Source organism: Anoxybacillus ayderensis (assembly GCF_013761015.1).
In the GTDB taxonomy this organism is placed as follows: Bacteria; Bacillota; Bacilli; order Bacillales; family Anoxybacillaceae; genus Anoxybacillus; species Anoxybacillus ayderensis.
The window spans coordinates 1-46,814 of sequence record NZ_JACDUV010000012.1 but is presented as its reverse complement, the minus strand read 5'-3'; the positions used below and the strand labels follow the sequence as shown (position 1 = coordinate 46,814).

At 40.8% G+C, this 46,814-nt stretch carries 40 protein-coding genes, 12 tRNA genes, 4 pseudogenes and 1 riboswitch; of the genes and pseudogenes, 9 read left to right on the top strand and 47 right to left on the bottom strand.

Annotated features, from left to right (window positions below):
- Nucleotides 1–97: 97 nt before the first annotated feature.
- From HNR63_RS13465 to HNR63_RS13405, 13 genes are all read right to left on the bottom strand, one after another.
- Nucleotides 98–168: transfer RNA gene (locus HNR63_RS13465), tRNA-Gly, on the bottom strand.
- A 174-nt stretch (nucleotides 169–342) separates the two neighbouring features.
- Nucleotides 343–419: transfer RNA gene (locus HNR63_RS13460), tRNA-Pro, on the bottom strand.
- Between the two features lie 18 nt (nucleotides 420–437).
- Nucleotides 438–514: transfer RNA gene (locus HNR63_RS13455), tRNA-Arg, on the bottom strand.
- A 59-nt stretch (nucleotides 515–573) separates the two neighbouring features.
- A tRNA-Leu gene (locus HNR63_RS13450) sits at nucleotides 574–656 on the bottom strand.
- 23 nt (nucleotides 657–679) lie between these two features.
- Nucleotides 680–763, bottom strand: a tRNA-Leu gene (locus tag HNR63_RS13445).
- A gap of 5 nt (nucleotides 764–768) precedes the next feature.
- Nucleotides 769–844, bottom strand: a tRNA-Lys gene (locus HNR63_RS13440).
- A gap of 10 nt (nucleotides 845–854) precedes the next feature.
- Nucleotides 855–929 (bottom strand) — tRNA-Gln (locus tag HNR63_RS13435).
- Between the two features lie 49 nt (nucleotides 930–978).
- Nucleotides 979–1,054: transfer RNA gene (locus HNR63_RS13430), tRNA-Asp, on the bottom strand.
- A gap of 8 nt (nucleotides 1,055–1,062) precedes the next feature.
- Nucleotides 1,063–1,135: transfer RNA gene (locus HNR63_RS13425), tRNA-Val, on the bottom strand.
- 39 nt (nucleotides 1,136–1,174) lie between these two features.
- Nucleotides 1,175–1,246: transfer RNA gene (locus HNR63_RS13420), tRNA-Glu, on the bottom strand.
- 16 nt (nucleotides 1,247–1,262) lie between these two features.
- Nucleotides 1,263–1,355: transfer RNA gene (locus HNR63_RS13415), tRNA-Ser, on the bottom strand.
- A gap of 2 nt (nucleotides 1,356–1,357) precedes the next feature.
- A tRNA-Asn gene (locus tag HNR63_RS13410) sits at nucleotides 1,358–1,432 on the bottom strand.
- A 281-nt stretch (nucleotides 1,433–1,713) separates the two neighbouring features.
- Nucleotides 1,714–2,169: a SprT family protein gene (locus HNR63_RS13405; protein ID WP_021095825.1), complete on the bottom strand. Its 456-nt coding sequence runs from the start codon at nucleotides 2,167–2,169 to the stop codon at nucleotides 1,714–1,716.
- Nucleotides 2,170–2,242: 73 nt separating this feature from the next.
- On the opposite strand from HNR63_RS13405, the gene cmpA reads away from it, so the two are divergent.
- Nucleotides 2,243–2,356, top strand: a complete 114-nt coding sequence (gene cmpA / locus HNR63_RS13400; RefSeq protein ID WP_085789152.1) for a cortex morphogenetic protein CmpA — start codon at nucleotides 2,243–2,245, stop codon at nucleotides 2,354–2,356.
- Here cmpA and HNR63_RS13395 read toward each other — a convergent pair.
- The 9 genes from HNR63_RS13395 to HNR63_RS13355 all read right to left on the bottom strand — a co-directional run bounded on the left by HNR63_RS13395 (nucleotide 2,351) and on the right by HNR63_RS13355 (nucleotide 12,119).
- The gene (locus tag HNR63_RS13395) at nucleotides 2,351–4,516 is read right to left on the bottom strand and encodes a Tex family protein (RefSeq protein ID WP_246316810.1); all 2,166 of its coding nucleotides are present in this window, start codon (nucleotides 4,514–4,516) and stop codon (nucleotides 2,351–2,353) included. The two genes, cmpA and HNR63_RS13395, sit on opposite strands and share 6 nt — an antisense overlap.
- A 56-nt stretch (nucleotides 4,517–4,572) precedes the next feature.
- A complete protein-coding gene (ndoA, locus tag HNR63_RS13390; RefSeq protein ID WP_003253417.1) occupies nucleotides 4,573–4,923 on the bottom strand; it encodes a type II toxin-antitoxin system endoribonuclease NdoA in 351 nt (116 codons plus the stop codon).
- A gap of 4 nt (nucleotides 4,924–4,927) precedes the next feature.
- Entirely contained in the window at nucleotides 4,928–5,209 is a 282-nt protein-coding gene (locus tag HNR63_RS13385) for a CopG family ribbon-helix-helix protein (protein ID WP_003398486.1), read from the bottom strand.
- A gap of 151 nt (nucleotides 5,210–5,360) precedes the next feature.
- A complete protein-coding gene (gene alr, locus HNR63_RS13380) occupies nucleotides 5,361–6,518 on the bottom strand; it encodes an alanine racemase (protein WP_181521040.1) in 1,158 nt (385 codons plus the stop codon).
- Nucleotides 6,519–6,612: 94 nt separating this feature from the next.
- Nucleotides 6,613–7,632, bottom strand: coding sequence for a LolA family protein (locus HNR63_RS13375; RefSeq protein ID WP_181521039.1), 1,020 nt, complete (start codon nucleotides 7,630–7,632; stop codon nucleotides 6,613–6,615).
- Between the two features lie 74 nt (nucleotides 7,633–7,706).
- On the bottom strand, nucleotides 7,707–8,069 hold the full coding sequence (acpS, locus tag HNR63_RS13370; RefSeq protein WP_181521037.1) for a holo-ACP synthase: 363 nt from the start codon (nucleotides 8,067–8,069) through the stop codon (nucleotides 7,707–7,709).
- 47 nt (nucleotides 8,070–8,116) lie between these two features.
- Nucleotides 8,117–9,523 carry a degradosome RNA helicase CshA gene (cshA, locus tag HNR63_RS13365; protein ID WP_246316814.1) on the bottom strand — a complete coding sequence of 469 codons (1,407 nt, stop codon included), beginning with the start codon at nucleotides 9,521–9,523 and terminating at the stop codon, nucleotides 8,117–8,119.
- A gap of 145 nt (nucleotides 9,524–9,668) precedes the next feature.
- A complete protein-coding gene (locus tag HNR63_RS13360; protein WP_181521034.1) occupies nucleotides 9,669–11,045 on the bottom strand; it encodes a UDP-N-acetylmuramoyl-tripeptide--D-alanyl-D-alanine ligase in 1,377 nt (458 codons plus the stop codon).
- A gap of 9 nt (nucleotides 11,046–11,054) precedes the next feature.
- Complete coding sequence (locus HNR63_RS13355) at nucleotides 11,055–12,119, bottom strand: D-alanine--D-alanine ligase (protein ID WP_181521032.1); 1,065 nt, start codon at nucleotides 12,117–12,119, stop codon at nucleotides 11,055–11,057.
- Nucleotides 12,120–12,270: 151 nt separating this feature from the next.
- Here HNR63_RS13355 and HNR63_RS13350 point away from each other — a divergent pair.
- From HNR63_RS13350 to HNR63_RS13340, 3 genes and pseudogenes are all read left to right on the top strand, one after another.
- A pseudogene (locus HNR63_RS13350) lies at nucleotides 12,271–13,346 on the top strand (GerAB/ArcD/ProY family transporter).
- Nucleotides 13,343–14,806, top strand: coding sequence for a spore germination protein (locus HNR63_RS13345; protein ID WP_181521030.1), 1,464 nt, complete (start codon nucleotides 13,343–13,345; stop codon nucleotides 14,804–14,806). The pseudogene HNR63_RS13350 and the gene HNR63_RS13345 overlap by 4 nt, the downstream one beginning before the upstream one ends.
- The gene (locus HNR63_RS13340) at nucleotides 14,803–15,933 is read left to right on the top strand and encodes a Ger(x)C family spore germination protein (RefSeq protein ID WP_181521028.1); all 1,131 of its coding nucleotides are present in this window, start codon (nucleotides 14,803–14,805) and stop codon (nucleotides 15,931–15,933) included. The genes HNR63_RS13345 and HNR63_RS13340 overlap by 4 nt, the downstream gene beginning before the upstream one ends.
- Before the next feature lie 16 nt (nucleotides 15,934–15,949).
- On the opposite strand, the gene HNR63_RS13335 is transcribed toward HNR63_RS13340, so the two are convergent.
- The 10 genes from HNR63_RS13335 to HNR63_RS13290 form a co-directional block, all read right to left on the bottom strand.
- Nucleotides 15,950–17,062 carry an MGDG synthase family glycosyltransferase gene (locus HNR63_RS13335; RefSeq protein ID WP_181521026.1) on the bottom strand — a complete coding sequence of 371 codons (1,113 nt, stop codon included), beginning with the start codon at nucleotides 17,060–17,062 and terminating at the stop codon, nucleotides 15,950–15,952.
- A 14-nt stretch (nucleotides 17,063–17,076) separates the two neighbouring features.
- Nucleotides 17,077–17,658 carry a DedA family protein gene (locus HNR63_RS13330; RefSeq protein ID WP_021095837.1) on the bottom strand — a complete coding sequence of 194 codons (582 nt, stop codon included), beginning with the start codon at nucleotides 17,656–17,658 and terminating at the stop codon, nucleotides 17,077–17,079.
- A 14-nt stretch (nucleotides 17,659–17,672) separates the two neighbouring features.
- Nucleotides 17,673–18,341 carry a polysaccharide deacetylase family protein gene (locus HNR63_RS13325; RefSeq protein WP_181521024.1) on the bottom strand — a complete coding sequence of 223 codons (669 nt, stop codon included), beginning with the start codon at nucleotides 18,339–18,341 and terminating at the stop codon, nucleotides 17,673–17,675.
- 192 nt (nucleotides 18,342–18,533) lie between these two features.
- A complete protein-coding gene (locus tag HNR63_RS13320; protein WP_181521022.1) occupies nucleotides 18,534–20,081 on the bottom strand; it encodes an acyl-CoA carboxylase subunit beta in 1,548 nt (515 codons plus the stop codon).
- A 5-nt stretch (nucleotides 20,082–20,086) separates the two neighbouring features.
- On the bottom strand, nucleotides 20,087–20,869 hold the full coding sequence (locus HNR63_RS13315) for an enoyl-CoA hydratase (protein WP_181521047.1): 783 nt from the start codon (nucleotides 20,867–20,869) through the stop codon (nucleotides 20,087–20,089).
- A complete protein-coding gene (locus tag HNR63_RS13310; RefSeq protein WP_181521020.1) occupies nucleotides 20,869–21,759 on the bottom strand; it encodes a hydroxymethylglutaryl-CoA lyase in 891 nt (296 codons plus the stop codon). The genes HNR63_RS13315 and HNR63_RS13310 overlap by 1 nt, the downstream gene beginning before the upstream one ends.
- A 10-nt stretch (nucleotides 21,760–21,769) precedes the next feature.
- Nucleotides 21,770–21,982 carry an acetyl-CoA carboxylase biotin carboxyl carrier protein subunit gene (locus HNR63_RS13305; protein ID WP_021095842.1) on the bottom strand — a complete coding sequence of 71 codons (213 nt, stop codon included), beginning with the start codon at nucleotides 21,980–21,982 and terminating at the stop codon, nucleotides 21,770–21,772.
- Nucleotides 21,975–23,336: an acetyl-CoA carboxylase biotin carboxylase subunit gene (gene accC, locus HNR63_RS13300; RefSeq protein WP_181521018.1), complete on the bottom strand. Its 1,362-nt coding sequence runs from the start codon at nucleotides 23,334–23,336 to the stop codon at nucleotides 21,975–21,977. The genes HNR63_RS13305 and accC overlap by 8 nt, the downstream gene beginning before the upstream one ends.
- Nucleotides 23,337–23,479: 143 nt before the next feature.
- Nucleotides 23,480–24,622, bottom strand: coding sequence for an acyl-CoA dehydrogenase (locus HNR63_RS13295; RefSeq protein ID WP_181521016.1), 1,143 nt, complete (start codon nucleotides 24,620–24,622; stop codon nucleotides 23,480–23,482).
- A 98-nt stretch (nucleotides 24,623–24,720) separates the two neighbouring features.
- The gene (locus HNR63_RS13290) at nucleotides 24,721–25,356 is read right to left on the bottom strand and encodes a TetR/AcrR family transcriptional regulator (RefSeq protein ID WP_019416563.1); all 636 of its coding nucleotides are present in this window, start codon (nucleotides 25,354–25,356) and stop codon (nucleotides 24,721–24,723) included.
- Nucleotides 25,357–25,678: 322 nt separating this feature from the next.
- On the opposite strand from HNR63_RS13290, the gene HNR63_RS13285 reads away from it, so the two are divergent.
- Nucleotides 25,679–26,194 (top strand): DUF8052 family protein, encoded by a 516-nt coding sequence (locus HNR63_RS13285; RefSeq protein WP_181521014.1) that lies wholly within the window; start codon nucleotides 25,679–25,681, stop codon nucleotides 26,192–26,194.
- Nucleotides 26,191–27,810, top strand: coding sequence for a carbon starvation CstA family protein (locus tag HNR63_RS13280; protein ID WP_181521012.1), 1,620 nt, complete (start codon nucleotides 26,191–26,193; stop codon nucleotides 27,808–27,810). The genes HNR63_RS13285 and HNR63_RS13280 overlap by 4 nt, the downstream gene beginning before the upstream one ends.
- 20 nt (nucleotides 27,811–27,830) lie before the next feature.
- Here the strand turns inward: HNR63_RS13280 and HNR63_RS13275 are convergent, their stop codons facing one another.
- From HNR63_RS13275 to HNR63_RS13230, 10 genes are all read right to left on the bottom strand, one after another.
- Complete coding sequence (locus HNR63_RS13275) at nucleotides 27,831–28,535, bottom strand: PdaC/SigV domain-containing protein (protein WP_181521011.1); 705 nt, start codon at nucleotides 28,533–28,535, stop codon at nucleotides 27,831–27,833.
- 70 nt (nucleotides 28,536–28,605) lie between these two features.
- On the bottom strand, nucleotides 28,606–29,649 hold the full coding sequence (locus tag HNR63_RS13270) for an NAD(P)/FAD-dependent oxidoreductase (RefSeq protein ID WP_181521009.1): 1,044 nt from the start codon (nucleotides 29,647–29,649) through the stop codon (nucleotides 28,606–28,608).
- 93 nt (nucleotides 29,650–29,742) lie between these two features.
- Nucleotides 29,743–30,528, bottom strand: coding sequence for a MerR family transcriptional regulator (locus HNR63_RS13265; RefSeq protein WP_181521007.1), 786 nt, complete (start codon nucleotides 30,526–30,528; stop codon nucleotides 29,743–29,745).
- A 71-nt stretch (nucleotides 30,529–30,599) separates the two neighbouring features.
- Nucleotides 30,600–31,079 (bottom strand): PIN domain-containing protein, encoded by a 480-nt coding sequence (locus HNR63_RS13260; protein WP_181521005.1) that lies wholly within the window; start codon nucleotides 31,077–31,079, stop codon nucleotides 30,600–30,602.
- Entirely contained in the window at nucleotides 31,064–31,345 is a 282-nt protein-coding gene (locus HNR63_RS13255; protein WP_246316807.1) for a hypothetical protein, read from the bottom strand. The genes HNR63_RS13260 and HNR63_RS13255 overlap by 16 nt, the downstream gene beginning before the upstream one ends.
- A gap of 65 nt (nucleotides 31,346–31,410) precedes the next feature.
- Nucleotides 31,411–32,037: a response regulator gene (locus HNR63_RS13250; protein ID WP_181521003.1), complete on the bottom strand. Its 627-nt coding sequence runs from the start codon at nucleotides 32,035–32,037 to the stop codon at nucleotides 31,411–31,413.
- A gap of 13 nt (nucleotides 32,038–32,050) precedes the next feature.
- Nucleotides 32,051–33,058 (bottom strand): sensor histidine kinase, encoded by a 1,008-nt coding sequence (locus HNR63_RS13245; RefSeq protein WP_181521001.1) that lies wholly within the window; start codon nucleotides 33,056–33,058, stop codon nucleotides 32,051–32,053.
- Nucleotides 33,055–33,780, bottom strand: a complete 726-nt coding sequence (gene liaF / locus HNR63_RS13240; protein WP_343047779.1) for a cell wall-active antibiotics response protein LiaF — start codon at nucleotides 33,778–33,780, stop codon at nucleotides 33,055–33,057. Before liaF ends, HNR63_RS13245 begins: the two co-directional genes overlap by 4 nt.
- 73 nt (nucleotides 33,781–33,853) lie before the next feature.
- Nucleotides 33,854–34,474 (bottom strand): PspA/IM30 family protein, encoded by a 621-nt coding sequence (locus HNR63_RS13235; protein WP_181520997.1) that lies wholly within the window; start codon nucleotides 34,472–34,474, stop codon nucleotides 33,854–33,856.
- A 14-nt stretch (nucleotides 34,475–34,488) separates the two neighbouring features.
- Nucleotides 34,489–34,839 carry a lmo0954 family membrane protein gene (locus tag HNR63_RS13230; protein ID WP_181520995.1) on the bottom strand — a complete coding sequence of 117 codons (351 nt, stop codon included), beginning with the start codon at nucleotides 34,837–34,839 and terminating at the stop codon, nucleotides 34,489–34,491.
- A 170-nt stretch (nucleotides 34,840–35,009) separates the two neighbouring features.
- On the opposite strand from HNR63_RS13230, the pseudogene HNR63_RS13225 reads away from it, so the two are divergent.
- A pseudogene (locus HNR63_RS13225) lies at nucleotides 35,010–35,951 on the top strand (RpnC/YadD family protein).
- Nucleotides 35,952–36,224: 273 nt separating this feature from the next.
- Here the strand turns inward: HNR63_RS13225 and HNR63_RS13220 are convergent.
- On the bottom strand, nucleotides 36,225–37,226 hold the full coding sequence (locus tag HNR63_RS13220; protein WP_181520993.1) for an MFS transporter: 1,002 nt from the start codon (nucleotides 37,224–37,226) through the stop codon (nucleotides 36,225–36,227).
- A 323-nt stretch (nucleotides 37,227–37,549) separates the two neighbouring features.
- Nucleotides 37,550–40,609 (bottom strand): amino acid adenylation domain-containing protein, encoded by a 3,060-nt coding sequence (locus tag HNR63_RS13215; RefSeq protein WP_181520991.1) that lies wholly within the window; start codon nucleotides 40,607–40,609, stop codon nucleotides 37,550–37,552.
- Nucleotides 40,610–41,142: 533 nt separating this feature from the next.
- A riboswitch (cobalamin riboswitch) is annotated at nucleotides 41,143–41,332 on the top strand.
- A 141-nt stretch (nucleotides 41,333–41,473) separates the two neighbouring features.
- Here HNR63_RS13215 and metE point away from each other — a divergent pair.
- Both metE and HNR63_RS13205 read left to right on the top strand, forming a co-directional pair.
- Nucleotides 41,474–43,750 carry a 5-methyltetrahydropteroyltriglutamate--homocysteine S-methyltransferase gene (metE, locus tag HNR63_RS13210; RefSeq protein ID WP_181520989.1) on the top strand — a complete coding sequence of 759 codons (2,277 nt, stop codon included), beginning with the start codon at nucleotides 41,474–41,476 and terminating at the stop codon, nucleotides 43,748–43,750.
- Entirely contained in the window at nucleotides 43,741–44,181 is a 441-nt protein-coding gene (locus HNR63_RS13205) for an acyl-CoA thioesterase (protein ID WP_035046489.1), read from the top strand. The genes metE and HNR63_RS13205 overlap by 10 nt, the downstream gene beginning before the upstream one ends.
- A gap of 141 nt (nucleotides 44,182–44,322) precedes the next feature.
- Here the strand turns inward: HNR63_RS13205 and HNR63_RS13955 are convergent.
- The 3 genes and pseudogenes from HNR63_RS13955 to HNR63_RS13195 all read right to left on the bottom strand — a co-directional run.
- Nucleotides 44,323–44,574: pseudogene (locus tag HNR63_RS13955) on the bottom strand (MFS transporter); the annotation flags it as partial.
- A 51-nt stretch (nucleotides 44,575–44,625) separates the two neighbouring features.
- Nucleotides 44,626–45,766, bottom strand: a pseudogene (locus HNR63_RS13200) (transposase).
- 122 nt (nucleotides 45,767–45,888) lie between these two features.
- Nucleotides 45,889–46,533 carry a hypothetical protein gene (locus tag HNR63_RS13195; protein ID WP_181520987.1) on the bottom strand — a complete coding sequence of 215 codons (645 nt, stop codon included), beginning with the start codon at nucleotides 46,531–46,533 and terminating at the stop codon, nucleotides 45,889–45,891.
- Nucleotides 46,534–46,814: the final 281 nt, after the last annotated feature.

Below are 46,814 nucleotides of genomic sequence, written 5' to 3'. Positions count from 1 at the left end.
CCAGCGTTCGTCCTGAGCCAGGATCAAACTCTCCATAGAAAAGTTATCCTTAGCTTTTGTACGCTTTTCGCTTCGTTCAGTTTTCAAGGAACATCAAAGCGGGTGATGGGAATCGAACCCACGACATCAGCTTGGAAGGCTGAGGTTTTACCACTAAACTACACCCGCGCGTTGTTAATTAATTTTCATCAACATTACATATCACGACCACCCATGCCTCTTCCTCTACTCGCAAACTCGAAGATGATTGATGCGTCGAGGCAACTCGCAGCTTACTCAGCGAAGTGTCGCTCGTGGCTGAGGTTTTACCACTAAACTACACCCGCATATTCGCTAGTGAGATGGTCGGGAAGACAGGATTCGAACCTGCGACCCCATGGTCCCAAACCATGTGCTCTACCAAGCTGAGCTACTTCCCGTCCTCATTGATATAAACATGGCGCGCCCGAGAGGATTCGAACCCCTAACCTTCTGATCCGTAGTCAGATGCTCTATCCAATTGAGCTACGGGCGCATTTTTAACGACCTTTTCAATATATCATATTTCATCAATCAAAGTCAAGTTTTTTTAGATGCGGCCGAGAGGACTTGAACCTCCACGGGGTTGCCCCCACTAGGCCCTCAACCTAGCGCGTCTGCCATTCCGCCACGACCGCATATTGTTAAAAAACCGACCGACTGGTGCGGGTGGAGGGACTTGAACCCCCACGCCAAAGGCGCCAGATCCTAAGTCTGGTGCGTCTGCCAATTCCGCCACACCCGCATACATGGTGAGCCATGGAGGACTCGAACCTCCGACCCTCTGATTAAAAGTCAGATGCTCTACCTACTGAGCTAATGGCTCGTTACATCAATGGCTGGGCTAGCTGGATTCGAACCAGCGCATCACGGAGTCAAAGTCCGTTGCCTTACCGCTTGGCTATAGCCCAACAAACAATCGAACATGTATGTTAAAACACTCTAAAAAACTTTTTTAAATGGCGGTCCCGACGGGGATCGAACCCGCGATCTCCTGCGTGACAGGCAGGCATGTTAACCACTACACCACGGGACCAAAAAGAGTGGAGGATGACGGGATCGAACCGCCGACCCCTTGCTTGTAAGGCAAGTGCTCTCCCAGCTGAGCTAATCCTCCGAAATAAAATGGAGTGAACAAAATGAGCACTCCAAAGGATGACCCGTACGGGATTCGAACCCGTGTTACCGCCGTGAAAGGGCGGTGTCTTAACCACTTGACCAACGGGCCATGTTCATTGTCTTCCTGGCGGAGAAGGCGGGATTTGAACCCGCGCGCCGTAAAAGAACGACCTAACGGTTTAGCAAACCGTCCCCTTCAGCCACTTGGGTACTTCTCCAATGGCTCCGCAGGTAGGATTCGAACCTACGACCGCTCGGTTAACAGCCGAGTGCTCTACCACTGAGCTACTGCGGAATAATAATAAAGTGATTCATACTACCTAACCAATATTATAGTTTAACTTTACTGCTTCTTCCTCTACTAGCATACTTAATGATGATGGATGCGTCGAGGCAACTCGCAGCCTAACCAAAGAAGCATTGCCCGTCACTGAGCTACTGCGGAACAATCTAATCATTAGGACTGCTTATATTATATTTATTCTTTTTATGTCTGTCAACCGTCTTTTTTTTCACTTGTTTTTTCTCATCGAATGACGACGGCTTTTATAATTTAGCACATGAAGATTTGGCTTGTCAACACTCTCTTTTTATTTTTTTTAATTTTCCTCGACAGCGTCCACATACATATCGATTCGTATCCATCGCTTTTTTTCGCACATATATATAATGACATGATGTGCATTCATAATAATATTTCTTTCCCGTCTTTGCTAATACAACAGGTTTGCAAAAGCGGGGGGCTTGTACTTTTTGTAACAATTCTCGAAAATCACGATCGCGATGGCGATAACCTTTTCCTTCTAGGTGTAAATGATAGTGGCATAATTCGTGCTTAATTACTTGAATGAGCTCTTCTTCCCCATGTTGTTCGTAATATTTTCGATTCAGTTCAATGTTATGCGTAGAAAGTAAATATCTCCCACCTGTCGTCTTTAACCGGTCGTTAAATATCGCTCGATGCCGAAACGGCTTATGAAATATATGTAACGATATGCGCTCAACAAGCTCCTGCAACTCGCGCTCATCCATTTTAATTCCGTCCTTTCACCATTGGGCTCTTTTACTCATAACATAATAAAAAAACAATTTGAAGGTGATCATCATGCCGATGTGGCTAAGAAACCAAATGCGCCGTGCATATTATGAAAAAAATCGCGCTCAAATTAAACTTCTCAATCAATGTTGGTTTTTTTACCGGAAAACACACTGCTCATGACAGTGTGTTTTCCGATGTTGGTGGAATCATCGTTAAAGCGATGCGCTCTTTTTGTAAATCGACCGAATCAACCCATACTTTCACAATATCACCTACTGACACAACATCAAGTGGATGTTTCACATATCGATTGCTCAGTTTCGAAATATGAACAAGTCCATCTTGCTTTACACCAATATCTACGAATACGCCGAAATCAACAACGTTTCGTACCGTTCCCTCTAATTCCATACCTTTTTTCAAGTCCTCCATCTTCAACACATGTTGCTTTAAAATAGGCTTTGGCAAATCATCGCGCGGATCGCGCTCTGGACGCTTAAGCGCATCGATAATATCTTGAAGCGTCAATACCCCTATGTTCAGTTCTTGTGCTGTTTCTTCTATATTTATTCCTTCAAGTGCAACTCGCAATTGCTCACTTCCGATCGCTTCTGTCGAAAAACCGAGGCGCCGTAACAATTGATACACTTCTTCATAACGTTCTGGGTGGATTGGTGTGCGGTCTAACGGCTCATCTCCATCTATGATGCGCAAAAAACCAATGCATTGTTCGTACGTTTTCGCTCCAAGGCGTGGAATATGTTTTAATTGCTCACGATTTGTAAATTTCCCGTGTTCTTCACGATATTTTACAATATTTTCGGCTACTGTCTTCGTTAAACCAGATACATATTGCAACAACGTTGGAGAAGCTGTATTAACGTTTACACCGACTTGGTTGACAACCGTTTCTACGACAAACTGCAACGATTGCTCAAGCTTTTTTTGCGACACGTCATGCTGATATTGTCCAACCCCTACAGACTTCGGATCAATTTTTACTAATTCAGCAAGCGGGTCTTGAACACGTCGAGCAATCGATACAGCGCTTCGCTCCTCAACTTGTAGATGTGGAAACTCTTTCCGCGCTAAATCTGACGCAGAATATACACTTGCCCCTGCTTCATTGACAATTAAATAAAACACGTTTCCTTCCCACTCAGAAATTGTATCGGCTACAAACTGCTCTGTCTCTCGCGATGCCGTTCCGTTGCCAACGGCAATTAACTCCACTTGATACGTATGAAGTAATTGCTTTAATTTTTCTTTCGCTTTCTCCACCTCATTTTTCGGTGGATGCGGATAAATGACATCAATATGAAGTACTTTTCCGGTTTCATCGACAACAGCTAACTTACATCCTGTACGATATGCTGGGTCGATCCCTAAAACGACCTTCCCTTTTAACGGTGGTTGTAACAGCAAGTTGCGTAAGTTTTCAGCGAAAATGTGGATCGCTCGTTCTTCCGCATGTCCTGTCAACTCATTTCGTACTTCTCGCTCAATAGACGGGGCGATTAAACGTTTATATGCATCTTCAATCGCCTCAGCAACAATGTCGGCCGCCGATGAGCGCTCATTTCGTATAACTTGTTTACGAATGTATGTAATAATTCGTTCAGCATCTACATCAATTGCAATGCGTAAAACTTCTTCTTTTTCGCCGCGGTTCATCGCTAAAACACGGTGGGCGGGCGCTTTAGCGATCGGTTCACGATGATCGTAATACATTTCAAATACACGCTTTTCGTCTTTTTCTACTTCTTTTCCAACAGAAACGATCATTCCTGTTTGCCACGTTTGCTGACGAATCCATTGACGAAGCGTTGCGTCATCGGACACTTTTTCAGCAATAATATCTTTGGCACCTTGGATCACTTCTTCGATCGTATGTACTTCTTTTTGCTCATCAATAAACAATTGTGCTCGTTCTGTAATCGACTCATTCGGAAACGTTAATAACCATTCTGCAAAAGGTTCCAGCCCTTTTTCTTTTGCAATTGTCGCTTTTGTTCGTCGCTTTTGTTTATATGGACGATATAAGTCTTCTACTTCTTGCAGTTTCGTTGCTTTTGTAATCGCTTCTTTCAGTTCGTCCGTTAATTTTCCTTGCTCATCGATTAAGCGAATCACTTCTTCTTTTCGTTTCGTTAAGTTTTGTAAATAATTCCATTCATCTAAAATGGTACGAATTTGCACTTCATCAAGCGCACCAGTCATTTCTTTTCGGTAACGAGCAATAAACGGAATCGTATTTCCTTCCTCATAAAGCTGAATAACATGTTGGACGTGTACAAATGGAATATGTAATTTCACAGCCAACTGCTTTAGTAGTTCCAAACAAAATTCCTCCTCTAAACAAAAATAGCTACACAATGTAGCTATTTTTCGACATATTAAAAATCAATAAGACCAAGACTAATTTGCAACGCTTCATCTACTTTATCCATCATCTCGTCATCTAGATGGGTAATCTTATCTGTCAGACGCTGTTTATCGATCGTCCGAATTTGTTCAAGCAAAATGACAGAGTCCCGTTCAAATCCGTAGCGCTTTGCGTCGATTTCAACATGTGTGGGCAACTTCGCTTTTTGAATTTGCGCAGTAATGGCAGCAACAATGACGGTTGGACTGAAACGGTTCCCAATGTCATTTTGAATAACAAGCACAGGGCGCACGCCCCCTTGCTCAGATCCAACTACTGGAGAAAGATCGGCAAAATACACGTCACCACGTTTGACAATCAAAAGATTACCCCCCGCTAACTAAGCGTTCAACGGTGTGGTCAGCTTCATATTCCGCAAGAAAAGCCTCCGATGCAAGCGACAAATTAATTTTCGCCATCTCCATATACCCACGTCTCATCGCTTCTCGAATTTGACGTTTTTTCCGTTCGCGGATGTACATTTTCATCGCTTGATAAATGAGCTCATTTCGGCTGCCGTTTTCTTGCTTCACAATTCCATCTAATTCGCTCACTAACGCCTGCGGTAACCGAATAACAATTTCTGTTGTTGCGCTGGATTCAGACACAAACACACACCTCCAACTAAACTACACCACATAGTTGCTCCCAATTTACATCATACCATTTCATCATCGCGATGCAAAGTCATTTCCAGCATCATTTGTCCAAATTTTGTAGAAATTTTTCGAAAACAATCGTTCTCATTCCACCCATCTACTATAATACCGCATTTCTCACTTCAATTATACTCTTATTTTTTAAAAAAATACGGGGAACACGATAACTAATTGTACAAGGGATTTCATAATTAATTGTGTTCAAATGGGCCGCAACATCATCAACGGAAATGCGCTCACCTTGCTGTTCACCGATGAGCGTCACTTTTGTACCAATGGGAAGTTCATACGGCAAACGAACCATCATTTGATCCATACAAACACGTCCAACAATTGGGACACGCTTCCCATCAACAAGAACAGAAAAATGTTGCATACGACGTAACCAACCGTCTGCGTAACCGATTGGAACAGTACCAATCCACTCATCTGCTTTTGCCTCATATGTCGCTCCGTAACTTATTTTTTCTCCCGCTTTCACCTTTTTCACATGCGTTAAACGACTATGGAGCGAGAACGCTTCTTTTAACGGATAAGGCAACAATGGTTTCATTTCTTGCGACGGTGCCAACCCATACATCGAGATGCCTAAGCGTACCGCATTAAATACTCGATCAGGATAACGCAGTCCCGCAGCGCTATTGGCGCAATGAATGAGCGGAGGTTTCACAGGAAACCACTCTAGCATGTGCATAAATGTATCGTATTGAAACGAAAAATAATCAACATTTTGTTCATCGGCTGTTGCAAAGTGCGTATATACTCCTTCAATGACAAACGAGTCTTTTTGTTCAACTACGTTTACAATTTGTTGCACTTCTTCTTTCGTTTTAGCTCCTAACCGCCCCATCCCTGTATCCAATTTGATATGAACGTTCAACGGTTGCTCATACGGTCCATACATGAATGCTTGCTTAAACCACTCGGCTCGAAAAACAGTTAATGCAATGTTTTGACTGGCAGCTAACGGTGCATATTGAGGGTTTGTCGCTCCAAGTACAAGAATCGGGACGTCTGAAGAAATTCCTTTTTTTCTCAGTGCTAGCGCCTCATCTAAAAAAGCGACTGCTAATCTCGTTGCCCCTGCTTCCAGCGCAGTTTTCGCTACTTGGATATCCCCATGCCCGTAAGCGTTTGCCTTTACCACAGCAATCACATCGACATGTGGACCGACATGCTGTTTCATCGATTGCACATTATAAAAAATCGCATCTAAATCAATTTCTGCCCATGTATCGCGATAAAATGCTTGATCCATCCTTTCAAACCCCTTCAAAAATGTGTTCACGTTTGATTATTTCTTTTCCCCTTGCGTCATGTCAACAAAAAAATAAAGACCCGCCACGCGAGTCTTACTTCATCATCTTTCCTTGTACGGAACGAGCAATCGCAACCATTTCATCTCTCGTTAAGTCTTGGGAAGCGAGAATAAAATCAACTCCTTTATACGTCCACGTCAACGTTCCGTTTGTCATTGCTCCAATCGCAAATCCTAAATCAATTGGCTCGCCTTTAACGGTTGTCGATACGTTCGCTGTTGGTACAGCATGCGCTTTTTCTTGCACAAGCGTAAACGACTTTTCTCCGGCAAATGTCATGACGATTCGCTTGCCGTTCGCTGTTGTAAATTCTTTTTCCTCAACAAGCTTCACCCCATCGAGCTCATACGTCGGATACATGACGGGCACCGCTTGTTGATTCGCTTCTGTCGTCGCTTCTTGCTCATTTTCTAACTTCGCTCTCGTCATGTTTTTACTGACATCAAAAGCATTATCATCAAATGCGGCGTTCCATTCTACTTTTGAAAACTCAACAGTCAACATCGGTTGCGAGTCGATATCCATCACTGTCACTTTGACTGGCGTTAAATCTTTTTTGTTTAATGTAATCTCTTGTTTTGGCAACATTTTTTTGTTTTCGTAATTTGTCTTCGTTTGGAACACGTAATGGTTTTTTGTCGCTTTAAAATCTGCTTTCGAATCAGCTAAAATGTCTTTTACGAGCGATTCATACAAGTATACTTGACTTGTGTTTTGCGGCCAGTCGCTTTGAAAGCGAAAACTTTTATTTAACGCAGGCGTTAATACAAATACTCCTTCATCGTTACGCAAAATCATTTGATGTTGGTCACGCTGGGCATTTTTTAAGTTCACTCGGTAGTAATTTGGCGACTTGTGCCAAATTTCAATTTCATACACTTGTGGCTCTGTTCCTGTTTGAAGCGTCATTTTTGCTTCTGCTTTGTACCCAGACATCGTTTGCACTTTTTCATCGAGCGCTTTTAATACATCTTGTTGCGACTTTTCTCCGCAAGCAGCCAAACTGCCTACAATGAAAAGAAGCAGGCACCAAAAAAGCAATGTTCGTCTCATTTTTTCAACCCCTTTACCTCATTTGGACTTCCTTCATAAGCCATCATATGAGGTCAAGCGGGAGAATATGCAGACTAGCTTGACAAGCGTTCAATGATTACTTGAGCAACAGCATAATGTTCGCTATGTGAAATGGAGACGTGCACACGTTCATTCAATGTCGGGGAAACGATATATGGTTTACCGTTTTCATCATTTTGAATTTCAATATCGTGAAATGAAACATGTGTGCCAATCCCTGTCCCCACCGCTTTCGCATACGCTTCTTTTACCGCAAAGCGCCCAGCCATAAACTCAACTTTTCGTTTTGGCGATAATTGTTGAAAACGAATGCGCTCATTATGTGTTAAAATGCGGTCAATAAATTTCGGTTGTTGTTCGATCAACTGAGCAATACGACTTAATTCCACAATGTCAATCCCAATACCAACAATCATCCATATCCCTCCAATAAAGAAAAAGAAGCTATCTATGAAGACAGCTCCTATCGTTTCGCACGCGTTTTTGCTCCACGGCCACGCGTTTCATTGCGGCGTTGACGCGTCTGCACTTGTCGCTTTTTCTCTTTTTTCATCACCGGTGGCTCTTCTGTCAACTGCACTGGCGTCATATCAGGCTCTTTCGTTAACATTTTAATACATGCGGCAACAAGTGAAACGGAGTCGTGCTCTTCTAACAATTCTTCTGCTGCACGTTTGTAAAATGATAAGTTGTTATGCTCAATTGTCGTAAGCAGTTTTTCGATCGCTGCTCGTTGTTGACCTTCAAGCGCCTCATCTAACGTTGGCGGTTTCATGCGCTCCATTTTCCGCTTCGTCGTCTTCTCGATATGATGTAACTGTCCGATTTCACGAGGTGTAACAAACGTAATCGCCATTCCCATTTTACCTGCACGTCCTGTTCGACCGATTCGGTGAACATAGCTTTCTGGGTCTTGTGGAATATCGAAATTATATACATGCGTCACACCAGAAATATCTAAACCGCGTGCAGCGACATCCGTTGCAACTAAAATATCAATCGAACCTTCTTTAAACTTGCGCAGCACGGATAAACGCTTCGCCTGGCTTAAATCACCGTGAATCCCTTCAGCCGTATAGCCGCGCAAATTGAGCGCTTCTGCTAGCTCATCAACACGGCGCTTCGTTCTCCCGAAAACGATCGCTAACTCAGGCGATTGAATATCTAATAAACGCGTTAACGTGTCAAACTTTTTCTTTTCTTGAATTTCAATATAATATTGTTCAATGTTTGGAACGGTCATCTCTTTTGCTTTGACACGAACGAGCTCCGGATTGACCATAAAACGTTCGGCGATGCGGCGGATCGGCTCTGGCATCGTCGCTGAAAAAAGAAGCGTCTGACGCTCTGTCGGCACGTGGCTTAAAATCGCCTCAATGTCTTCAACAAACCCCATGTTCAACATTTCATCCGCTTCGTCTAACACAACCGTATGCACGTTTTGTAAACGGAGCGTACGACGCTGAATATGATCAAGAATGCGCCCTGGTGTACCGACAATAATGTGCGGGTGTTTTTTTAACGCCCGAATTTGTCGCTCAATGTCTTGCCCACCGTAAATCGGCAGAACACGCACACGCTTTGTTGAACCAATTTTATATAGCTCTTCGGACACTTGAATGGCTAATTCTCTCGTCGGTGCAACAACGATCGCTTGCACGGCATCATTGTGCATATCAATTTTCTCAACAAGCGGAATGCCGAATGCTGCCGTTTTTCCTGTTCCTGTTTGCGCTTGGCCAATGACGTCACGATTTTGTAGACTAAGCGGAATCGTAGCCGCCTGAATCGGTGTTGCCTCTTCAAATCCCATTTTACTAACTGCTTTCATTACTTCTGGACTCAATCCAAATTCTTTAAATGTAACCAATGTTTTCATACTCCTTCTTCAAATAACTTACGAAAAAAGGCATTCCCGTATAGACGGAAGTGCCTTGTTGAAATTCATTCCGTAAATAGCTCTTGTTCATCATACCATTTTATGCATATGTTTTCAACAAATTGAACGTTTCTTTTTACTCATTTAACAAAGAAATGATTTCCTCTAACTTCATGCCGCGAGATGCTTTTAATAAAATAACATCGCCTGCTCCCATCATCGCTTGTACATCTGCGGCTAATTTCGCCTTATCTGTATACGAGCGAACATGTCCTTCGCTAAACCGTTTGCTTGCCCGCTCAGCGATCACTTTCGCACGCTCTCCGTACGTTAATACGTAATCTATTTTTTGTGGGTCGATCATTTCGCCAATTTGTTCGTGAAAAGCGATTTCTTGCTCACCTAATTCAAGCATATCGCCGACAATCGCTATTTTTTTACGATATCCTGTCAATTGTCCGAGCAACTGAAGGGCAGCTCGCATCGACGTCGGGCTCGCGTTATATGCATCGTTAATGATCGTCACTCCGTCATGACGTTTGATAACTTCTGTGCGCATTTTTGTAACAGATAAACGCGAAAATCCTTTTTTCATATCGGACACATCAATAGAAGCGAAACGAGCGACTGCCATGGCCGCAAGGGCGTTCATCACATGGTGACGGCCAAGGAGCGGCATATGAAACGTTTCATTTGGCCAACAATTTACCTCAAACACCGTTCCATCCGCTTGAACATGAATATCAAGCGGATAATAATCGTTTGTCGTCCCCATCCCAAACGTTTGAACATGCGAAAGATTAGCGTTTTCCACACGCGTTTGCAACAACGGTTCATCCCCGTGATAAATAAACAGTCCGTCACGCTTTAGGCCTTTTACGATTTCAAACTTCGCTGTTGCAATTCCTTCACGCGAACCGAGCTCTTGTAAATGTGATTCACCAATATTTGTAATGATCGCAACATCTGGTTCAGCAAGGGTAGAAAGCAGTTCAATTTCTCCAAAGCCGCTCATGCCCATTTCAACGACTGCATATTCTGTTTCTTCTTTGAGGCGGAGAAGCGTTAGCGGCACACCGATATGATTATTTAAATTCCCTTCTGTTTTTTGCACACGATATACTGTCCCAAGCAATGAGGCAATCATATCTTTTGTCGTCGTCTTTCCATTGCTCCCTGTCACCCCGATGACGCGCGCACGAAGTTGTTTTCGATACGCATGGGCTAGCTGTTGCAATGCAACGAGCGAATCATCAACAAAAATGAGCGGCACATCTTTCGGTGCATTTGGCTCATGTTTGCTCCATAATGCAGCTGTTGCCCCTTTTTCAAACGCCTGCATGACGAATTGATGGCCGTTAAATGTCGCTCCTTTTAGCGGAACGTATAAATTTCCTTGCTCAATTGTGCGCGTATCTGTCGACACACCGTGAATGACAACGGCAGAAAAACGCTCATCAATCGTACTGCCTGGAATCATTGTTTGAATGTCAGCTAATGAACGTGTAATCATATTATCACCTTAAAACACATACGTAATGTTTTGCTTTTCTTCATATCGCTTAATCGCTAGTTGAATGAGACGTTCAATTAACTCCTCATACGATACGCCCGTATGTTTCCATAAAAGCGGGAACATGCTGAATGGCGTAAAGCCCGGCATCGTATTGACTTCGTTAATATACGCCTCCCCATCTGCCGTCAAGAAAAAGTCGGCGCGGACTAATCCAGCTAAATCGAGCACTTTAAAAGCGGTAAGTGCCATTTGTTTTATCGTTTCGTATTCTTTGTCTGTAATGTTTGCTGGGATGACTAATTCTGTATTTCCATCGACATATTTTGCTTCGTAATCGTAAAATTCTTTTTTCGGCACAATTTCCCCAACAACAGAGCAAATTGGCTCATCGTTTCCGATCACCCCAATTTCTACTTCACGGCCAACAATCGCTTCTTCGACGATGACTTTTCGATCGTAACGAAACGCCTCTTGGAATGCCACTTGTAGCTGCTCACGGTTTTTACATTTACTTATTCCTACGCTCGAACCAGCATTGGCTGGTTTGACAAAACACGGATAGCCAAGCTCACGTTCTACTGTTTCATATACGGTCTCTTTATATTTTTCCCATTCTTTTTTCAAGAAAAAGACGTAACGCGCCTGTTTTAATCCCGCTTGCGCGAACAGTTGCTTCATAACAACTTTATCCATACCGACAGCTGATGCTAGCACACCGTTCCCAACATACGGTACGTTTAATAATTCTAACATTCCTTGCACCGTTCCATCTTCTCCGTTCGGCCCGTGTAAAAGAGGAAAAATGACATCAATGCGCTCCTCATTTTTTTTCGAACGATTCGCAATAGACGCAAGTGCTGGCAAACCTTGCTGAAACGCAAGCTGCTTCACATCTTGCACTTCCCCTTCAATCGCTTCCCCACGCAACCATTCTCCATCGGTTGTAATATAAATGGGTACGACACGAAACTTTTCTTTATTTATCGCATTGATAACCGAACGCGCCGTTTGCAATGATACTTTATGTTCAGGCGATTTGCCGCCATATAATACACCTAACGTCATTTTCATGTTCGTTCCTCCTCGACTGTACATTCACTTCATTTATTGTAGCACAACTACTTTTTTATTTATATGGTGAAACGAGCCTAGATGGTGACAATGCATATCATTTCCCTGTTTGGAAACGATAAAAATACAACAAGGGAAAAGGTGTGTGTTTATGAATACGATACAAATGTTATTCGTTTTAATGTTATCGATCGGTCTTATGAATCATGTCATCATCATTCCTGTTTTACTTGAAATTGCTGGACGAGATGCGTGGATCTCGACCATTATCGGGCTTATATTGCTTGTCATGTTTCTTCCTCTCATTTATTTCCCTATGAAACAATCACAACAAACGCACATCTTTCAATGGCTAAAAGAAAATATCGGTGCTCCAATAGCCTATTTTATCGCTTCTGTCACATGTTTATATTTACTCATCATTAGCATTGTGGCATTAAAAGATACGACAACGTTTACAACGACATCATATTTAACGGGGACACCGAACTGGGCGATAGTTGTTACACTTTGTATCATCTGCTTTTATAATGCTTCCATCGGCTTGCCATCGATCGCTAAAACGTCAGGTATTATTTTACCTTTCGTCGTATTGTTCGGCATATTTGTCGCTTTAGCGACGATCCCACATAAAAATTATGAGCTGTTAAAGCCGATGCTCGAAAATGGTTGGATGCCCGTTTGGAAGGGAGTGATGTACGTCGCTACCGGATATGGTGAAATCGTTCTTTTACTATTTATGCAGCAACAAATGAAAACGAACATTTCTTTTATGAAGCTCGTTTTATTCGGGCTTGTCGCTGCCAGTTTATCGATCGGCCCAACAATTGGAGCCATTACAGAGTTTGGACCAGCAGAAGCTAGTCATTTACGCTACCCTGCCTTTGAGCAATGGCGAATGGTGAACTTAGGGACGTATTTAGAGCATTTTGATTTTTTATCGGTGTATCAATGGATAGCAGGGGCGTTTATTCGCATTTCGCTTGCGACAGCGCTCATTCCAGAGCTATTTGACATAACAAATAAAGCATCGCGGCGATGGATTTTAATATTTGTATACGTCGTCATTTTCTTCGCGGCGATGACACCGATGAGTGATTATACGTTTTTTCATATGTTAAAAAATGGATACTGCCGATTTCATTTTTCTTCATTTGTTTTCTTTCAACGTCATTGTTTGTCCTCGCGTTAGCGATACGTATAAAAGAAAGGAGAGCGTCCGCATGACTGCTGAAATCATTGTCGATGAGCGAACGTTAAAAGAACATTTTGCACAATGTAAAGATGTTGTCATTATGCCAGCAACCATTTATTCAGAAGAACGAAAGCCACTCTCGCTTATTTTCATTTATTGTGAAGAATTGTGTGACACCATGTTGCTAAAGCAATTTATTTTCCCGACAATTACACGCATGGGACAACGGTATCCGCTATATTCAGTGACGGACATTGAGAAATATAAACAAATGCCGCTTCATTTAGTCGGAAAATCGGTCTCTGCCCAACAACTTGATTTTATCGTTTTTAATGGGGACTTAGTCATTTACTTTGTGGAAGCGGAAGCGATGTATTCCATTTCGCTGGCGAATCCACCGAACCGCAGTCCAGAAGAACCGAACACCGAAGTATCCATTCGCGGACCGAAAGATGGCTTTATTGAAGAAGTGGCAAAAAACGTCGCGCTCATACGAAAACGGTTGAAAACGAGCAGCTTGCACGTTGAACAAGTATTAATCGGCAAACGAAGCCGAACGAAAGTTGATATTTTATATATTAAAGACATTATTAATCAAGAAACGGTTGTTGAATTAAAGCGTCGCTTAAGCACAATTAACATTGACGCCTTAACAGGAACAAACCAATTAGAAGAATTGTTAAGCGAAAAATATTTTTCTTTATTTCCCGTTTTCGCTTACTCTGGACGCCCGGATTTTGTCGTTAACGCACTATTGAGCGGACGATTCGCTGTCTTTGTTGATGGCTCACCAACTGCCTTAATTGGGCCGGCAAATTTAACTTTTCTATTAAATACATCTGAAGACAATAGCACATCGTTTGTGTTCGTGACATTTCAACGCCTTATTCGACTCATTGGGGTTAGCGTCGCTGTGTTTCTACCGGGTCTTTGGGTAGCCATTGTAACATACCATCAAGATCAACTACCGTTTACGTTATTAGCTACGATCGTTCTCGCTAGGCAAGGGGTTCCGCTCCCTGCTCCTTTAGAAGCGTTTATTATGATCAGTCTATTTGAAATTTTTAAAGAAGCAGGCATGCGGCTTCCGATTGCGATTGGACAAACGTTATCGGTCGTCGGTGGTCTTATTATCGGTCAGGCCGCCATTAACGCTGGACTGGCAGCGCCCGGAACACTTGTTGTCATGGCCACATCTGTTATCGCAACATTTACACTTGTGAATCAATCGCTTGCTGGGACGGTGTCCATTTTACGTTTTATCGTCCTTGCCGCTTCTTCTATGCTCGGTCTTTTCGGTTTTATTGCATCGATGTTTTTTCTTTTAGTTTATACAGCTAATTTAACGTCGTTCGGTGTCCCTTATTTAGCTCCTCTTTCCCCAGTAACAGGAGATATATGGAAAGTAGTTATTACAAGTGGATGGAAGAAGTTTAAAATGCGCCCGAAAATGTTAAAAACGAATGATAATACACCGGGTGACGAATCATGACTCGCGCGCTTATTTGTTGTTTTTTTTGTTTCCTTTTAACCGGCTGCTGGGGGATGAAAGAAATTGATCATCTTGCTTATATTCATGCGATCGGCGTGGACTACGAAGACGGACAAGTGATCGCCTACGCCCAACTTATTAGTTTTACAGGGCTTGCGAAAGTCGAAGCGGGCGGCGGAAGACAAAAATCAACCGTTACGATTGGAAAAGCAAAGGGGGAAACGTTTAACGTTGCGACAGATCGTCTATATTATGCGATTCAACAACGTGTATCATGGGGACATGTGAAAGGAATCGTTTTTACAGAACGGGCGCTCAAAAAAGGGCTTGTGCGCGATGTCATTGATGTACTTGATCGTTACAACGAAATTCGTCATACGATCTGGGCATTTACAACTAAGGAATCGATTGAACATATTTTTGAAACAACACCATTTCTAGATTATTCACCATATTTTTCTTTGCTCGCTAATCCGACAGACATTTACGAACAAAGTTCTTTTATTCAACCGAAACGCTTGAACGAATTGATTGCCGCTTCCAACGAAAAAGCGGTTGTTTTTCCGCTTCCTTCCCTTGCAATTGAAAAGAAAAATTGGAAAGAAAATAAAAAGGCAAAACCGATGTTAAAAATGGATGGCGTCTGTTTCTTGCATCGTTACAATAAACAAGCATGTATCCCACGCCATAAACTTGACGGGTTGCGCTGGGTAACAAAAGGCACAGGACGAACGCCCATTTATATTCAACCAAACGGCAACATGATTGGTACGCTCGTCGTGCGCGCACCGAAAGCAAGCATATCATACAAAATAAAAGACGGTCACCCTGTATTTACCGTTGATATACAAGCAACGGGGAGCATCATTGAACTTCGTGAACAAATGTCTGAGAAACAAATGATTGAGTACGCAACAAAAACAGTCGAGAAAGAAATAAAAAGCTTATTCCAACTCGGCGTAAAAGAAGGTGTCGATACACTTCAATTATCAAACGCATTGTACCGTCAAAACGTCAATGACTGGCGCAAATATACGACAAACGGATTCGTTTCGCTCACAAATGATACACTAGAAAAAATCAATGTCAAATTAAGCATTGACACATACGGAAAATCAAAAAAATAAAAGCGATGAGCAAATTTCATCGCTTTTTCATTGCATATATATTCGCTTCAATCCATTCAGCGAGCGCTTCTTGCGCTGTTTTTTCACGTCCGAACCAATAGCTCTCGATCCGCTCTTCTAATTCATTCATTTCCTCATCATTCGTTAATACGCGCATCAATTGTTGGTCGTAAGGCTCATTGTCCCGAAGAAGATAAATAAGTCCTTTTTTTCTTAAATAATGCAAATTTATTTGTTCTTGTCCTGGCAAATACGAAAGTGTAAAAGCAGGCAGTTTTTTTGCGAGCACTTCACTCATCGTGACACCACCCGGCTTTGTCACAACCGCATCCACTTCATCGTACAATTCGTTCATTTTTGCTCGATCCGAGATATATCGGAACGGACGGATACGCGGGTCGTTCCAACTTTTTAATTCTTCATATAAATTTTCATTTTTACCGCATAAAACAGAATATGTCAGCTGTGAATGGTTAGCGTTTTTTAAAAATTGTTTCATCTTCCCTAGTCCTTGATTGCCGCCAGCCACTAAAATATGTTTATTCATCCGTCGCTTTATTTTTTGCGCAGGTACGATATGTTCATGAATCGGAATGCCTGTCACAATGACGCGATGACGCTCGATACGAAACCTCGTACATAGCGACCGTTTCGCCTCCTCATGCGGAACAAAGTGGTAATCAATCGCTGTTTTTCCCCAAATGCCATTTAAAAAAAAGTCTGTATATACGTTTATAACAGGCGCTGTTACAGCGCCTTTTTGTTTCAATCGCTGCAACACGTGCGAAGGAAACGAATGCGTACATATGACGAGATCTGGTTTTTTCTCTTGAAGAAGACGTTTCATCTTCTTTTCAAAATAAAGCAACCACGGTTCCATCGCTGGTTGTTCAAATTTTTTCATCCATCGTTGGTACATCCATTCATATGAGTGCGGTGATAGCGAAATCCAGCGAAGATAAAAGTCCGCTACTCGCCTTTCCATTTGTTCGTTACAATAACTTAAGAAATCAAGTTTTTCGCAAGAAACGTTAGGAAACCGATGTTGCAATGAATATATGAGCGCATCGGCCACTTGATGATGGCCAGATGACATTTGAAACAAAGGTAGTACGAGAATGTTCATCATTATGCGAACTCCCTTTAATTTGTTTTTCTTCTTTTCACATATAGCCCAATGAAAAATAAACTAAAAAATACAATCGTTATCCACGGTAATAAGTAAAGAGGAATATGTATACGCTCCCCAAGAAACTTCCCGACAAATATAAATAAACTAATCCAAAACGCAGATCCAATAAACGACAAAAAAAGAAACGGGAGAAATGGAACGCGAACAACCCCAGCCATGTATGGAGATAACTGACGAACACCTGGAATAAAATAACCAAATGTAATAATCCAAGGAGCTCGTTTTCGAAAGTGACGATAAACATACCGATAACGCCGACGATGAAAACCAATATAATGCCCATATTTAAATAACAGCGCTGAACCAAACGTATAGCCAGCCATATAGGCAACAACCATCCCAACTGTCGCCCCGGAAATCGCGAAAAATAAGCTTTTAAATAAATGCAATTGATCGTGTGAAATAAATATGCCCACGAAAAACAGAAGTGACTCTTCGGGTGCGGGAATACCGACAATACCGAAAAATAACGAGAGAAATAATACAATATAACCGTGGGATTGAATATACATTAAAATGTTGTTCGCTTCCATTTCCTCATTCCCCTTTATTGCTCGTTCACTTTTACCCATTGAACAGAACAATGTTGCAATAATTGTTCTAATGCTCGTAACATGTTCGCTGGCGCATGTTCGTCAGCCCCAATGGTCGAACCGCTATCATGCAATACGATGATTGACCCATCTGTTATACTGCTCATTAACCGCTCATAAAGGCGATCCACACCTAATGAAGTTCTCCAATCACCAAGAATATATGTCCACATGACGATTTTATACTTTTTTTGCATCAACACCGTCCATATGTTTAAATGTCCCCATGGCGGACGATAGTATACCGGACGAACGCCTGTCATGTGCTCAATGGCACGTGCTGATCGTTCAAGCTCCCATTCCGTAACAAGCGGCGGAAGAAACCAGTTGCTCGTATGGTAATAATGGTGCAAACCGATCGTATGCCCTTCCTCATGCATTCTTTTAATAAGATGTGGGTATTTTTTCGCCTTCCAGCCGACAACGAAAAACGTTGCTTTTACATTGTATTTTTTTAATAAATCAAGCAACTGGGGCGTGTAAAGCGGATCTGGACCATCATCAAACGTTAATGCTACGCCTTTTTTCACTCTCTTTTGTACACGAAATGAGGAAATACGGACAATCCACGTTGGGAATATGCTATAAATGAAAAATAGTGCGATAAGCCATATGTAAATCAAACGTCAAATCCCCTTTCTCGATTATACAAAAAGATACAGGAAGTATGGAACAAAGAGCGTTTTTTAAAAAAACAAATTCATCTTTCTTTTCATCGACAACATGTGCAAATTGTTGTCGATTTCCGGGGAAATTTCCCGAAAAAAAGGCGATGTTACAACACATCGCCTCCATTGTACCATATGTCTTGACAACTACACAGGGTAAACCCCATGTTTTCGTTCAGAAAATACCACATATTTCGACATATATGCATCTAATCGCCGAATGAGTTCAGAACGTAACTCATTTGGCGCAATAATGCCATCGACAACCATTTCGGAAGCAAGTCGGTAAATATCGATGTCTTTCCGATATTCTTCACGTTTTTGCTCAATAAAAGCGGCTCGCTCTTCTTCTGGCAGTTCAGCAATTTTATTCGCATATACCGCGTTTACCGCTGCTTCTGGTCCCATGACAGCAATTTGTGCATGCGGGAAAGCTAAGCAGCAATCCGGTTCAAAAGCTGGTCCTGCCATAGCGTATAATCCTGCTCCGTATGCTTTTCGTACAATGATTGAAATTTTCGGCACAGTTGCTTCTGACATCGCTGAAATCATTTTTGCACCATGACGAATGATCCCTGCTCGTTCCACTTTCGTTCCGATCATAAAGCCAGGGATGTCTGCTAAAAAGATGAGCGGAATATGGAATGCATCGCACAGTGTAATAAATTTCGCGGCTTTATCGGCTGAGTCGTGGAACAACACGCCGCCCTTCATGCGCGGTTGATTAGCGATAATCCCAACCGGTTGGCCGTTAATGCGTGCAAGACCTGTAATGAGTTCAGGTGCAAACAGCTTTTTGATTTCGCAAAACGATCCTTCATCGATCACACGGTCGATTAAATCGTACATATTGAACGGGGCATTTTGATTTTTCGGAATGAGTTCTTCAATCGTTTTGTCAAATGCCTTTGGCTCTCTCGGTTCCGCCATCGGCGGTTTTTCACTAAAATTAGCTGGAAAGTACGACAAATATTTACGCGCAAAGGCGATCGCTTCTTCTTCCGTTTTTACGAGCACATCACCGCAACCCGAAACAGAACAATGCATGCGAGCGCCACCCATCTCCTCAAGTGTCACTTTTTCACCGATAACCATTTCCGCCATGCGCGGTGAACCGAGATACATCGAAGCGTTTCCTTCGACCATAATAACGATATCACAAAACGCAGGGATGTACGCCCCACCTGCAGCTGACGGTCCGAACAATAAGCAAATTTGTGGCACTTTTCCAGACAATTTGACTTGATTGTAAAAAATACGTCCGGCTCCCCGTCGTCCTGGGAACATTTCAATTTGATCCGTGATGCGTGCACCGGCGGAATCAACTAAATATAAAATCGGGCATCGTAGTTTGTCAGCCGTTTCTTGAATGCGAATAATTTTTTCTACTGTTCTTGCCCCCCACGAACCTGCCTTGACGGTCGAATCATTTGCCATAACGCATACCGTTTGTCCGTTAATTTTCCCGACTCCTGTCACGACACCATCTGCCGGCAGTCCGTCCGCTAAACAGTTGGCGAAAAATGCATCTTCAAATTGTAGCCCTTCATCAAATAACAGTTTCAAGCGATCACGCACAAACAATTTCCCTTGCTCAGCGTTTTTTTCGTGATATTTGCGCGCGCCCCCTTGTTCAATTTGTTTTCGTTTTTGTTGTAGCTGTTCAACAAGCGATAATTGTTCGTTTGAAATCATGTCCTTTACTCCCCTTTGTACACCGGTTTTCGTTTTTCTTTGAATGCTCGTAATCCTTCTAATCGGTCGTTTGTATGAATCGTTCGCTCATACGCCATTTGTTCAATGACAAGCCCTGTATGCATATCGACTTGCACCCCATGGTTTATTGCTGCTTTCGCTTGAGCAACGGCAATCGGGGCGTTATTCGAGATCGCTGTCGCGATCGTAAACGCCTCATCTAACAATTGTTCAGCAGAAACGACGCGCTCGACTAAACCAATCCGCTCTGCTTCTTGCGCTGAAACGCGCCTTGCTGTACAAATCATCTCTTTTGCGCGCCCGATCCCAATAAGCCGTGGAAGGCGTTGCGTCCCTCCTGCACCAGGAATGATGCCAAGCGCTGTCTCTGTCAGTCCCATCGTGGCATGCTCAGCAGCGATGCGAATGTCACATGCAAGCGCCAATTCAAGTCCACCGCCAAAAGCTCCACCGTTCAGTGCACAAATAACAGGTTGAGGCAACTGTTCAAACCCATTGATCGTTTCTCGAATGAGCGCAACCGTTTGACGCACTTGTGTTTCATTCATTTTTGCCCGCTCTTTTAAATCTGCCCCTGCACAAAATGTTTTTTGCCCCGCACCTGTGACAATGACTGCCCGCACGTTTCGATTTAACTTCAATTCCGCTTGAATACGCTGCAGTTCGTTTAACATTTTTAATGAAAGAGCGTTCGCTGCATCCGGTCGATTTAACGTGACAACTGCCACCCCTGCATCAATTGTGGAATAAAGAACAGCTTCCATCATCATCTATTCCCCCTTACAACGTTTAGGTGATGACTCATAAGCGGACGGCCAATTTTCTCTTCTATCCATCGTGCTGCTTCTGTTAAAGGTTCCAACTGGACACCGCATTCGATCCCCATTTGTGTAAGCATATATACTAAATCGTCTGTCGCTAAATTCCCAGATGCCCCTGGAGCATACGGACAACCGCCTAACCCACCGAGCGAACTATCAAAAATGGTTATGCCCATTTGCAGCGATGCAAACACGTTTGCAAGCGCCATACCGCGCGTATTATGGAAATGAAGTGCGATCTTCTCAGCTGAAAACCGCTTTAATAGATGTTCCAACGTTCGTTGTACTTGGACGGGATTCGCGACACCGATCGTATCACCGAGCGACAGTTCATCAATCCCAAGCTCAAACAATCGTTCAGAAACAGAGATGACGCGTTCAATGCTGACTTTTCCTTCGTACGGACAGCCGAACACAGTTGATACGTAACCGCGAACCGTTTTGTTTTCTCGCTTCGCTTCGTCAATCACTTCTTTTAACACCGGGTACGTTTCTTCGATTGACTTATTAATATTTTTTCGATTATGCGTTTCGCTTGCCGACATAAATACAGCGACTTCATCCATATTCGCTGCTAGCGCACCTTCTAATCCTTTTTTGTTTGGCACAAGCGCAGCATATGTCACTCCTTCTACTCGCTCAATGCGAGAAGCAACTTCATACGCATCGGCAAGCTGCGGAATCCATTTCGGATGGACAAACGACGTCACTTCAATATATGTCAATCCCGTTTGCGAAAGCTGATTAATCCATGCAATTTTATCCTCCGTTTGAATAAATGTCGGCTCATTTTGTAACCCGTCACGCGGTCCGACTTCTTTTACTGTTACGCGCATACATGCCCCCCTATTCGATTTCGATTAATACGTCCCCTTCGTTTACGAAATCTCCCTCTTGTACACGAATCGCTTTGACTACCCCACTTACTTGTGAAGAGACTGGTATTTCCATTTTCATCGATTCCAAAATGACAACATCTTGTCCTTCTTCAACGACATCACCTACTTGCACAACAATTTTCCATACGTTCCCTGCCATCAACGCCACAACTTCATGCATGTGTTTTCCCTCCTTTTTTGTTCATATACGTATTCACAAAGTTTGTTGTCGTATGCCCTTGTTGAAATGCTTCATGTGTTAATACAGCCATCAACATCGGTATATTCGTTTTAATTCCTTCGATTTTATACTCACGTAATGCTTCAATCATATTTGCGATAGCTGTTTGTCGATCGCTTCCTTTGACAATACATTTGGCAATCATCGGATCGTAAAAAGGGGTAACGACAGAACCGCTTTGTACCGCAATTTCATGGCGTACATGTTCCCCGCTCGGCAGTTGTAAAGATGTAATCGTTCCAGGAGAAGGGAAAAATGTGTTTGGGTCTTCGGCGTAAATACGCACTTCAATCGCATGCCCTTCCCGTTTTACTTCAGCTTGTGAAAAAGAAAGTTTTTCTCCCGCTGCAATGCGTAGTTGTTGTTCGACAATGTCAATGCCCGTAATTTCTTCTGTGACGGGATGTTCTACTTGCAGACGTGTATTCATTTCAAGAAAATAAAAGTTTTTTTGTTCATCCACGAGAAATTCAATCGTCCCTGCGTTCGTATATCCAATATGTTTTGCTGCTTGCACAGCCACCTCTCCCATTTTTTTGCGCGTTTCTTCGTCTAAAAATGGCGATGGCGCTTCTTCGACAACTTTTTGATGTCGACGTTGAATGGAGCACTCTCTTTCCCATAAATACACGCAGTTTCCGTGTTGATCGGCTAACAGTTGAATTTCAATATGGCGCGGATTATCAATATATTTTTCGACATACATCGCCCCATCTCCAAAAAAGGAAGCGGCACGATTTTTGTTTCCTTCAAATGCTTTGCGTAGCTGCTCTTCGTCATAAACAAGTTGCATGCCAATCCCTCCGCCGCCTGCTGATGCTTTCAACATGACCGGATAGCCGATGTTGTTTGCTACATGTGCTGCTTCATCGACATCAGCGAGCGGAAAGGAGATGCCGGGCACAATCGGCACCCCTGCTTCCGCCATCGTTTGTCTTGCTTCAATTTTACTCCCCATTTTCGCGATGACATCCGGTTTTGGGCCGATAAAGACGATCCCTTCCTCTTCGCATCGACGAGCGAATGTTGCATTTTCTGAAAGCAAACCGTAACCAGGGTGAATAGCTTCCGCTTTCGTTTCTTTTGCAATCGAAATGATTTTTTCGATATTTAAGTAGCTCTCATTCACGCGTGCTTTTCCAACCACATGCGTCTCGTCCGCTTGTTTTACATGAAGCGAGTCGGCATCCGCTTCCGAATAGATGGCGACCGTTTGAATGCCAAGCTTTTGGCACGTGCGAATGATGCGTAAAGCAATTTCCCCCCGATTAGCAATAAGTACTTTTGAGAACATGAGACTCCCCCTCAATATTTCATTTTCGAATGGATTATTCATTGCTGTGAATGGTGCAAATATGAAGTGGTCGTATTTGTTAGAAATGTTGCATAGAGGTTACTTATTCGTAGCTTCGTATTGTGCGAGGAATGTAAGTTCATCTAGCATCCTAGTTGACGAGCAATGACTAGCCGCTGAATTTCTGATGTTCCTTCGCCAATTTCCATCAGTTTGATGTCGCGAAGATGACGTTCAACGCCGTATTCTTTCATATATCCGTATCCACCGTGAATTTGAATCGCTTGATTACAAATGTGAAATCCTGTTTCGGAAGCAAATAATTTTGCATACGCTGCTTCTTTTGTAAACGGCTTGCCTTGATCTTTTAACCACGCCGCCTTGTACACCATATTGCGCGCAAGTTCCAATTGCATGGCCATGTCAGCAAGTTTAAACTGGATGGCTTGAAATTTCGCGATCGGTTGCCCGAACTGTTTTCGCTCCTTTGCATACTGAAGCGCTTTCTCGAATGCGGCTTGCGCGATGCCGACAGCTAACGCCGCAATGGAAATGCGTCCTCCATCTAGCGTATATAAAAACTGCTTAAATCCTTTTTTCGGATCGCCTAATATATTTTCTTTTGGCACACGTACATCTTGCAAAACAAGTTCACACGTATTGGATGCACGAACGCCCATCTTGTCATAATGACAATTAATCGAAAACCCTGGCGTATCCGTCGGAACGATGAGCGCAGAAATGATATTTTTTCCTCGTTCATCCTTTCCTGTGATAGCGGTTACAATCACTTGGCGGGCATAACCTGCATTTGTAATCCAACATTTTTCTCCGTTAATGACGTACTCATCGCCATCTAGAATCGCACGCGTTTGCGTTCCGCCCGCATCAGACCCTGCGTTTGGTTCCGTCAATCCGAACGAGCCGAAAGCCTCACCTTTTGCCATCGGTACAAGCCACTCTTTCTTTTGCTCTTCTGTTCCGAAATAGTAAATTGGACTAGCACCGAGCGATACAGCTGCCGCATAACTTAACCCTGTTCCGCCACACGCTCGACCAATTTCTTCAACTGCAATCGCATACGAAATCGTGTCTCCACCAGAACCGCCATATTGTTCAGGGAACGGAATGCCAAACAGTCCAAGCTCGCCCATTTTTTTGAACGTCTCAATTGGAAAAATGGCTTCCTCATCCCATTTCGACGCGTATGGAGCAATTTCCTTTTCCGCAAAATCGCGAACCATCTCTTTAATCATTTGTTGTTCTTTCGTTAATTCAAAATGCATCGCTTTTCTCCTCCTCTATAAAAATGAAAATATATGAAACCAACAAGCCTGTTTTGATAGCAAACCGACTAGTTGGTCTGTACGCTATGCAACATTCGTCATTCATCGCCCACATGCGACAAAAGAAATGACGAAATATCTTCATCTCGCTTCGCCTCTTCTGTCAAAAGCGAATGTAAAATTAAATCGTTAAAGGCTGTGGCGATTTGCTCAATCGACATCGGTCCATCAGGCTTATACCATTTATACATCCAGTTGACCATGCCGATAATCGACAATCCCGCAATTTCAACAGGTACTTCTGCACGAAATTGTTTTGCTTCAATACCTTCACGAAGCACTTGAAAAATAATTTGCTTATACTGCTCACGTTTTGCGTTAATTTTTTCAGCATATTCCGGCTTTAAATATGCTGCCTCTTGATTGAACACTGTAATGTGCGGTTTATATATATGAAAAACTCTGACAAACGACTGGATGATTGCACATAGCCGTTTAGTCGGTGTCTTATATTTTACATATGCTTCTTGCGCTTTATTTAGCACATACGTAATAAACACATCATGAATATGGTAAAGCAATTCATCTTTCGACTTAAAATTATGATAAAATCCCCCTTTTGACGCTCCACATTCAGCAACAATTCGATCAACCGTTACTCCATGATATCCATACTTTTCGAACAACGTGAGCGCCGTTTCAATAATGCGGTCTTTTAATTGCTTTTCAACCATGCGTACAAACTCCTTTTTGTTGTATTTTAACACAATTTTCAGAAAAGTTAAATGATTTTCTCGTTCTAGCAAGTAGTATTTTATTAAGAAAAAAGGTTCATCACCGAAAGATGTACTTGCTTTTTAAATTTAAATCTGATAGCAATCTAGTAAAAAGAGTGGTGTGGTAAAAAAAGTAAAATTAATTTTTTCATTTTTATTATCATAATCACCCTTTTTTATCAAGTACAACTTGTGGTGAAGAGCGAGAAAAAAGAAACTATTGAAATGTTTTACATTTTTAAATATAATAATATTCAGAAAATTTTAAAAGGTGGCTGTGATGAATATAAACAAATATATCCATAACCTAGCAACAATTCTTACACCTTATTTCAACGTTTATCGGGATGAAAAGCTCGGCACATTGTCTTTACCTTTTTATGCTCATTATCACCGACGTGATGAGAAATATTTTATGACAAAAAAGTCTAAAATTTGGGCTGTTGAAAATGAGCAATTTATTTTTGTGTGGCAAAAAGAAAATATCGTGACAAAAGAAGACATCACACAATTCTCTCAAGCATTTATCAATCATGTGCCGAACTACATATCCAACCATCAAGATCATATGTCTACCATTTTCATCGGGGCAATTGTCGCACCAAATGCATGTGATGAAGCGATAAAGGAGGTGAAACGATTTCGCAAGCTACAATTTATTCGTTTCGGATTACACGGTTGGCTCGAGTGTTATATTGCGATCATCGCTTTAGACTCAAAACAATTATTTACTCATCGAAAAGCTCGGTCGTTTACACATGTTTTCGAAAAACCATTTGAGGAGGATGTACGTTGAACTTATTAACGTTGTTGCTTGTTTGCGGAGTCATTTTAGTTATTGCCTATTTTACATATGGACGCTTTCTCGAAAGACAATTGAAAGTCGATAGCAACCGTAAAACACCAGCGTATGAAATGTATGATGGTATAGATTATGTGCCAGCAAAAAAACCTGTTTTACTTGGACACCATTTCGCTACAATCGCTGGAGGTGGACCAATTGTAGGTCCCATCACTGCTGCTGTGTTCGGTTGGTTTCCTGCCGTTTTATGGATTATGATCGGAGGCATTTTTATTGGCGGTGTTCATGATTATACATCATTGCAAGCTTCGATTCGCCATAAAGCACAATCGATCGGGACGATTATTAAACAATATATGGGAAGTCGCGGACAAGTATTATTTTTAACTTTCTCTATCGCGACACTTATGCTCGTTGTTGGTGTATTTATTATTTTAGTTGCAAATACGTTTGTCGCTGTTCCACAAGCGGCTACAGCGTCTGTTTTATTCCTCGGCATTGCGATTATTTTTGGCTTTTTTGTTAATCAAATGCGAATGAACTTATTTGTAGCCAGCGTGCTAGGGGTTATCGCTATGCTCTTATCTGTATGGGTTGGCATTCAATATCCACTTTCGTTAAGCGCAACAACATGGTCTCTTATTTTACTAGGTTACGCATACGCTGCATCGGTATTACCTGTCTGGATTTTGTTACAACCACGCGATTATTTAAACTCATTTCTTTTATACGGCATGATTGCTGGGGCTGCTGTCGGCATGATTATCGCTGCGCCGACTATTCAGTTTCCAGCGTTTACAGGTTTTTATCACGAAAAACTCGGATTTTTGTTTCCAATTTTGTTCATTACAATCGCTTGCGGTGCTATTTCAGGCTTCCATTCGCTCGTATCATCTGGAACGACCGCAAAACAGCTTGATAATGAGAAAAACGGGAAATTTATCGCCTATGGTGGTATGTTGTTAGAAAGCTTTTTGGCAATCATTTCGGTTGGAACGGTCGCTTATTTAACACAAGCTGACTTTGCGACTCGTATGAGTGAACTTGGTGGACCAATTGGTACATTTTCTGCTGGTGTTGGTTATTTTATGTCCCATGTCGGCATCCCAGAAGCAACAGCAGTTACATTTACCGCACTTACAGCATCCGCTTTCTTATTAACAACATTAGATTCAGCAACACGGTTAATGCGCTACGCCATTCAAGAACTTGGTGAAGAGCGAACAAACGCATTTAAAAATAATCATGTCGCAACAACAGTTGGTCTTATCGGTGCTGGAGCGCTTGCATTATCAGGAACATGGCAGTCCGTCTGGCCGCTTTTCGGGGCAGCGAATCAAATGCTCGGGGCGCTTGCTTTGCTAGCTGTTTCCGCATGGCTCATGAAAATTGGCGCCAAATCGTTTTATGTTGTCATCCCAATGGTGTTTATGCTCGCTGTCACGGTTGCTGCTCTTTGTGTGTTAATGTATCAAAACGTATTAACACAAAATTGGCTATTAGCTGGCTCTGCTTTCATTCTTTTCGTTTTATGCATTTTCTTAGCCATTGAAGGATGGGGAGCGATGACGAAAACAACGAAAAAAGAAGTCGTTTCTTACCACCAATAAATGAAATGAAGCTAGCGCTTTTATTGCGCTAGCTTCGTTTTCATATATGGTCGCAAAGTTGAAAATGGAATAAGAAATTCGCGAATGCCTGCGGCGTATGGGGCTATTTCATAAAGTCCATAATAAACGACAATACCATCTTTCGTCATATAATAAGGTTGATCATTCGGCATCTGTTGCACAACAGCGATGGCGTTGTCAAAATACAAATCGTTTTCTTTTTTTATTTGAGCAATCACTTCGTCTATAATCACTTGTTTGTATCTCGTTCCTTTTTTAAATAAGTCGCTTAGTTGCAACGATTTCCCTGTATGGAAATCGAAATTGTTTGGCACTTTCACTGTCATTCCGTGCGCCCCACCTGTATAGCCATATAACGTAACAGGAATGCTTAAAATGCCACGTTGATTGTACGTCACCTCATAATTACTGACTGCCGCATGTAGCCGATATGGAAATCCTTCCTCTTTACTTATCGCCATATTTTCTCGCGCTTGCTTTTCTACTTCACGCTTTAAATCAAGCGACTCCTTTCGCAATAAACGATTGACTTTGCGTTGGAACGATTGGTTGATCGAACCGGATATGATCGGAATGTTTAAATCGACTTCCATCAGTTCATTTGTATATTTCATTTGCTTCGTTGTCACAGTAAGTGGCTGACTGTACGCCGTCAACATAAATAACGCCAACACCATCATCCATATCGTCCGTTGTTTGAACACGATGTTCACCTCGTTTGTTTTACCGAAAGTTTGCGTTGAAACAAACGAGTTTATACATCATCGCTACCATTTATTTTAACATTTGTTTCACTAACTCTCGATTTCGCTCCTTAAATGCTTCATGGTGAGATGAAACGATCGCATACGGATCGGCAGTTGGCTCAATAAACCGTTTCGCGCTATTTACTGCATTCGCTGCATCTTGGAAAGCTCCCGTAAGTAAATATAACTTCCCATCATACTTCAAAATATCTCCTGCTGCATATAAACCTGGAACAGAACATTCACCTTTTGCGTTCCCTGCAACATAATGATCGTCTGCCATTTGAATTGGCAGCTCGCTATTCATAAGCAATGAAGCATCTCGTTCATACCCATGGCTAATAATGACATCATCTACATCGAGTTCAAACACATCGCCCGTTTCATGATTTGTCAATACCACTCGCTCAATCGTTTCATGATTCGCACTAGCAACTAATTTTGTAATGGACGTATGAAAAAAGCAAGTTGCTGAACTATTCAATAATTGCGTCACTTGCGATTCATGCCCTTTTAACGATTCATTGCGATAAGTCACATATACTTTTTTGGCAATCGGCACGAGCTCATTTGCCCAATCAATTGCTGTATTTCCCCCGCCTGAAATGATCACCGTTTTCCCTTTAAACTGTTTTAACGATTTCACCGTATAATGTAAATTTGTAATTTCAAATTTTTCGGCTCCTTCAATTTGAAGCTTTTGCGGTTTTAATATACCGCTTCCTACTGCAATAATGACCGTTTTCGACACATGTTGTTGTCCGGATGATGTTTGTAAAACAAATATCCCGTCCTCTCTTCGCCGAATCGCTTCAACTTTTTCATTTAATACAACGGTTGGATGAAAGGTCATCGCTTGTTTAACAAGTTGCTCACGTAATTTCTCTCCCGTAATCGGAGCATGTCCCCCAACATCCCAAATCATTTTTTCTGGATACACATGCAATTTCCCACCTAATTGTGGCTGATATTCAATCAGTTTTGTTTTCATTTCTCGAAGTCCACTATAAAACGTCGCATACAGCCCCGCCGGACCGCCTCCAATAATCGTCACATCGTATAGTTGTTCCATCGCTATCACCTTTTAAATTTGATTATCATTCTCATTTAAATATACATCTTTTTTCAACCTTTTACAATGTAAAAAAGACAGGCTTATGCCTGCCTACTTTTTGCCTGTGTAAATGAAAATGGCGTCACGAAGAAACTCCGCCATTCCTGACTGTTTTTGGTCGTAGTATGCTTTAAACCGCTCATCATCCACATACATTTGTGCCAATCCTGCATGTGCTTCTTTTGAGTAATGATCCCAAAAATAGCCTAACCATTGACGGTGCAAATCGGCTGCCTTTTGGGCAAGCTCTCCCGCCGGGTCGCCAGTCAAAAACGCTTCATGCAATACGCGCAATACTTCTTCGCCGAGCTTTGTTGCTTCTTCGTATTGTGCTTGCGTCATGTTTTTTACTTTTTCGTTTGATTTGTTCACTTGCTCATCGCCGTATTTTTCCCGGATTTCTTTGCCATATTTTCGTTCGTTCTCGTCAATGAGCTGCTGTTTAAACGCCTCAAATTTTTCTTTGTCGCTCATCATGATTCTCCCTTCTTTCGCTAATAGCGTTTTTTCGACATTGGCGATTAACGCCTCTAATCGCCGCTGTTCTGCCAAGAGTTTTTCGCGATGCTGCTTCAACGCCTGTACGTCGTCAAATGACGGGGAGGTGATGATTTGCTTAATCGTTTCTAAATCAACCCCAAGTTCGCGATAAAACAAAATTTGCTGAAGTTGGTCTACCTCTTTCGGTCCGTATATGCGATAACCTGAGGCGTTTACTCTCGCTGGTTTCAAAAGACCGATTTCATCATAATATCGTAGCGTTCGGCTCGTAACCCCCGCCACTTTCGCTAGTTGCTGCACCGTATACTCCACTCGCTCACCTCCTGACAAGTTCATGATAAACGTTTACGTAACGTCAATGTAAAGCAAAAAATAAAAAAATCTCGCCATAAAATTAGGAGTTTTTGCTACATGTTTTCTCTCTTTCGTTTATACATTTGTTGGAATTCTTGAAAGTCGGTATGGTTTGTAATTGGATTGATGAGTGGAAAATCAAAGTGTTCACTTATCCATTTAAAATCTTTATCATTATTACTAACTAACGGGATGCGATGTACAATAGCTGTCGCTGCGATGAGCGCATCTGGTCCTTTCGGAACTCTTCTACCCAATAATTTTGCCTTTCTTCTAATTTCGCCTGCCTTCATAGCAATCGGACTAGTAATATCAATAATTTCATCTATCATCTTGTATACGTAATCCTCCCTAATTTGCTTAACGATTGGATTCGTTTCAATTTCGTGGTGAGACATGAGCTTCATTTCAATTACAGTATTAATGACCAATGACTGTTCACTTTTAATTAATTCACGTATATAAAAAACAACATCTGGATAACCCATTTCGTGAGCGACCCAGATGTTGTTATCGATTAACTTTCGGCACACGTTTCATCCTCCCGATCATATTCTCGATTGGCAATTCGAATGCTTTCTTCTACTCCCTTTACGCTAAAATAATCGGCACTCCCTGCTAGTTTTTCAGCGAGGGCTAACTTCTCCTCTTTCGTTAACCGTTTTCTTTCAGGTTTCAATATGACCTTATCTCCTTCTTCAATAATCATGATGGCATGTTCCATTTCAAATAAAACATTGTTTTTCCGAGAATAAACCCACCTTCTCAACAATTCAAAATCATCTGCTGAAATACGCATCTCCACCCCTCCTTTCAATATTTTTACCTTATTATAACAAATTTCGCACCGTACACAATATGCAATTATTTAACCAACCCGTGTTTAAATGCATAAATGACCGCTTGCGTCCGGTCTTGCACGTCTAGTTTCGCTAAAATATTGCTGACGTGGACTTTGACCGTTTTTAATGAAATAAACAACTCCTCGGCAATTTCTTGGTTCGTTTTTCCTTGCGCAATGAATAACAACACTTCCATCTCGCGGCTCGTTAGTTGTTCGTGTGGAAGCGATTGTTTCCGCACGTTATTTATCATTTTTCCCGTTACTTCTGGTTCGAATACCGATTGTCCATGAAACGTGGCACGAATCGCATTCGCAATTTCGCTTGCTTTCGACGTTTTTAACATATAGCTGACTGCCCCTGCTTCAATCGCTGGATATACTTTATCATCGTCTAAAAAACTTGTGACAATCATAATTTTTGCGTCTGGCCAAGCGCTGATAATTTGTTTCGTCGCTTCAATGCCGTCCATCGTCTCCATCACTAAATCCATTAAAATAATATCCGGGCGAAGTTGAAGTGCAAGTTCAACCCCTTTTTCTCCGCTTTCTGCTTCCCCGACAACTTCCATATCCGGCTGGGCAGATAAATACGCGGAAACACCAAGCCGCACCATTTCATGGTCATCGACAAGCAATACTTTAGTCACCTTGCTTCCTCCCTTACACAAGCGGTACTTTCACTTCTAGCCGAGTTCCTTTATTTTTTATGCTAACGATTTTTAACGTTCCACCAATTTCGGCCGCTCGCTCGTACATATGTTGTAAGCCATAAGAGCCACTTTTCGTCCGTTCGACATCAAAGCCGACTCCATCATCCGACACACGCAAAATGACAAACCCATCTCGCTCAAGCAACAACACTTCTAACATCGTCGCTTTCGCATGACGAAGCGTATTAGACACCGATTCTTGTAAAATACGAAATAAATGATCTTCCACCCCGCGGTCAAGCGTCACATCTTCTATTTTCCACTTCATCTCCATCGGCACTTTTTGGGCAAGCTCCGTCAACAGCTCTCTCATTCCATCTTGAAGCGACTTTCCTTTCAGCTGCACAGGCCGTAGATGAAGCAACAATGCCCGCATTTCCAATTGGGATTGGTGAATCATTTGTTCGACAAGCTTCAATTGCTTTTTCCCTTGTTCGCTTCCTGCATATGTTTCCATTAGTGCAGACATCATCATCGATGCAGCAAATAGTTGTTGGCTGACGGAATCATGCAATTCGCGCGCTAGACGGTTTCGTTCTTCTGAAATAATTCGCTCGATTAACTCTCCTTCGTTTTCCACTTTTTCTGTCACCAATTTTTGCGTGAGCTTCGTTTGTTCGAGCCAATGCTTTTGTAGCTTTTCGATTCTCTCCCACACATCATTCAGTTCTTTTGCTGTTTGTTTGCGTGATAGCTCTATATTCCCTTGTTCCATTTGAAGCAACGCATATTCAATAGCTCGCCATTGTTTTCGCCAAAACCAATCGAATGAAATGCCAAAAAGCACGCCGATAACCCCGCTTGCCATAAATAAAAAAGCGACAAACGGCACCCCGAGCACTGTTTCGTCCCATAGTGCCGACCACTTCGCAGGTGGAAACGTAAAAGCATACGAAAGAAATAATACAACCGAAACGGTAAAAGCGAGTAGAAGTGCCCCAACGATATGTCGGTTCATATTCGTTTCACCTCAACATTTCCAACCGCCATCGAGGTGATGATTTTTAACTTCTGCTCGGACGTTTCATACGCTGGCGTTTGATAAATAAACGTTTGATTCCATAGCCGCTCCGTTTTTCTTGAAAAAATAGACGCTGCCCCAAACAGCACGGAATGGACGACGCTCACTTCCATTTCATATGGAACAAAAATGTGCACGTTGCCAATCCAGCCGCGGATAACGATTACCGCTTCTCCTTTCGGAACGACCGTATAACTTAAATCAACAACTGTATCGCCAATGCCTGTTTGAATGTTCACATCGCTCCATTCATACGCATGCTCGGGCGTTTTTTGCCGACCGAACAACATGTTTTGAAAAAGCGGCTGACGAAAAACGAGTTCTGTTTCTGCATGGTTTGTTTTCATCTCCGGACAGATAACGGAAGGATGTCGCTTCGATTGAGCAAATTGGGTAATCGCATACAACAATAGTGCGACAAGTAAAAACCTAACCGTGATCATCGTGAACACATGCACAAAAAGACCGAGGCACCCAAGCCAGAAGACGATTTTGCCAAGTTTCCGATGCCATTTTTTTCTCCCGATATAAATCAATCCTGCCGAAAAAAGAACAGAGAAAACAATGCCTGGATGAAAAAACGAAATTTCCAGCGCCAAAATAATGAGTGCAAGAAGCACTATCCAACTCACATAGTCGGTCGTTTTTTGTTGATTCACGGGGCTTCCCCCTTTCTGCGATAAATCAATAAAACGAAAAAGGCGCAACAACGTACGCCTTTAGCATATATGTTTATTGCTCTTGCTGCAACCGCTTTTCTAATTCCGCAATGCGTGCGTCAATCGTATGGCGATAATAATCTGATTGCACTCGTTGCTCGAGGCGCTCTAAATACGATTCCGTATCCGCAAACGTAGAGAGCGCTGGGCTTTTATCTTCTAGTACACGATTCATACGGTAATGCGCCCGTGCGATATTTTCCCGCCCCATCAGCTCCATGCGGCGCATATGCATATCTTTTAGTTGATGTTTCATTTGTTCGTATTTTTTCTCTAGTTCCAATAGCTGTTCGTTTGTTTGCTCAAGCAATTGCTTTAATCGCGTCGCTCGCTCTTCGTACTGCATTTGCTCATGAGACGCAAACGTAAACAACTCTGACTCACCAGCTTTTGAGGAAATATCTGCCTGTTTCTTCCTTTTTTCCGCAAGCTGTATAGCTTCGCGATATTCGCGTGTAAACTGCTCTTTCAGCAAGTATTGCCGTTCCAGCAGCTTCCGTACTTTTTCTACTTCTTGTTCGCATTGGCGTAAGTATTCATTTAGCACCGCAATCGGATTTTTCTTTTCTTTTTCGTCCAACCATTCATGAATATCTGCCGAAATCATCGTTTTCATGCGAGAAAGTAAACCCATTGTTCTTCGCTCCTTCAATAATGTTTTTGTAGTTCTGCCCATTGCTTTTCAAAATGAATGAACGGATCGTCAACGACTTGCACTACTTCTTTCGGTTCGTTCCATTTTTTATACACGACATAAAGCACATACGCTGCTACAATGGCAATAAGCGCTGGTACATTCGAGACGCTCACCATCAGCGCAGCCAATCCAATCAGCGCCCAAACGATTTTGCCGAACGTCGAATCGGCTTTGAAAAACTTTTTGGTCGCATAGTACAAAATCGCCAAGCTGATCGCTAACCCAACGAGCGGACCGAGGTGAAACATAAGCACGAGCACCGCAATTCCACCTGCAAGCAATAACCCGATTTTTTTTAACATCCCTTTCGCCTCCTTCCTTGCTTTCATCTTACCGATTCTTATCTTTCTTCATCATGTCCCATAGCTATATTTTCAACTACGACTCAAGGCGTATTTTTATAATGATGAAAGTCGTTTCAATTCTTATGCGAAGGAGGTATAATAGTAATAAAACAAGAGTGTGTATAAGCATGGCACGAGGCATATCGTATCAAGCGAAAGACATTTTGTTCAAATCATTAAGTGAGTTGTACAAAAATCAAGCACTCGATGTATACGGACTCCACGGACTCCCTAAAATTAAAGCATTGTTACCAAATGAGTTTCCAGCTGTCCAAGCGAGCACGAAGCGATCGGATACGCTATTTCTTCTTGAAGACGACTCCATTCTTCTACTCGAATATGAAAGCAACAATCGATTTATCGCTAACCATCTAAAGTACCTCGATTATGCTTACCGACTATTAGACACATATTATAAAACAGAGAAACAAATTCGACCGATTCGTATTGTTGTTATTTACACGAGTGATGTCACACGTGTTGAGGAGCAACTACATGCAGGCGATGTATTCATTTCCTCAAAGGCAGTATTACTTTGTGAATTCAACGGCGATGCGATTTTTCATGCAATTGAAGAAAAAATTCGCAACAATGAACCGTTAACTGCCGAAGAAACGATGAAGCTCATTCTCGTCCCACTCATGCAGAGCCGCTACGATCGACAAACGATGATTGAAAAAACGATTGGACTCGCAAAAGAAATCACAGATGAGCCGACACAACTGCACATCATCGCTGGCGTTTTAACAGCTACCGACAAATTGATTGACGAGCACTATGCAAAAAAAGTAAAGGAGTAGATGAAAATGAACAAAGTCCTACGCTTGCTTGTCGAAGAATTAGAACAAGAAAAAGAACTAGCTGTAAAAGCTGCAATGGAAGAAATAGAGGAGAGAATGAAACAAACCTTGCAAGAAACAGAAAAGAAAAAGGCCATCGACATCGCTAAAAATCTTTTAGATGTTTTACCTATTCACGAAATAGCAAAACGGACAGGTCTTTCGATTGCAGAAGTTGCTGACTTAGCAAAAGAAATGGAAGCATCGCTTCATAACAAAGAGCCGCAATAAAACAAAGCGGCTCTTTTTTTTTTGCATAATTTCAAAATTAGGTCTCCGTTATACCAATATGTTAAAACACTTAAGACTCTATCTGTCCTTTGTATTTATGGTTATGTTTTAAAGCACTTTTATTAAAAAATAGTAAGATAACGCTCAAAACTATACCTATTCCTATTATAGGTAGTAGTCCTTCATAAAAATAATCACCTAAAAAACCGAAAACCGTATTCCCTATCGGCATAAAAACTATAGCAATAGTGAATATAAAGGAAAATACCCTTCCTAATAGCGTTTTATCAATATTAGTTTGTATATAAGTGAAAAAAGGACATTAAACCTTGTTAAGAAAAAACCGAAGAAAAAGATTACTCCATATAACACATAAAGATTATTAGAGAACACCAATAAAAGAAAAACACTACCACATAGAATTAACTCCCTAGAAATATGAACTAACTGAGATTTCCCTTTCGAAAAACTTAAAAAGAAAGCACCTATAATTCCTCCTAATGCTTCCGATGATAGTGCTAAACTGTACACAGTACTATCTTTGTATAAAGAATTAACTAGTACAGGTAAAATGATGTTATAACCCGCTATAAAAAAGTTTACCAAGGATACCGCTATAAGTAATCTTATCAATAATGGATCTCTTTTTACATACTTAAACCCATCAATAAAGTCTTCAAAGTATGACTTTGCTTTACTAGACTGAGCATAACTGTATTTAATAAAAAATTCCATCAAGGCAGATATTAAAAAAGAAACACCATTAATTACAAATATCATACTTATACCAATAAAATCTAAAGAAAGTAGCCATGCACCTACTATCGGTCCTGAAACTTTAATTATTTCTGAAGATGTAGTGAGATAGGAGTTAATTTTTTTAATCCGATTCTCATCAATTATCTCAGGAATAATTGCTCTCATTGTAGGCGAAAACAATGAAAAGGAAATACTCAATGCAATATTAACTGCTATAACTAACGGAATGTTTAAGCTGCTATCATCTGCAAAAAAACCTAATAGTATACACATTGTCCCAGCTATAACATCCATTAATATGAGAATATTCCTTTTATTAAACCGATCTGAAATCACTCCACCAAAAAGATTGATGAGTACAGATGGAATTAGACTAATAGCGGTTATCATGCCTAAAATTTTTGCACTACCAGTCATAACTACGATCCACCAATTCAAAGCCATTGTGAAGATCACATTCCCTAGCTGAGAGATGGAGTTACCAAAAAAAACGAGAAGTTCATTTCTACTAAACATACTATCCCCCATAATAGATGATTTGTTTACGGCTTTTACACGAGAAATCTCTATTTTTCGACTGCTGAGTGACCGAACAACATCGCTCCTAGACAAATGTATTTGTCTAGGAAACGGTCGGTTGTTCGATGCTTTGTTACACAAAGGCGTGACGAAAACAATCTTTTAGCTTCCTTCTGGCAGTCGAAAAAATAAAGTTAAACTTCCCAATTGCAAGTAAATAAAAAGGACTGGATTTTTACTAGAATGTTATGAGCTCTGCCTGTTTTTGAGGATGAGACAACCATTCTTTAAACAGGCAAAGTTAAATTATTTTTCCTTCATTACTTATCTAAAGTACTAGTAAAGATGCGTTCTTCGCATACATCAAGGTCTTTATATATTTTTTCATCTAAGTTAGCTGGTTTGTTTAAAAACGCGATATAGATATAGTCTTTTGTTGAAAAAGAAGTTATAAAAAACGGATTATCTCTTAAAGTACTTAAGTTTTTTCTCGTCTCTTCTAATGAATCAAACATAACATTTAATTGTTCATTTTTAATTGTTCCTAAGTAGTTTGTCTTAGCAATAGGATTGACACCGTAGAGACGGTATAAATCTTTGTGAGTTTCGCTCATATTTGGAAAACCTTTTGCAAACAGATAAATTGGGTTGAATCCATCTCTATACATGGAATAAACTTCTTCCATTCTATCTTTAAATTCCTCAAATGTTTCCTCTGGTTTTCCCAGAAGAACCATCGAAGTATGATAATCACCAATACAGTTACTGAAGTCTAAATCTTTATATTTCCTTATGTTAACGATTGTTTGATAGATGAACTCTTTTTGTCCAATAACCCTAGATAGAATCTGAGTACTTATATAATTCATTTTATCTATTATGTCGAATGTTGTTCTAAGTTTGTTATCAAAATGAAACTTCAATAATAACAAATCGTCACTGCTTTGTACTTTCACTCTATTGTCATTGACTTTTAAAAGTTTTTTTGTGTAATCACAATTACTGATGTACGCTAATTTGTTTTTGCTCTCCATGAAATCTATGAAATCTTTATATTCTAATCTATTTCCTAATTTATGACCGTTTAATAAATCCATAAATTGTTTAATCAAAATGTGTTTGTTAGATAAATCTGCAATGTTGTGGGATAACACAAACACTACAATGTACTTTTGTTGCAATTCAAAGATCGCAACGGTATATAGTAGCTCATCCAAAGGACTTTTTAAGACGACTTCTGCCATAGTCTTCGTCATTTCGTCAACGAGTAAGGTTGCGCTATCATAAGAATATTCAGATAGGTCAAATAACGGTATTTCATAGCTATCCATATCTAATTTAACCTGTTTAAATACAACTTGTTCACTCTCCAGAGAAATGACAGACCTTAATAGTTCATTAGATAAAATGATATCCTTACATGCTTGAATAACCCTTTCCAATTGAAAATCTTTTTTCACGTCAATTTTGATGTCAATCGCACTATTAAAGTTGTCTTTAATGTAATTCTTTTGATGATAATATACTGGATAAACTTTCTCTATTGTACCTATCGATTTATTGTTCTTATAGTATGAGCTAGAGATTTGCGATTTTATATGATCGATGTTAATATCTTCAGCCGTCTTTTGAAACTGCTTAGTTACTTCATTTTCCTGCTCTAACCTCTTTTCTATATAACCTGCTAGTTCACTAACATTCTGGTGGTTATATAACACAGATTCATCTAAGTTAATGTTGTAATAATTCTCTAGCTCTATAATGACAGAGATGACATCTAATGAATCTCCGCCTAAATCAAAAAAGCTATCATATAAAGAAATGCTATCTACATGTAAAGTTTCTCTAAATATACTTAAGATTTTCTGCTGCGTATCACTAACATCATTTTGAATAACATTGTGTATCATATCAGCATCATCATGATAAGACATAAGCGCCTTCGTATCTATTTTTCTGTTAATCGTTAGCGGAAATTCATCTATCTGTTTATAAAAGTTTGGAATCATATATGACGGCAAAAAGTTTTTCAAAATCTTCTTTATATCGTCGGGTACGATTGCTTTTTTCGCTTGATAAAAGCAATAAAGTTTATTGTTTTCATATAACACCTTAACCATGTTTATTTCTTTTATTTCTTTTAAAATAATATCTTCGATCTCCCCCAGCTCTACTCGAATCCCATTTATTTGAACCTGATAATCTTTCCTTCCTATAAACTCTATGTTTCCATCTTTTAATCTTTTCGCATAATCCCCTGTTTTATAATATTTCTCTCTATCTATAAATAGGAATTTCTCATTATTGATAGTAGGTAAGTTTAAATATCCTTCAGCAACCCCATTACCAGAAATGTACATTTCCCCCTGAACACCTATCGGCACCTCAATTCCGTTAGAGTCTAAAATTTTAATTTGCACCCCGTCAAGTTCCTTCCCAATCGGAACGGTTGAACGATTAAAGTCATGATCAATTCTATAACGCGTTGCATATACTGTACATTCAGTTGGACCATATAGATTTTCAATACAAACATTTTTTAAATACTTAATAGCTTTATGGGCAAGGGAAGCTTTGAACTCTTCACCTGCTACCATTAAATATTTCAAGTTTCTATCTAATTTATCAATATCATCCTCATTTAATTTATCTAGCATCAAATTTAAAATCGCAGGCGAAAGTGCCATATGCGTTACTTTATGAACTTCTATTAAATGGGCCAGTTTTCTAAAATTACGTGAGTTCTCTTGTGTCGGTATTACTAAAGCTCCCCCACCGTAGATCCAACCAAAGATTTCAACAACCGAAACATCGAAGGTAAATGGGGTTGATAAAATATACTTGTCACTTCTAGAAATCGGATAGTATTTCTGCATGTTATTTAGTATATATTCTAAATTCGAATGCGTAACTTTAACACCCTTTGGCTTCCCTGTACTTCCAGAGGTATACATTAAATAAGCGAATTCGCCCTTTTTTTCATCAAATGAGTCTGAGTAATCTGAAGTAATAATATTTCTAACATGAATTTGTTTCACGTTCACATTTAACAAATCATTCGTATTTTTCAGAATGATTTTGCTATTAGAGTCTTCCAATAGCATATTAATGCGAAGAACTGGATATTCTGTAGATATAGGTAGATAAGCAGCACCTACCTTTAACACTCCCAAAATGCTTACGATCATTTCAGGACATGGAGGCATATAAATTGGGATAAAGGTATTTTCACTGTAATTGTTTTTATATAAATAGTTTGCCAATTTTGATGATAGTTCATCTAATTGTTTATAAGTCATTTTCTGACCTTCATATATAATAGCTGTAGCTTCAGGTATTTGTGAAACTCTCTCTTTGAATTTTGCTAAAACATTGCCCAAACAAATCACTCCTAACTAATAATTATTTTTTCTTATCCATGGTGCTAGGTCGAGCGCTGGTGTAACAAGTGAATAGACCAACAAGATTCCATCGAGTGCCACTTCAAACCTTGAAATAGAGTTGGCACGAATGTCTGTGGTCCGATATTGGTCGGCTAGAATGGAGAACATCGTTTCAATCACTTTTCGATATAAACATTATTGTTATTGAGCAAGAATACAAATCCTTCTTTTGTTGAGGTAGAAAACACACCCCTTACCAAGTACATATTTTGGAAATAAATAAAAACAACTTCTTTTTTAAAATTTTAGAATATATATGAAATAATTTATTTTTTATAAATGCAAAAATATAACAAAAGAAGAAAAAAATCAATACTTTTTCATATGAATTTACTAATAAAATATCAATATTAACTTAAAAGAAAAATATACCCATTTACCGCGACGTCATATCTCTAAAAACCACACAAAAAAATATTTCAGTTGAAAAAAACAAAAAGTTCGTTTATTCTGAATTTTATACAACAACATAATAAGTTCACGCAACAGGTGGTTCACAGATGCTGTGAATCTTAAAAGGGAAGTTTGGTGAAAATCCAACACGGTCGCGCCACTGTGATGCAGAGCTGTTTATCACAATCCACTGTTTCATGCGAAATGGGAAGGAGATAAACAGCGATGAAGCTAAGTCAGGAGACCTGCCTGTTGTATGCACTTACGACCTACGCGTCATAGGGAGGAGTGAGGACATATGATCTTGAGGCACTTCATGTATCTCAATACGAGCTAGCTATGCCCTCCTTCTGTTTGGAAGAGGGTTTTTTCGCTTGATTGGGATATAAATGACTGGAGGTGCTTAACTTGTTCATCCGTAGTTCAAATGTAGGGTATCCGCGCATTGGTGAGAAAAGAGAATGGAAAAAAGCGTTAGAATCTTTTTGGAATGGGCAAATCAACGAACAGCAATTCATAGAAACGATGGAACACATTCGACTTGATTCGATTCGTAAACAAGTAGAGAAAGGAATCGACCTTATTCCAATCGGAGATTTTTCTTTATACGATCACGTGTTAGATACAGCATTTATGTTCGGGTATATTCCAGAGCGATTTCAACAAATAGACAATGCACTCGAACAATATTTTGCGATGGCACGCGGTACAAATGGACAACATGCGCTTGAAATGACGAAATGGTTTAATACAAATTACCATTACATCGTGCCTGAAATCGGGCAAACGAAGCCGAGATTAGTAGAAAATCGGCTATTAAAAGAATACAAACTAATAAAAGAAACATTCCATATTGAAACAAAACCTGTATTGCTTGGACCGATTACATTTCTTTTGCTTTCTAAACAATACGAACGAAATGAGTGGCGTAAACATCTCGCCCAGTTAGTTCCTGTTTATGTGGAATTATTCAAACAACTAAGCGAAGCGGGCGTGTCATTCGTACAAATCGATGAACCGATTCTCGTTCAAGATATAGATGATGACATAGTCGATGCATTTCGTGATGTATATGAAGTTTTTCATCGCGATGTACCAAATATAAACCTTATTTTACAAACATATTTTGATAGCGTATCGCATTATCGTGAAATCGTTGCTTTACCTGTCGCAGGCATTGGGCTTGATTTCGTGCATGACGATGGCGAAAACGTAAAACATATAAACATACACGGATTTCCAAAAGATAAAATATTAGTTGCTGGGATTGTAGACGGTCGCAATGTATGGAAAAGCTCGCTTGCACAAAAAGCAACGCTCCTTCATCATTTAGCAGGCGTTGCGGAACAACTCATTATTCAACCGTCTTGCAGCTTACTGCACGTCCCTGTCACGACAAAACATGAACATGCATTGCCAACGGAACTTGTCAGCACTTTATCTTTCGCTGATGAGAAATTAGATGAGATACGTATACTTACAGAATATATGAAAGGAAACGCAACAATCGACGAGCTAATCAAATACGATGAACAAACAAACGCTTATTTCACTAAGTTCCGCAAACAACAAGAACAAACAAACGACATCACTACCGTTCCGTTAAGCCGAACACCTTACAACGAAAGAAAAAAAGCACAACAAGCACATTTGCAGCTTCCACTTTTGCCGACAACGACGATTGGCAGCTTCCCGCAAACAAACGACGTGCGCCAAGCTCGGATGAAGTGGAAAAAAGGCGAATGGAACGACAAGCAATATAAGTCGTTTATAAAGAATGAAATTGCAAAATGGATCAAGATTCAAGAGCAGCTACAACTTGATGTACTTGTTCACGGTGAATTTGAACGCACAGATATGGTTGAATTTTTCGGCGAAAAATTACAAGGAATGGCATGCACGACAAACGGTTGGGTGCAATCATACGGATCGCGTTGTGTTCGTCCACCTATTATTTTTAGCCATATTGCCTACCAACAACCGATGACCGTAGAAGAAACCGTGTATGCTCAGTCGCTGACGAATAAACCTGTCAAAGGAATGCTGACAGGTCCTGTAACCATTTTAAACTGGTCGTTCGTTCGCGACGATATTTCACGAAAACATGTGCTGATGCAACTCGCCCTCGCCATTCGTGAGGAAGTATTGCAGTTAGAAAAGGAAGGCATACGCATCATTCAAGTCGATGAGCCAGCGTTACGGGAAGGATTGCCGCTCAAAAAAGAGAAACATGCATCATATTGGAAAGATGCCGTTATGGCGTTTCGCCTCGCTACCTCATCGGTGAAAGAGGAAACGCAAATTCATACACATATGTGCTATTCCCAGTTTGAACATATGATGCATATTATTGATGAGCTTGATGCGGATGTCATCTCCATTGAATCGTCGCGAAGCCACGGTGAACTTGTTTCATCATTTGAAACATATGAGTATCAAAAGGAAATTGGCTTAGGGGTGTATGACATTCATAGTCCGCGCATTCCGACAAAAAAAGAAATAAGTGAGCAAATCGAACGGGCACTTCGCGTTCTTCGTCCAGAACAATTTTGGGTCAATCCCGATTGTGGATTAAAAACGCGAAAAGAAAAAGAAGCTATCGATGCACTCAAGGCGATGGTGGAAGCCGCACACGAATATCGCCAGCAACTCTTGGCTTATGGAGGGATGAAAGCATGGAAGTGAGCGTCGAGCAGTCGAAAACGATTCAAACACGGCTCGTATTGCCTTCTGATACGAACCATCTCGGCACGATTTTTGGCGGTACGGTTTTAGCTTATATTGATGAAATTGCGGCAATATCCGCCATGCGCCATGCACGAAAAGCAGTCGTCACAGTTTCGATCGACAAAGTTGATTTCATTTCGTCCGCGAAAGTAGGCGATATTTTAAAACTCGAAGCATTCGTCTACTCGACCGGACGCACATCAATGAAAGTATTCGTCAAAGTCGAAACAGAAGATTTATTTACAGGCGAACATCACTTAACAACCACATGCTTTTTAACAATGGTCGCCATCGATCAAAACAAAAAACCGACCCCTGTTCCGAAAGTCATCATTAGCGAACAGGAGGAACAAATCGTACAACTGTATCAACAAAACAATAAGGTATAAATGTTTATACCCATGGCGCTAGTTGAGAGCTAGTGTCATGGGTTATATTCATTTGTTTATCCATGCCAATGCCGATAATATGAGAATCATTGTGATTATTTTGACGAACAGGCTCTTTAAGTCTATTTTTTATTTTTTATGTTAGCGAATTTGCTCATCTACAGTAATAGAAGTTTTATCATGGATTTTAGGTACTACCCAGTAAATAATAATTGCTGGGAATAGAAAAATGGCAGCTACCAAAAATGTTGTTGTTAGTCCAAATTTTACTGCAATAATTCCAAAGATAACACCAGATAAGATTTCTCCTAGGGCACCAACTCCTGAATTTAAAGAAAATAGAGTACTTTTGTAATTATCTAGGAAAAATTTATTTAAATAACTGTAGATGAGCAATTTTCATAACAATAATCACCATATAAAAAGAGACAAACAGGGTACCCCTTATACCACATGGAGCTGTTTTTTTGACAACATCAATGGGAATATCTTGCTTTGTTGCATGGTAAATGAACCCGACGAGACGATGCCTTTTCTTCGTTCGGAGAAGATCAAGCCCGGTAGAGAAATCCTGGTTGGACTCGACTATACTGTACACATAAGCGAGATGCACCAAAATCCAATACCGTTTCACCGCCCGAACCTGACGAACACGGTACCCATCGAGATTCAGCTGGTCTTTCGCTTGACGAAAAAAGCATTCGATCGACCAACGCTCGGCATAGTAGCGCAAGATGTCTTCATCGCTTTGCTCCCGATCGGTGCTCAAGACGCAGTGAAGATGTTCCGGTGTCATCGGCTGATCGGCTTTACAAACAAGCAGCACCACCGCATGGTCGAGACCGTTGAGCGTTCCTTCGTAACGATATACGCGATAACGCTCTTCTCCCACCGTGACGAGGTGAGTGTCACCTTGGACGGCGATGCCTTTCGTCTTGAGCATCGCGATGACATGGAATCCCTTTTTCAGGAAGGCTTCGATGAGCTCTTTGGACGGATACCATGAATCCATGAGCACATACACCGGATGATCCGGCTTCACCTTGAGCGAAGAAAGCATCTCCATCGCTAGGTCGACTTTGCTTGTTCCCGCCGTCTTATCATAAAGACGAAACGCGAACGGGAATGCCTGAGTCATGGTGTGTACCATCAGCCAAACGAGCGAATGCCCCCAGACCGATTAATGATCTTTGTGAGAGAAATGCCAATCACACCCTTGAATGGCGTGTGCAGCCCGTGACGAAGGCTTCGTTTTTTGGCAAATGGTATCATCAATCGAAACAAAAAGGGGTTGATTCTCCCGTTTGGCGATTCGCTCGATGCGATGAAGGATCCATTGCTGGAGTTTGCGAAGCAACGTCTCTTCATCCCAAGGGCTTTTCGTGAAAAAATGGCTGAGCGTTGTTCGATGGTTGGGATGAAAACTCCAGTGATGGACATCGGTCAACGTTCCCGAAAATCCCTTGGTAGTCAAGGCATCCACCATATGAACGAGATGCTTGATGACCGGTTTCGAGAAATAAAGCGCCAATCCCAACTCCATGAAAAACTTGTGGATTCCTTGATGATGTGCTAATCTATTCATGAGACATGAACCTCCTTGTGAATGGTTGGTTAGCACATCTATTTTAACCAAGGAGTCTGGTTCATGTCTCCTTTTTTGTTTGGATGTAAATTTATGTTAGTAAATTTGCTCAACTACAGTTATTAGTCATAAAGTGATAAATCGTTCGAGAATTTCATAGTTCCGTTACTATAAATATCAAATCTAGTTTGGAAAGGTACTGGGCCTGTCCCACTCATACTACCGTTACTAACTACTTTTGTAAAATTATAATATACTTTTCCAGGATTGCCGTATGAATAAGAAACTCTATCTCCGTAAGCACCAGAAACATATAAAGAATGTTTTCTTGGATAAACTGTAGATCCAATATATTCCACATCAATCCATCCCGTAATTTCCCCAACATGCGTATATCCATAATAAATAGCTTGCGAAATATTAAATCTTTGATCTCCTACTACTACTTGCGGTGTTATTTGACTGGAAGAATTAAGAGAAGTAGATTCAGTTTTATAGCCACTAATAGTTACATACCCTTGTTCATTTTTTTGTATAGATACTGTGTAACCATCTTTTATAAGTTTTTTGTACTCTTTTAATTGCTCTTTATTTAGATCGTCTTTACTAATTTCTACTCCACCAATCTTAACTGCTTCAATATCAGTTTGTTCAATACTTGGTTGATTCGTATTTTCAGCCGCATAGCTTACTGCATTAGTTGAGAACAGAACACCTAAAGATAATGCCGAAACACTTAGTAGTTTAGTAATGCTTCTTTCTATCATTTTTTTCACCCTTTTCATTTTTTTGTATTTAATATACCATATAGATGCGTAATTTAGCAATATGTGGTAGTATTATTTTGTTATAAAAAATTAAGAGCATTCCTGTTAGAAAGGTTTTGGGGGACTTGAAAGAAAAAAGCCCTCTTGGTATGATGCAGGGGTACCAACAAACACCTATCATCCAACGGTAGCGTCAAAAATTCTATGAAAAACACCTGTGAGCGACCTGTTGAAGGAAAATAAAGGGGATGGTGGAGTCGGATTCGCCCTTGACCAACACT

What these genes read in the sequence shown, in the direction of transcription:
- HNR63_RS13405 (WP_021095825.1), bottom strand. Translation starts at nt 2,169, where the DNA reads ATGGATGAGCGCGAGTTGCAGGAGCTTGTTGAGCGCATATCGTTACAT.
- cmpA (WP_085789152.1), top strand. Translation starts at nt 2,243, where the DNA reads ATGCCGATGTGGCTAAGAAACCAAATGCGCCGTGCATATTATGAAAAA.
- alr (WP_181521040.1), bottom strand. Translation starts at nt 6,518, where the DNA reads ATGGATCAAGCATTTTATCGCGATACATGGGCAGAAATTGATTTAGAT.
- HNR63_RS13375 (WP_181521039.1), bottom strand. Translation starts at nt 7,632, where the DNA reads ATGAGACGAACATTGCTTTTTTGGTGCCTGCTTCTTTTCATTGTAGGC.
- acpS (WP_181521037.1), bottom strand. Translation starts at nt 8,069, where the DNA reads ATGATTGTTGGTATTGGGATTGACATTGTGGAATTAAGTCGTATTGCT.
- HNR63_RS13360 (WP_181521034.1), bottom strand. Translation starts at nt 11,045, where the DNA reads ATGATTACACGTTCATTAGCTGACATTCAAACAATGATTCCAGGCAGT.
- HNR63_RS13355 (WP_181521032.1), bottom strand. Translation starts at nt 12,119, where the DNA reads ATGAAAATGACGTTAGGTGTATTATATGGCGGCAAATCGCCTGAACAT.
- HNR63_RS13345 (WP_181521030.1), top strand. Translation starts at nt 13,343, where the DNA reads ATGACTGCTGAAATCATTGTCGATGAGCGAACGTTAAAAGAACATTTT.
- HNR63_RS13340 (WP_181521028.1), top strand. Translation starts at nt 14,803, where the DNA reads ATGACTCGCGCGCTTATTTGTTGTTTTTTTTGTTTCCTTTTAACCGGC.
- HNR63_RS13335 (WP_181521026.1), bottom strand. Translation starts at nt 17,062, where the DNA reads ATGATGAACATTCTCGTACTACCTTTGTTTCAAATGTCATCTGGCCAT.
- HNR63_RS13330 (WP_021095837.1), bottom strand. Translation starts at nt 17,658, where the DNA reads ATGGAAGCGAACAACATTTTAATGTATATTCAATCCCACGGTTATATT.
- HNR63_RS13320 (WP_181521022.1), bottom strand. Translation starts at nt 20,081, where the DNA reads ATGATTTCAAACGAACAATTATCGCTTGTTGAACAGCTACAACAAAAA.
- HNR63_RS13315 (WP_181521047.1), bottom strand. Translation starts at nt 20,869, where the DNA reads ATGATGGAAGCTGTTCTTTATTCCACAATTGATGCAGGGGTGGCAGTT.
- HNR63_RS13310 (WP_181521020.1), bottom strand. Translation starts at nt 21,759, where the DNA reads ATGCGCGTAACAGTAAAAGAAGTCGGACCGCGTGACGGGTTACAAAAT.
- HNR63_RS13305 (WP_021095842.1), bottom strand. Translation starts at nt 21,982, where the DNA reads ATGCATGAAGTTGTGGCGTTGATGGCAGGGAACGTATGGAAAATTGTT.
- accC (WP_181521018.1), bottom strand. Translation starts at nt 23,336, where the DNA reads ATGTTCTCAAAAGTACTTATTGCTAATCGGGGGGAAATTGCTTTACGC.
- HNR63_RS13295 (WP_181521016.1), bottom strand. Translation starts at nt 24,622, where the DNA reads ATGCATTTTGAATTAACGAAAGAACAACAAATGATTAAAGAGATGGTT.
- HNR63_RS13290 (WP_019416563.1), bottom strand. Translation starts at nt 25,356, where the DNA reads ATGGTTGAAAAGCAATTAAAAGACCGCATTATTGAAACGGCGCTCACG.
- HNR63_RS13285 (WP_181521014.1), top strand. Translation starts at nt 25,679, where the DNA reads ATGAATATAAACAAATATATCCATAACCTAGCAACAATTCTTACACCT.
- HNR63_RS13270 (WP_181521009.1), bottom strand. Translation starts at nt 29,649, where the DNA reads ATGGAACAACTATACGATGTGACGATTATTGGAGGCGGTCCGGCGGGG.
- HNR63_RS13265 (WP_181521007.1), bottom strand. Translation starts at nt 30,528, where the DNA reads ATGAACTTGTCAGGAGGTGAGCGAGTGGAGTATACGGTGCAGCAACTA.
- HNR63_RS13255 (WP_246316807.1), bottom strand. Translation starts at nt 31,345, where the DNA reads ATGCGTATTTCAGCAGATGATTTTGAATTGTTGAGAAGGTGGGTTTAT.
- HNR63_RS13245 (WP_181521001.1), bottom strand. Translation starts at nt 33,058, where the DNA reads ATGAACCGACATATCGTTGGGGCACTTCTACTCGCTTTTACCGTTTCG.
- HNR63_RS13235 (WP_181520997.1), bottom strand. Translation starts at nt 34,474, where the DNA reads ATGGGTTTACTTTCTCGCATGAAAACGATGATTTCGGCAGATATTCAT.
- HNR63_RS13230 (WP_181520995.1), bottom strand. Translation starts at nt 34,839, where the DNA reads ATGTTAAAAAAAATCGGGTTATTGCTTGCAGGTGGAATTGCGGTGCTC.
- HNR63_RS13220 (WP_181520993.1), bottom strand. Translation starts at nt 37,226, where the DNA reads ATGTTTAGTAGAAATGAACTTCTCGTTTTTTTTGGTAACTCCATCTCT.
- HNR63_RS13205 (WP_035046489.1), top strand. Translation starts at nt 43,741, where the DNA reads ATGGAAGTGAGCGTCGAGCAGTCGAAAACGATTCAAACACGGCTCGTA.
- HNR63_RS13195 (WP_181520987.1), bottom strand. Translation starts at nt 46,533, where the DNA reads ATGATAGAAAGAAGCATTACTAAACTACTAAGTGTTTCGGCATTATCT.